The 57,671-nt window shown below is 53.4% G+C and carries 47 protein-coding genes (1 of these 47 running past the window's edge); 22 read left to right on the top strand and 25 right to left on the bottom strand.

Translation table 11 applies throughout. From position 1 onward, the window contains the following. Positions 1-98: 98 nt before the first annotated feature. The 3 genes from ACO2Q8_RS28240 to ACO2Q8_RS28250 form a co-directional block, all read right to left on the bottom strand. Positions 99-680, bottom strand: a complete 582-nt coding sequence (locus ACO2Q8_RS28240) for a hypothetical protein (RefSeq protein ID WP_423348258.1) — start codon at positions 678-680, stop codon at positions 99-101. A gap of 82 nt (positions 681-762) precedes the next feature. Beyond that, entirely contained in the window at positions 763-1,344 is a 582-nt protein-coding gene (locus tag ACO2Q8_RS28245; RefSeq protein WP_423348259.1) for a Crp/Fnr family transcriptional regulator, read from the bottom strand. A 174-nt stretch (positions 1,345-1,518) separates the two neighbouring features. Continuing rightward, positions 1,519-2,277, bottom strand: coding sequence for a DUF2971 domain-containing protein (locus tag ACO2Q8_RS28250; protein WP_423348260.1), 759 nt, complete (start codon positions 2,275-2,277; stop codon positions 1,519-1,521). Between the two features lie 362 nt (positions 2,278-2,639). Between ACO2Q8_RS28250 and ACO2Q8_RS28255 the strand changes: the two genes are divergently transcribed. Further along, complete coding sequence (locus ACO2Q8_RS28255) at positions 2,640-2,981, top strand: thioredoxin family protein (RefSeq protein ID WP_423348261.1); 342 nt, start codon at positions 2,640-2,642, stop codon at positions 2,979-2,981. On the opposite strand, the gene ACO2Q8_RS28260 is transcribed toward ACO2Q8_RS28255, so the two are convergent. Genes ACO2Q8_RS28260 through ACO2Q8_RS28275 form a run of 4 tightly spaced genes read right to left on the bottom strand, consistent with a single transcriptional unit; the run spans position 2,974 to position 9,160 of the window. Continuing rightward, positions 2,974-3,486, bottom strand: coding sequence for a histidine phosphatase family protein (locus tag ACO2Q8_RS28260; protein ID WP_423348262.1), 513 nt, complete (start codon positions 3,484-3,486; stop codon positions 2,974-2,976). The genes ACO2Q8_RS28255 and ACO2Q8_RS28260 overlap by 8 nt on opposite strands. Before the next feature lie 18 nt (positions 3,487-3,504). Next, on the bottom strand, positions 3,505-4,638 hold the full coding sequence (locus ACO2Q8_RS28265; protein ID WP_423348263.1) for an efflux RND transporter periplasmic adaptor subunit: 1,134 nt from the start codon (positions 4,636-4,638) through the stop codon (positions 3,505-3,507). Beyond that, positions 4,613-7,786, bottom strand: coding sequence for an efflux RND transporter permease subunit (locus ACO2Q8_RS28270; protein WP_423348264.1), 3,174 nt, complete (start codon positions 7,784-7,786; stop codon positions 4,613-4,615). Before ACO2Q8_RS28270 ends, ACO2Q8_RS28265 begins: the two co-directional genes overlap by 26 nt. Before the next feature lie 3 nt (positions 7,787-7,789). Next, on the bottom strand, positions 7,790-9,160 hold the full coding sequence (locus ACO2Q8_RS28275; RefSeq protein WP_423348265.1) for a TolC family protein: 1,371 nt from the start codon (positions 9,158-9,160) through the stop codon (positions 7,790-7,792). A 133-nt stretch (positions 9,161-9,293) separates the two neighbouring features. Between ACO2Q8_RS28275 and ACO2Q8_RS28280 the strand changes: the two genes are divergently transcribed. Next, a complete protein-coding gene (locus ACO2Q8_RS28280) occupies positions 9,294-10,133 on the top strand; it encodes an AraC family transcriptional regulator (protein ID WP_423348266.1) in 840 nt (279 codons plus the stop codon). Between the two features lie 6 nt (positions 10,134-10,139). Here ACO2Q8_RS28280 and ACO2Q8_RS28285 read toward each other — a convergent pair whose 3' ends face one another. From ACO2Q8_RS28285 to ACO2Q8_RS28310, 6 genes are all read right to left on the bottom strand, one after another. Continuing rightward, positions 10,140-10,829 carry a hypothetical protein gene (locus ACO2Q8_RS28285; RefSeq protein ID WP_423348267.1) on the bottom strand — a complete coding sequence of 230 codons (690 nt, stop codon included), beginning with the start codon at positions 10,827-10,829 and terminating at the stop codon, positions 10,140-10,142. A gap of 16 nt (positions 10,830-10,845) precedes the next feature. Beyond that, entirely contained in the window at positions 10,846-11,574 is a 729-nt protein-coding gene (locus ACO2Q8_RS28290) for an intradiol ring-cleavage dioxygenase (protein WP_423348268.1), read from the bottom strand. A 166-nt stretch (positions 11,575-11,740) separates the two neighbouring features. Next, on the bottom strand, positions 11,741-12,604 hold the full coding sequence (locus ACO2Q8_RS28295; protein ID WP_423348269.1) for a hypothetical protein: 864 nt from the start codon (positions 12,602-12,604) through the stop codon (positions 11,741-11,743). A 102-nt stretch (positions 12,605-12,706) separates the two neighbouring features. Continuing rightward, on the bottom strand, positions 12,707-13,990 hold the full coding sequence (locus ACO2Q8_RS28300) for an amidohydrolase family protein (RefSeq protein WP_423348270.1): 1,284 nt from the start codon (positions 13,988-13,990) through the stop codon (positions 12,707-12,709). A 110-nt stretch (positions 13,991-14,100) separates the two neighbouring features. After that, positions 14,101-14,694 (bottom strand): TetR/AcrR family transcriptional regulator, encoded by a 594-nt coding sequence (locus ACO2Q8_RS28305; protein ID WP_423348271.1) that lies wholly within the window; start codon positions 14,692-14,694, stop codon positions 14,101-14,103. A 167-nt stretch (positions 14,695-14,861) separates the two neighbouring features. After that, positions 14,862-15,602: a methyltransferase domain-containing protein gene (locus tag ACO2Q8_RS28310; protein ID WP_423348272.1), complete on the bottom strand. Its 741-nt coding sequence runs from the start codon at positions 15,600-15,602 to the stop codon at positions 14,862-14,864. A gap of 189 nt (positions 15,603-15,791) precedes the next feature. Between ACO2Q8_RS28310 and ACO2Q8_RS28315 the strand changes: the two genes are divergently transcribed. Further along, positions 15,792-16,712, top strand: coding sequence for an ROK family protein (locus ACO2Q8_RS28315; protein ID WP_423348273.1), 921 nt, complete (start codon positions 15,792-15,794; stop codon positions 16,710-16,712). A 114-nt stretch (positions 16,713-16,826) separates the two neighbouring features. On the opposite strand, the gene ACO2Q8_RS28320 is transcribed toward ACO2Q8_RS28315, so the two are convergent. The 3 genes from ACO2Q8_RS28320 to ACO2Q8_RS28330 form a co-directional block, all read right to left on the bottom strand. Continuing rightward, positions 16,827-19,370 (bottom strand): TonB-dependent receptor domain-containing protein, encoded by a 2,544-nt coding sequence (locus ACO2Q8_RS28320; protein ID WP_423348274.1) that lies wholly within the window; start codon positions 19,368-19,370, stop codon positions 16,827-16,829. 320 nt (positions 19,371-19,690) lie between these two features. Further along, the gene (locus ACO2Q8_RS28325) at positions 19,691-20,311 is read right to left on the bottom strand and encodes a hypothetical protein (RefSeq protein ID WP_423348275.1); all 621 of its coding nucleotides are present in this window, start codon (positions 20,309-20,311) and stop codon (positions 19,691-19,693) included. Positions 20,312-20,321: 10 nt separating this feature from the next. Continuing rightward, positions 20,322-20,810, bottom strand: a complete 489-nt coding sequence (locus ACO2Q8_RS28330; RefSeq protein ID WP_423348276.1) for an RNA polymerase sigma factor — start codon at positions 20,808-20,810, stop codon at positions 20,322-20,324. Between the two features lie 129 nt (positions 20,811-20,939). Between ACO2Q8_RS28330 and ACO2Q8_RS28335 the strand changes: the two genes are divergently transcribed. Beyond that, positions 20,940-21,440 (top strand): DUF4385 domain-containing protein, encoded by a 501-nt coding sequence (locus tag ACO2Q8_RS28335; RefSeq protein WP_423348277.1) that lies wholly within the window; start codon positions 20,940-20,942, stop codon positions 21,438-21,440. Positions 21,441-21,597: 157 nt separating this feature from the next. On the opposite strand, the gene ACO2Q8_RS28340 is transcribed toward ACO2Q8_RS28335, so the two are convergent. The 4 genes from ACO2Q8_RS28340 to ACO2Q8_RS28355 form a co-directional block, all read right to left on the bottom strand. Further along, positions 21,598-23,865, bottom strand: coding sequence for an NADP-dependent malic enzyme (locus tag ACO2Q8_RS28340; RefSeq protein ID WP_423348278.1), 2,268 nt, complete (start codon positions 23,863-23,865; stop codon positions 21,598-21,600). A gap of 87 nt (positions 23,866-23,952) precedes the next feature. Beyond that, positions 23,953-24,987: a dienelactone hydrolase family protein gene (locus ACO2Q8_RS28345; protein ID WP_423348279.1), complete on the bottom strand. Its 1,035-nt coding sequence runs from the start codon at positions 24,985-24,987 to the stop codon at positions 23,953-23,955. A gap of 219 nt (positions 24,988-25,206) precedes the next feature. Beyond that, positions 25,207-25,449: a hypothetical protein gene (locus ACO2Q8_RS28350; protein WP_423348280.1), complete on the bottom strand. Its 243-nt coding sequence runs from the start codon at positions 25,447-25,449 to the stop codon at positions 25,207-25,209. Between the two features lie 189 nt (positions 25,450-25,638). Beyond that, positions 25,639-26,892 (bottom strand): MFS transporter, encoded by a 1,254-nt coding sequence (locus ACO2Q8_RS28355; protein ID WP_423348281.1) that lies wholly within the window; start codon positions 26,890-26,892, stop codon positions 25,639-25,641. Positions 26,893-27,148: 256 nt separating this feature from the next. Between ACO2Q8_RS28355 and ACO2Q8_RS28360 the strand changes: the two genes are divergently transcribed. From ACO2Q8_RS28360 to ACO2Q8_RS28380, 5 genes are all read left to right on the top strand, one after another. After that, positions 27,149-28,285 carry a Gfo/Idh/MocA family protein gene (locus ACO2Q8_RS28360; RefSeq protein ID WP_423348312.1) on the top strand — a complete coding sequence of 379 codons (1,137 nt, stop codon included), beginning with the start codon at positions 27,149-27,151 and terminating at the stop codon, positions 28,283-28,285. A gap of 152 nt (positions 28,286-28,437) precedes the next feature. Next, positions 28,438-29,583: a Gfo/Idh/MocA family protein gene (locus tag ACO2Q8_RS28365; RefSeq protein WP_423348282.1), complete on the top strand. Its 1,146-nt coding sequence runs from the start codon at positions 28,438-28,440 to the stop codon at positions 29,581-29,583. Between the two features lie 33 nt (positions 29,584-29,616). Continuing rightward, entirely contained in the window at positions 29,617-29,991 is a 375-nt protein-coding gene (locus tag ACO2Q8_RS28370; RefSeq protein WP_423348283.1) for a four helix bundle protein, read from the top strand. 57 nt (positions 29,992-30,048) lie between these two features. Next, positions 30,049-31,101: a sugar phosphate isomerase/epimerase family protein gene (locus ACO2Q8_RS28375; RefSeq protein ID WP_423348284.1), complete on the top strand. Its 1,053-nt coding sequence runs from the start codon at positions 30,049-30,051 to the stop codon at positions 31,099-31,101. A gap of 189 nt (positions 31,102-31,290) precedes the next feature. Beyond that, positions 31,291-31,494 (top strand): hypothetical protein, encoded by a 204-nt coding sequence (locus ACO2Q8_RS28380; RefSeq protein WP_423348285.1) that lies wholly within the window; start codon positions 31,291-31,293, stop codon positions 31,492-31,494. Positions 31,495-31,501: 7 nt separating this feature from the next. Here the strand turns inward: ACO2Q8_RS28380 and ACO2Q8_RS28385 are convergent, their stop codons facing one another. Then, positions 31,502-32,110, bottom strand: coding sequence for a Uma2 family endonuclease (locus tag ACO2Q8_RS28385; RefSeq protein WP_423348286.1), 609 nt, complete (start codon positions 32,108-32,110; stop codon positions 31,502-31,504). A 90-nt stretch (positions 32,111-32,200) separates the two neighbouring features. Here ACO2Q8_RS28385 and modA point away from each other — a divergent pair, with 90 nt between their 5' ends. The 5 genes from modA (at position 32,201) to ACO2Q8_RS28410 (ending at position 36,642) form a co-directional block, all read left to right on the top strand. Beyond that, positions 32,201-32,938: a molybdate ABC transporter substrate-binding protein gene (gene modA / locus ACO2Q8_RS28390; protein WP_423348287.1), complete on the top strand. Its 738-nt coding sequence runs from the start codon at positions 32,201-32,203 to the stop codon at positions 32,936-32,938. Next, positions 32,935-33,606, top strand: a complete 672-nt coding sequence (modB, locus tag ACO2Q8_RS28395) for a molybdate ABC transporter permease subunit (protein WP_423348288.1) — start codon at positions 32,935-32,937, stop codon at positions 33,604-33,606. Before modA ends, modB begins: the two co-directional genes overlap by 4 nt. Beyond that, complete coding sequence (locus ACO2Q8_RS28400; protein ID WP_423348289.1) at positions 33,606-34,463, top strand: ATP-binding cassette domain-containing protein; 858 nt, start codon at positions 33,606-33,608, stop codon at positions 34,461-34,463. The genes modB and ACO2Q8_RS28400 overlap by 1 nt, the downstream gene beginning before the upstream one ends. Before the next feature lie 549 nt (positions 34,464-35,012). Further along, positions 35,013-35,849, top strand: a complete 837-nt coding sequence (locus tag ACO2Q8_RS28405) for an MBL fold metallo-hydrolase (RefSeq protein ID WP_423348290.1) — start codon at positions 35,013-35,015, stop codon at positions 35,847-35,849. 25 nt (positions 35,850-35,874) lie between these two features. After that, positions 35,875-36,642 carry a patatin-like phospholipase family protein gene (locus ACO2Q8_RS28410; RefSeq protein WP_423348291.1) on the top strand — a complete coding sequence of 256 codons (768 nt, stop codon included), beginning with the start codon at positions 35,875-35,877 and terminating at the stop codon, positions 36,640-36,642. 61 nt (positions 36,643-36,703) lie between these two features. Here the strand turns inward: ACO2Q8_RS28410 and ACO2Q8_RS28415 are convergent, their stop codons facing one another. Beyond that, positions 36,704-38,065: a RagB/SusD family nutrient uptake outer membrane protein gene (locus tag ACO2Q8_RS28415; protein ID WP_423348292.1), complete on the bottom strand. Its 1,362-nt coding sequence runs from the start codon at positions 38,063-38,065 to the stop codon at positions 36,704-36,706. 33 nt (positions 38,066-38,098) lie between these two features. After that, a complete protein-coding gene (locus ACO2Q8_RS28420; RefSeq protein WP_423348293.1) occupies positions 38,099-41,176 on the bottom strand; it encodes a SusC/RagA family TonB-linked outer membrane protein in 3,078 nt (1,025 codons plus the stop codon). 384 nt (positions 41,177-41,560) lie between these two features. Here ACO2Q8_RS28420 and ACO2Q8_RS28425 point away from each other — a divergent pair, with 384 nt between their 5' ends. The 6 genes from ACO2Q8_RS28425 (at position 41,561) to ACO2Q8_RS28450 (ending at position 49,976) form a co-directional block, all read left to right on the top strand. Beyond that, positions 41,561-44,605 carry a SusC/RagA family TonB-linked outer membrane protein gene (locus tag ACO2Q8_RS28425; RefSeq protein WP_423348294.1) on the top strand — a complete coding sequence of 1,015 codons (3,045 nt, stop codon included), beginning with the start codon at positions 41,561-41,563 and terminating at the stop codon, positions 44,603-44,605. Further along, positions 44,602-45,069 carry a hypothetical protein gene (locus ACO2Q8_RS28430; protein WP_423348295.1) on the top strand — a complete coding sequence of 156 codons (468 nt, stop codon included), beginning with the start codon at positions 44,602-44,604 and terminating at the stop codon, positions 45,067-45,069. The genes ACO2Q8_RS28425 and ACO2Q8_RS28430 overlap by 4 nt, the downstream gene beginning before the upstream one ends. Further along, complete coding sequence (locus tag ACO2Q8_RS28435; RefSeq protein ID WP_423348296.1) at positions 44,991-45,980, top strand: RagB/SusD family nutrient uptake outer membrane protein; 990 nt, start codon at positions 44,991-44,993, stop codon at positions 45,978-45,980. The genes ACO2Q8_RS28430 and ACO2Q8_RS28435 overlap by 79 nt, the downstream gene beginning before the upstream one ends. Positions 45,981-46,089: 109 nt before the next feature. Then, on the top strand, positions 46,090-46,920 hold the full coding sequence (locus ACO2Q8_RS28440; protein WP_423348297.1) for a hypothetical protein: 831 nt from the start codon (positions 46,090-46,092) through the stop codon (positions 46,918-46,920). 79 nt (positions 46,921-46,999) lie between these two features. After that, positions 47,000-47,488 (top strand): hypothetical protein, encoded by a 489-nt coding sequence (locus tag ACO2Q8_RS28445; RefSeq protein ID WP_423348298.1) that lies wholly within the window; start codon positions 47,000-47,002, stop codon positions 47,486-47,488. Positions 47,489-47,564: 76 nt separating this feature from the next. Further along, positions 47,565-49,976 carry a M43 family zinc metalloprotease gene (locus ACO2Q8_RS28450; protein WP_423348299.1) on the top strand — a complete coding sequence of 804 codons (2,412 nt, stop codon included), beginning with the start codon at positions 47,565-47,567 and terminating at the stop codon, positions 49,974-49,976. A gap of 22 nt (positions 49,977-49,998) precedes the next feature. Here the strand turns inward: ACO2Q8_RS28450 and ACO2Q8_RS28455 are convergent, their stop codons facing one another. Continuing rightward, entirely contained in the window at positions 49,999-50,457 is a 459-nt protein-coding gene (locus ACO2Q8_RS28455; protein ID WP_423348300.1) for a hypothetical protein, read from the bottom strand. Positions 50,458-50,733: 276 nt separating this feature from the next. After that, entirely contained in the window at positions 50,734-53,727 is a 2,994-nt protein-coding gene (locus tag ACO2Q8_RS28460) for a PA14 domain-containing protein (protein WP_423348301.1), read from the bottom strand. Positions 53,728-54,362: 635 nt separating this feature from the next. Here ACO2Q8_RS28460 and ACO2Q8_RS28465 point away from each other — a divergent pair. Together ACO2Q8_RS28465 and ACO2Q8_RS28470 are read left to right on the top strand one after the other, a co-directional pair. After that, positions 54,363-54,911 (top strand): DJ-1/PfpI family protein, encoded by a 549-nt coding sequence (locus tag ACO2Q8_RS28465; protein ID WP_423348302.1) that lies wholly within the window; start codon positions 54,363-54,365, stop codon positions 54,909-54,911. A gap of 170 nt (positions 54,912-55,081) precedes the next feature. Beyond that, on the top strand, positions 55,082-57,671 hold the 5' portion of the coding sequence (locus tag ACO2Q8_RS28470) for an FAD-binding and (Fe-S)-binding domain-containing protein (RefSeq protein ID WP_423348303.1). The gene runs 413 nt beyond the window's last position; the window shows 2,590 of its 3,003 coding nt (coding positions 1-2,590); it begins with the start codon at positions 55,082-55,084; its stop codon lies off the right edge, out of view.

Here is a 57,671-nt window from a genome sequence, read left to right on the forward strand (position 1 = left end):
GGCTTGGGCTAGTTCCAGCACACTGAGACGGTGCTGAGCGAGTTTTTGATTAGCATTCATTTTCTTGGTTTTATTCAAAGTTAAAAATACTAACTTTGTCAAGCAAGAAAGTTAAGAATACATTTAAAACCATCGGGCATTTCAGTGTGATAAGCACGGCCAGCAATACCAAGTGACGGTTCTATAAAAAGCCTATCTTTAAAGAGTTTAATATGATAGCCAACTCGAAACGTGTTGAATATAATGAAACCGTTACCCACCTTATTACCGTTGTCATTCACAAATGTTTGCCACATAGGCATTACGTGTACTGCTGCGTAAAGACCTTTCCAAAAATACCGTTGATAAGCAAGACCAATACCATACTCACGGATATTGCCCGGAAATCTTTCTTCCGGCTTTCCGTATGATTTGTTTAAAAAGGGGTTGATACCGAGTGGCCAGGAATGTTTCCAGGTTATTAGCTCAAGTGAAATTACATCTTTTCCTGTAATCCGATAGCCTACATTGAGTTGAGCGAAACCAGGAGGATTCACTTTATCAAAATTACCCAATAAAAATACCGTGCTCCCAACGAACCACCGTTTGTATGTGCTGTCTGTTTTGGCGTATTGTGCGTTGAGGTGGAGCGTACTTGTCATTAGGAAGACAAAACCGATGAATAAAATCTTCTTTTGCATTTCTTTCTGCTTATGTGAAACGGTACGGCAAAAGTAGATGGGCAATAGCCTTAAAACCGTTCACTTAAGTTAAGAAATGCAGTTACACCTTACTTTTTTCCAGAATTCTCGCTCGTAGTCGGCTTAAAGATTGAGGTTTAATGCCTAAATAGCTCGCTAGTTGGTGCTGTGGCACACGTTGAATAAGGTCTGGTCTTTTTTGTAGCAGGTTAAAGTATCGTTGTTCAGGGGAAGACGTTTTAAACGCGTCAAAGTCGATCCGTTGCTTGGCTAGAAGTTCCTCCGATAAGAGTTTGCACATGATGTCAAACTTTGGGAATTTACTATTCACTTCTGCTTCCATTTCCGTATTGGAAACGGTCAGTATCGTGTCTTCGACACAACTTACATAGTAGTCGGACGGCGTTTTGCTGATGACACAGGGAGGAGTCAACGCTTCCATTTCGGTGTAGAAAGCTGTTGTTTTTTCTTCACCATCGATGATGTAATAGGTCCGGATACAGCCTTTTAGAACAAAGTAACTATCTTTCGATTTTTGTCCTTCTTTGAGTAACGCCGTCCCTTTCTTTACCGAGCGAAAGATGTCCACAGAAACGATGGCGTTCTTCTCCTCTTCTGTCAGCGAAACGTATTTTGATATAAAGTCAAATAGGATGTCTTGCATTGGTTTTTAGGGGTAGTGTTTTCTGTGGTACTCGCCAATAATGTTCTGGTGCTTGGCGCAGTGGCTGATTTCGGAGCGCAATACTGTCGATACACTAAAAAGTTGATGCGATGTAGAATGTTCAGTTAACTATGTAAACCGCCATTGAACCAAATGCTTGTTAGCACCGGTTTTTTATTCCCATACTTTTTCAAATTTCAAGTTAAGGTCTGTCGGATGAGGATAGACAACAAAAATTGGTGTTTTTGGGAATTTTAATTCTTGAATTTCCAAAAGCATTTTGTATGCACTTTCATTCTCGTCAGGAATTTTGTGTCCAATGTAAATTGCTTTTATTGATTCTGGATAATATTCCATTTCACGGTCATCACAGTTTAATTCAGCTATAATTCTCCATTCTTTTTCATAACTCCAATGTTTAAATTTTGTAGTCAATATGTAGTGGTAAGCAAATGGAAAATCTTTATTAATTTTAACTGGTATTTCTGGATATATTACTCTTGTCAATGTGTGTCGAATTATTTCAGATCTATTAAGCTTAATATCGATTTTTTTACCGCAAAATTCAAGAGCAAAACCATTATAATTGTTCGTATAATGCGCCCACATCAGATGATTGTCAATAGTTTCAGAAAAAGAACAAACTCCTATATTATTGAAATTATTTCTTTTTACCGTTTTCATACTGTCTAACTCTATAATATCTTTGGCTAAGTTTATATTACAGTCAAAAGGGTCGTTAAATTGTCCTGGATTTGCTAAATGAAAGTACGACCTTAAAAGTCCATCGATACTATAAAGATTTAAAGGGAAATATTTGAACAGCTTGTCAGTACTTTTTGATAACAATTCTCCATGTTGATAATTGTCCCAGAGTTTAGTCTTGGAATTAAGTTTTAATTGGTATTCTCTGTCTATTATGAACTCATCCATAAAATTGGCGCTAACTCTTAAATGTACGAATGTTTTGCAATATTTTCCGCTGTTTTTTAATATTTAAAATTTTTAAATATATTATTTAGGGTAAATCTAATCTTTTCATTACCTCATTTTTTAGTTTCAACGCACCAAGCGTATCTTAATGTTGTCATAGGTTTGTCGGCACTCTTGTGTACACGCTAGCTTCACCTTCAGATCGTTGTGTCCCGGAAGCTCCTGAATAGTGTTGCTATCAGTGCGGTTTTTAACCAATAAGGAGCAACGCCAGGCCGCAGACCGTCGTAAATTCTACTATCCGAGCCGGGTGATTTCGGGCGCGCCATCGGTATCAATGGATAAACAAACCATTGCATCCAATGACAACCGAAACAACCAAAGCGGTTTACGCAACCGATCAGAACTGGGAAGATCTTCTTCAAAAACCGGGTGTGCTGCTCGTCGATTTTAGCGCCGAATGGTGCCCGCCCTGCCGCCGACTCGAACCCATTATCCACGAATTAGCCGGGGATTTCGCCGGTTCGGCGACCGTCGCCACCGTCGATGTCGAAATGAACCCCGCCGTGACCGCCCGCTACAACGTCCGGAACATGCCGACGATCCTAGTTTTCAAAGATGGCCAATTGGTCAACCGGCAGGTTGGTTTTGCGACGAAACCGGTATTGACTAACTTGATTGAGAGCAGTTTACCGCTCAGTTAAACGTTTCGACGCTGGCTTCGGCCGTGCCGTCGGGTCGGATCACCAGTTTGAAGAGATGCTGATAGTCCTCTTTGCCAATCTTTTTCAGCGGGGGAGTCGCTCCGGCGTTGCGGATGATGGGCAGAATGTTGTCGCCGTGGCCGCAGAACAGCAGCGTTTTGCCCTTTTCCCGCGTCAGAATCTGCCGGATGGCGTCGTAATCATGCCATTGATAGGTCTGTATCGTCAGGCTCCTGGCATCGGCAAGGGGCTTGACGGTGTTGATGTTCCGTTGAAAAGGTGTGCTGTAAACCGCGTCAAACTCCACCGAAGCCAACCGTTCGGCCAGGTGCTGCGCCCGAACCACGCCCGCCGGGGCCAGGGGCGGGTTGCTGTCTGTGGAGTCGGTTTGCACTTTTTCGGCGTGACGAACCAGGTAAACCGTCGTCGTTTGGGTGTTGTCAGATTGGCAGGCGGTGAAGCCCAGCCCGATCAACAGCGTCAGAAAAAGATAGATGCGTTTCATCGAAGTAACTAAGTTGATTTAACGAACGACAGCAATGACGGTCTGGTCTGGTTTTCGTTCTTCATTCGCCGATTTCAACACCGTATCCTGCTCCGCCAGCGCGCCGAAGACTTCCTGTTTGTCGCCGACGCCAAAACCGGTGCTGACATCGACCCACTCGGTTTTGCCGTTTTTCACCCGAATCACAAATTTGCGCTCCTGCGACGTAACCACCGCCGAGGGCGGCACCAGAAACGAGGAACCGGCACGGTTCAGGCCCAGTTTGGCGTCGGCAAACATCCCGGCTTTCAGTTCGCCGGAAGGGTTGTTCACGCGAAATTCCCACAATTCGGTGCGGGTTTGCGGGTCGATGGTTTCGGCTTTCCGGAAGAGTGTTCCGCTGAAGGTCCGGCCCGGAAACGCCTTGACCTGGAAGGCAAGCTGCTGGCTAGGCAACCGACTGCCGGTGAGCGCTTCCGGAATTGAAACCCGCAGCCGTAGGATCGCATTGTTTTCTATTTCTAGAATGGACTGCGTTGTGCCGACTAACGCGCCGGGATCGACGGTTCGCCGGGTGACGATGCCGGAAAACGGGGCCGTGATGGTCAGATACGCCTGTTGATCCCGTTGTGCCCGCAGGATTTGCTGGGCGGCCGTCCAGCCCGCGCTGTCGGCCCGCATCTGGTTCCGGGCGGCTTCGACTTCCCGCACGGAAACCGCTCCGGCGCCCTGCCGGGCGGCCGATAACCGCCGGTACAAATCCTGGCTGTTCTGGTAGCGAACCAGGGCGGTTTGGACATTGGCTTCCGTTTCGGCGACGCGGGCGACGAGTTCCGGCGCATCGACTACGGCCAATACCTGCCCCTGACGCACCCGGGAACCAATGTCCACCGAAATCCGGCGAAGGTAGCCCGGCACTTTGGCGAACAACTGCACCCGTTCCAGCGGCAGGAGTTCGGCGGGCAAAGTGACCTCTTTCTGAACGGATTCGGATTTTAAGACCAAAACCGGCACTGAGTCGGGCCGGCTGGGACTGGCCGAGGTGGTGGGGGTGTTGGTGGACGGGGCGTTGCAACCGAGCAGCCACCCCGTCAGGTACAACGAGCAAAAGAAGGTGATAGAACGGAATACGAACATGGCCGGTGAGTTAGAGAGACGGAAGCGTTGAATCATAGGATGAACTGGTCGGGTCACTCGGGTCGAGCGAGACGCTGTGGGCGTTTCGGCTACCAATCGCCCCTTGATACACCAGCGGCAACAGCAGGAGGGTTACGGGCGTCGAAATCAGCAAGCCACCGATGACGGCGATGCCGAGCGGGGCGGTTTGTTCACCACTTTCGCCCAGGCCGCTGGCCATCGGAATCATCCCGGCAATCATCGCCAGCGTGGTCATCAGAATCGGCCGGAGCCGGGTGGTCGCACCGGTTAAAGCCGCATCGCCGGGTGCCCGGAGTCGGACGGTTTCGGCATTGGTTACCAGTAAAATAGCGTTCGAAATGGCAACGCCCAGCGCCATGATGCACCCCATGAACGATTGAATATTCAGGGTTTGCCCGGTCAGCAACAGCAACCCCAGCGAACCGACCAACACCGCCGGAACCGTGGAGAGGGCGACCAGAGCGAGCCGGAACGACTGGAAATTGGCCGCCAGCAGCAGGAAAATGACACCAATCGCCAGCGCCAGGCCGGTTTGTAATTCGCCCAGCGTTTGGGCCAGCAATTCGGCCTGCCCGCGCAGGTTGATTTTCAGTCCTTTCGGCAACTCTCCCAAACCGGCAATCTGCTGCTGAATGTCGGAAACCGCCCGACCCAAATCCTGACCCTGGACGTTGGCGGTCAGGGTGACAAACCGTTGCTGGTTCAGCCGGTCGTACTCGCCGACGGTATTGACCCGCTTCCAGTCGGCCACTTCCCGCAGCGTGACACCCGCCGGGGAACGGTTGCCCGAAGCCGCCCGCCCGGACCGAATCAGCGTCTGTTCAATGGCTTCGGGCTGGGTCAGGAGGTAAGGCGGTATGTCGATCTGGACCTGATACGCGTTGCCCGCGGCCTGATCGATCCAGTAATTGGGTTGCACAAACCGGCTCGACGAGGTGGCCGTCACGAGCGACTGCCCGATTTCGCCCGCCGTCAGGCCCAGTTGTCCGGCCTTCACCCGATCGATGGTCACTTGCAGGCTCGGATAGTCCAACGGGGTTGTAATCTGCACATCGCGCAGGTAGGGAATGGCGTTCAGGCGTTGTTGCAGGCGGGTCGCCACCTGTCGGCCATCGGCCAGGTTTTTGCCGACTACCGCAATTTCGATGGGGTTCGTGGAGCCGAGGTTGATCACCTGATCGACCAGATTGCCCGGTTCGAACGATAACCGCAACGTCGGCAGCGTCCGGCGCATTTCATCCCGGAGCCGCTCGGCAAACTCGCGGTAGGGGACGGCCGATTGATTAGTCAGATTGACCTTCAAAACCGCTTCCTGCGGACCACTGGTCCAGAGGTAAATGGTGTTGATGGGGTAACTCGACGGCTGAGTTCCGACAAACGCCGACGAAATGGCGACTCCGCCCGGTCCGGCGATGGTGTGAATGGCGCTCAGAACCTGCTGCGTCGCGCTTTCGGTCCGTTCCAGTCGGGTTCCGGTGGGCAATCGTAGCCGTACCTGAAACTGGTTGGTATTGGCACGTGGAAAAATGTCGGTCCCCAATACGCTAAACAAAACCGCCGTCAGCAGAATAGCCACCAGCGTGTAAACCGGAATAATCCACCGTCGTTGGTTCAGCAAACCGCTTAAGCTGCGTTGAAACCGGGTCTGAAAACGCGAGAAGCGGCCTTCCCGGTGTTGCGTTGTCGTTTCGTTCAACCAATAGTTGGCTAAGATGGGCACCAGCGTCTGCGAAAGCAGAAATGACGCAATCATCGAAAAACCGACGGCCAGTGAGAGCGGTAGAAACAGGGCGTGGGGGACGCCCGTCATGAACAACGCGGGGACAAAAACCGCCAGGATGCTAAGCAAAATCAGGAGTTTTGGCCCGGCAATTTCGCGGCAGGCTTGCCAGATGGCCACAGATTTGGGTTGTCCTTCTTCCAAATGCCGGTGAATGTTTTCAATGGTTACTGTGGCTTCGTCCACCAGAATGCCGACGGCCAGGGCCAGCCCGCTCAGGGTCATGATGTTGAGCGTCTGGCCGGTTAGGTATAACCCGATCACGCCCGACAGAATCGCCAGTGGGATCGTCACGACCACGATAGCCGCGCTTCGGGCGTCGCGCAAAAACAACAGCACCATCAGTCCGGTCAGCAAAGCACCCAGACTGCCTTCGATCAGCAGGTTCTTCAACGCGTTGATCACATAGCCTGATTGATCGAATTCGTACGAAACCTTGATGTCGTCGGGAATGGCGGCCTGCATGTCGGGCAGGGCTTTCTTGACGGCCTGAACCACCTGCCAGGTGGAGGCATCGGCCCGCTTCGACACGTTCAGATACACCGAGCGTTTGCCGTTGATGAGCGCATAACCCGTCGTGATGTCTGAGCCTAATTCGACCCGCGCCAGATCCCGGACGTACACCGCTGGTCCGGAACCGGTTTGCACCGGGATGGTTTCCAACTCCCGGATGTTGTCGACCATCGTGTTGAGGGGCGTCGTCAGCGTTTGATCTCCGACCCGCAGGTTTCCGGCCGGGCTGACGGTGTTGCCTTTTGTAATGGCGGCAATTAGTTCATCGGGCGAGATGTTGTAACTCCGTAACCGTTCGGGATCGGCCCGGATCAGCACCGACTTCTGGTTGCCGCCAAACGGGGGCGGGGCCGAAACGCCGGGGAGCGTCGAGAACATCGGCCGGACTTTGAACAACGCCAAATCCTGAATTTCGCCCAGCGAGCGCGTATCGCAGGTAAAAACCAACTGCCCGACGGGCACGCTTCCGGCATCGTAGCGGGCCACAAACGGCGGCACGGTTCCGGGTGGCATGAACGCCCGCGATCGGTTGACATAGCCAACCACTTCGCCCATCGCCTGCGCCATGTCGGTGCCTTCGTGAAACTGGATTTTGACCAGCGAAACGCCCTGCACCGACTTGCTTTCTACGTACTTGACGCCGGTTACGTAGAGAAAATGGTATTCGTAATAGGACGTAATGAGCGCTTCCACCTGCTGGGGCGACAAACCGCCGTAGGGTTGGGCGACGTAGATGGTCGGCAGGCTGAGATTGGGGAAAATATCGATGGGCATTTTCCGGATCGTCAGCACCGACGCGCCCACGAGGCCAATCAGGGCCACCAGCACGGTAATGGGTCGGCGAAGGGCCTGTTGAATGAGTCGAAGCATGGGTTACAGGGCCTGAAGAAAAGGGGTTAGGGTTCCGGTTGCGTAGGATTCAAGCAGCAAACTCCGCCAGACAGCGAGCACGGCGGCTTTTTGGTCGGTTTCGGCTCGCAGCAGGGTGTACTGGGCCTGAAGAACGTCGGTTAGATTGACCAAACCGGAACGGTACCGCAGTTCCAGACCCGTCAGGGCCTGCCGGGCTGCTGCCACTTGCCGGGGCAGTTGTCGGGCCACGGCTTCGGCCTGCTGGCGGAGTAGTGTCGCCGACCGACGCTGGCTGCCGAGCGTCAACTGGGTTTGGGCCAGTTGCTCGGCAGCGGCCCGAATCCGGAAATCCTGTTGCGTGAGCAGAGCCGACCGTTCGGCACCCCGGAGTAAAGGCCAGGCCAGGTGGACCCCCGCGCCGTAGTTGTACCGGCTGAAGAGCAGCCCGTCGGCAAACTGTACGTCGCCCCGGTAATCAATGCCGGAGCCCCGCGCGTAGGCCGTCCCCCAGAAAGTCAGTTTGGGCCGGTATTGATGCCGAATCTGGTCGATGCGGGCGGTTTCGACGGAAATCCGACTTTGGAAAATCCGTTCGGTCGGGTGGGGTCCGTCCGTGGGTGCTGTCGCTGAGGCCGGTGTTCGGGTCAAGAGTAAGGTGTCGGTCAGGATCAGGGCGGTATCGGGTCGGGCCAGCCACTCGGCTAGCCGGATTCGGGCGGCTTCGGCCTGCGCCCGGGCGTTGATCTGCTCGGTTTCAGCCCGCGAAAGCTCGGTGACCGTCAGCGCCGTATCGACTTCAGGGCGTAATCCCTGGACAACCAGCGCTTTCACCTGCCGCAGCAGCGAATCGACCCGGGCGGTATTTTGGGCGGTTATTTTGACCAACTCCTGTCCGAGCAGCGCGTCCAGATACGCTCCGGCGGTGGCGACCTGAATGCGCAGTTGCTCGTCGGTTTCCTCGGCCAGCCGGGCGTTCAGCTCCGCTTCGGCCACCGCCAGCCGGCTATCGAGCGCGCCAAACGTAAACGGCGACCAGTTCAGCAAGCCGCCGAGGGCTGTGCCGGTGACCGGCGAAAAGTTGTTGCCGGTGGAGGGCGGTCCGCTGATCGGCAGGATTCCGGTGGGATAGAACATCCCGGTCAGGTTGTTGTACGTCGCCACGTTGGCTTGGGCGGTGGCATCCAGGGTCGGGAGCCGGGCGGTTTTCAGAATCCGGCTTTGCTGCCGGGCGGCTGCGGTTTCATACTGCCGGGCTTTCAGGGAAGGAGAACGTTGGAGATAGTCCTGTACCAGCAGCCGCAGTTGGGAGGGCGGTTGGGCCAGCAAGGGGCACAAACTCAGCAGCCAACCCAGGCCAGTCAGGAGACGTTTCAGAGGTACAGAAGGGGGCACGGGTGTTTTTGGGTTATCATCAGGAATACCGGCCACAAATTTATCGGGATAAAGCCTAGTGAAATGGTATGGATTAGCTTGTCTTTGGTATATTTGAAAACTAAACCTAAATTCCGGCTATTTAAAACCGCTCATGGCATTCGACTCCGTCAGTCCGTTTCTGCTCAAAAGCAAGCTGGAAACCCCAGCCTTGTTCAAACTTTCCCGGTTTAAGGAAGTCATTAAGCGGACAAAACCGCACCAGCACGATGGTTATTTTGAACTGATTGTTTTGCTGGAAGGAGCCGGTTTTCACTGGGTCGATACGCAACTGATTCCGATTGCACCCCCGATGGCGTTCTTTTTGTCGCCCGGCCAGGTGCATTGCTGGCAACTGACGGCCATTCCGAAAGGGTATGTGTTGCTGTTTCGGCCCGATTTCATCGACCCGTTGCATAGCCCGGATTTGTATCCGCTGGTGCAGCAACTGGAGCAAGACCGGGAAGTAATGTTGACCGATACCGTTTCGGTGACGGATTTACTGACGGCGATCGAGAAAGAATACCAGACCCCCACGCGGCATTCGCCGGTGGTGTTGCGCGGGTTGACGCAGGTATTGCTGGCCCGGATTCTGGAGTTTCGGACGAGTGAGGCCCCGGTTCGGACGGGCCGGGAAGCGGTTTTTCGGCGGTTTACGGACTTGCTGCGAAAACCGGTCAACCAGACCATGCGGGTGTTTCATTTTGCCGAACAACTCGGCGTTTCTCCCCAGCACCTGAATGCGATCTGTCGGCGGGTCAGCGGTCGGTCGGCCAGCGAACTGATTACGCATCAGGTTATTCTGGAAAGCAAGCGCCATTTGCTCCATACCGACCAGACCATCACCGAAATTGCCGACCGGCTTTGCTTCAGCGACCCGTCGCACTTTGTGAAGTATTTCAAAAAAAAAACGGGCCATACGCCCGTCGCTTTCCGAAAAATGAATGGGTATTGACGACGATCAGACTTCCATGACCAGCAGAATGGCGTCGTTGGACAGCGCTTCGAATTCCAGTTCGTCCACCGGCCGGAGTGCCAGCCCGTCGCGGGGGTGAAGCAGGCGGTTTTGTACTTCAAAGGCTCCTTCAATCACAAAGACAAACACCTGTTTTTCGATCCGGCAAGGCGAGTAAATTCCTTCCTGCCGACCGCCGTACTTGCCGATCAAAACCGGGTGTTCGAGCCGGTTTTGATCGGCAAGTACCGGAAGCAACTGGTTGCGGTTGTTCAGGTCGAACGATGTTCGTTGAAACAGTTTTGAATCTTTCTGGACGGGTTTTTGCCAGATTTGCAGAAAGTTAACGGTCTCGGTTTCAAACGGGTTGACGATAAAATACGCCTGTTCCGGATAGGCCGTAAACCGGAGCGCATCGCCAGCTCCCAGAAAAACCGTCTCGCTTAAACCGTATACCAACTCAATGCCGCCCACGACTGGAATCAGGGTGACTTCGGTCGGTTCCGTCACGGTCAGGGTATGGCTTTTTCCGGCCAGTAACGTATCGTCGTGCAGCCCCTGCAGCGTCCCGAACGGCTGGCGGCTTTCGGGCTGGTAAGCTTCAAAGGCAAAGGTGTGAAAGCTTCGATAATCGGCGGATTGCGTCCGGCCCCGCTGATCAGCCAGGTAAATTTGTACTTGCGTTTGAATAGTCATACGAGTTGGTGGCGGTTCAGGCTTCCACCACGATTGCCCAGGTCAGGACATAACCGGCTGAGGGACTGCCTGTAACGACCGACATGTTGGTGGTTGTACCATCGCTAAACACATTGTCTCGGGCATTGGTGGTGTCGGCCTGCCCGTGGCTGGCGTAGACGCCCTGAGCATACACCACTTTGCTGATGTCTTCCGGAAAGGCAATCTGCGAAACCTTCAGTGATGTACCCGTGGCGTTGTACACATGAACGTGAATATGGGTTGCCCGGCCCGAATACCAGCCCGGGTAAATACTCGTAAAGGTTACCAAACCGTTACTGTCGGAAACCTGACGTCCGCGCAGAAAATGAACACTCTGGTAATTGGTCGACTGCATCTGTGTACCGCCGTATTCGGAATAATTCCCGGCTGCATCACAATGCCAGATGTCGACCAGCGCACCGGCAAGCCCTGCGCAACTGTTGTTTTTGTTTTGTACGGTGATGTTGATGGTCAGCTTTGTGCCTTGCCGGTCGGAAGTAATGTCGGATGTTACCAGACTGGCGGGCGTTTTCGTCGGGAAGGGGCCTTCGGTTTCGTTCGAGGTAACCGTACAACTGCCGGTGCTGGTCCCGGTGCCCGTGGTGGTGTCGGTGGTCGAAGCCGGTTCAACGGCGTCTTCGGTTGTGCAGGAGGTGAGCATGGGGGCGATGGCGGCAATGCCGAGGGCCGAAAAACTCCGTTTCAAAAATTCTTTGCGTTCCATAAGCAGGTTTACTTGTGCGTAGCGTGAAAACAGCGATGGTGTTTTCTACTAGATCGTTGGCGAGCCGGTTTTCGTTGCGTGGCCCCGGTATTTAGCGGTAAACCAGATGAATTTGTCGGCGAATGATGGTGAGAAACCAACGAGTACGATCGGCACCCCGGCCCGGTTAATCGGTTGAAATAAAGCCGAGCCAGGGTTTCATTCTCTGGTATTCCTGTTTTATGGTTTGTTCCAGCAATGGACTCCGGGCAATTAGCTCCTGCATGGCCTGCCGGGTAATCGTGCGGTTTTCGGGCGTATCCTCCAGCGGAGCCAGCCGGTTTTGCAGACTCCGAACTTCCTCCATAAAGCTGGAATCGTGACGGTATTCCTGCCAGTCCCGACTCATCGTTGCAAACCAGACGGCCTGGTGGCTAAAAGCTTCGACAAGCGGCTGGTTAGCTACTTCGCTTCGGTCGTTACTCAGATTAAGTTGATAAACAACGTGTTGATCATCAATGAGCTTAATGCTTCCAAAAATGCGGGATGACAGTTTTAGGAGCGTGGTGTAGGAAATGGCCGGTTTGGGCGGAGCCGTGTAATCGTTGATGCGGATGCCTTTGGCTTCCAGATAATAAGCGGTCATGTCCAGAAAATGCCGGTTCAGTAGAGTGTCGTTTTGCATAGCCCGGTGCAGGGCACTGTTCAAACGGGCGAGGGTATCTTTCAGATAGGCCTGTTGTTCAAGCTTCGTTTTTGACGAGAGGTTGACTTCTCGACTGGCTACCGTTTCAGGAGGAAAAGCGGAATAGCGCCCGAACAAATAACTAACGTAGAAGGCATTCCGGTTGTACAAATCGGCCAGAACGTGCTGGTCAGGCAGGGTGTCCAGCACCGGCGTCAACAGATACCGGCCGTCGCCGAGCGGAATTTCCTGAAATTTGGTCAACAGCGGGAGTTGTTCCCGAATGCGCTGCTTCGTCCAGAGCTGGCAAAAACCGGGTTGGTCGAATAGAAGTAAAAGACCCAGGGTAAGGACTAAACGGTTCATCCTGATCTGTCGTGAGTTCAGGATGAAAGATAGGAAACCAATCTTCTGATTCAGACTCTGTTAACAAACTTTAACAGACGTTTTTAGAAAAACAGGGAGTGGTTAATTCGTCAGATTTACTTCTTTTCCCGCCTTCAGCACGAGCTTGACCTTGGATAGGGTTTGCGGGAAGTTCGTTTCAAAATCACCGTCAAAAACAACCAGGTCGGCTTTCATTCCGGGTTTGAGAACACCGGTTTGCTCCGAAATCCCGAGCACTTTAGCCGCATTGTACGTGGCCATTTGCAAAACCGTCGTTACCGGAATGTTGGCTTCCTGATACGATAGCAGCACGTCCATAGCGCCCGCGCCCCGGTTCAGATTTGGAATGTTGTTGTAATAATCCGAACCGGCTACCAGCCAGATGCCTTTTTTATGCGCCCGTTGCAGCCGGTCGTGAAAACCGGTGAGTGCCTGCTTCAGGTACTCTTCGCCTTCCGGGCCTTTCATCCCGACGGCGGCTACCCGGATGCGCCCCTGTGTCCACGACGGATCGGTCGGAACGAGGTAGGTGCCGCGTTGCGCCATGAGCGACAAGGTGCTGTCGGACAGAGTGTAACCGTGTTCGATTCCATCGACACCGGCCAGCACGGCATCGCGCGCCGATTCGTCGTAGGTGGCATGGGCCGTTACCGGAATTTTGTTCTGGTGAGCCGTCGCAACAATGGCTTTGATCTCTTCCGGAGCCAGCACCCGGTTGTCGGTATTCATGCAAACCTTGATCACACTGACCCCGCGCCGGATGTGCTCCAGCACGGCGGTTTTGGCATCATCGGCCCCACGAATCACGCGGTATTCCTGATTAATCAGAAAGCTATCGGCTGGATACAAACGGCCAAACTGCCCGCCCGGCGGACTCAGAATCGGTCCGGAACCGTATAATTCCAACGCCGGTTTTCCAGACTTCGCGAGTCGGTTTTTTAGTTCAAGATCCAGAAACTGACCCGAATTACCCAAGTCGCGGGCGGTCGTAAAACCGACCCGTAGGTAATCGTCGGCAAAAGCCAGCGCTTTGCTCAGTCGCTCGGTGGCCGGAATCTTGGAGGCTACGGCCATCGCCTGCTCGTCGAAAAGCTGATTGAGCAGGAGGTGCGTGTGGGCGTCGATCAACCCCGGCGTAACGGTTCCGCTCGGCAGGTCGATGACACGCACGTTTCGGGGCCGTTTCAGCTTCGTTCCGACGGCCACAATTTTATCATCGACAACCAGAATTTCCTGATTGGTCAAAAAAACGTTTTTTTCGGCATCGTATAGCTTACCCGCCCGAACCAGCAGGGCGGTTTTCGGGGATTGGGCCGGGGCCGAAAAGAAAGCAAGAAGGAGGGGTAGGAGGAATAGGGAACGCATGAAATTGGAATTAAGACGGGGCCGCCCGTGCGGTTATGAATTAAGAGTTAAGAGTTGGCTGACGCAGCGCTACAATTCATAACCGCACGGGCGGCCCCGTCTTAATTCATTTATCGCAGTGATCGGACAAAACGGCGCATGGAATCGCGGTAAACCTGTTCGGAAAGTTCGAGTGATTGCCGGTCGCGGAGCAACATGGCGAGCGTAATCATACCGTGCGACAGCGACCACCACTCGTAGTACAGTTTTTGAATGCTTTCCTGCGATTTGGGAATGAAGGTGAAAATAATTTCGCGAATCAGGGCACTGAGCGCTTCCATTTCGCTGGATTCGCAAACCGGGCGGGTGCAGTAGGCGCCATTGAGGTTATACATGACCTGGTAGATCTCGGGCTGACCAAGGGCAAACTGCCACTGCGCAACCGACATTTCGAACAGGCGTTTCTCCGGATCGCGGTATATTTTTTTGATTCGTTCGTATTCTGACCGGAGCTCGCGAAAGCCGTCGTTGCGGATTTCATCGAGCAAGATATCTTTACTATCGAAGTATTCGTAAACAATCGGGGCACTGTAGTCGATGGCATCGGCAATTTTACGAATTGACACGGCCTGCCAGCCTTCCCGGCGAGCGATGTCCTTAGCGGTCAGCACAATACCGGAGCGGGTTTGCTCGCGGTTGCGTTGTTTGCGCTCAAGTGTCTCCATTCGGTTATCGTCAAGTTAACAGTGTTAAATTGGCGTTAAACTACACATAAGTCCCCAAAACGTCTAATGAAATGGTAGTTATTCTTTAAAATATTCAATACAAGCAGTAAATAGTGAACATAACATATTCTTTTTGAGAAGCTTATCGAATAACCTTCCCGACTGCTTCAACGGGTTCTTTTCTTAGCAACCAATAGCAGACGTTCATCGCCGACCAAGAATTCTGAACCATCTAGATTTCCGAACAATTCCGAAATGGTCAGACCCGCTTCCTGAAACAGCCGTTGTAATTCGGCCACCGTATAAACATAGTGTTCCGAATGGCGTTCAACCCGTTGATTTTCCCGCAGATACGTCAGGTGGGCCCGGATGCAACTCGTCCGAACGTCGTATTCATTTTCCACCAGAAAGGTGATGTCACCCACCTGCATCCAGGATCGTTCCTGAAAATCTGGCAAGACACTTTCGGCCACCAGCGCGGTGTCAGCGACAAACCGCCCACCCGGTTCCAGCAGTCCGGCGACTTTTCGCAGAAACGTCTGCATGGTATTGTGCGGGAAAAAGCTGAAACTGTTGCCCATGCAGTAAGCGGCCTGAAAACCGCCTTCCAATTCAACCGCTAAAAAATCTCCGGCCCTGGCTTCAATGGGTAATCGTTCGCGTTGGGCGGCCGTTTGCAATTCCTGAATCGACTCGGTGGCTATATCAACGCCGGTTACCGCACAGCCGGATCGGGCCAGTTCGAGGGCGTGCCGACCGTATCCGCAAAAAATATCGAGCACACGCTGCCCGGGCCGGAGTTCGAGCATATCCAGTAGAAAATCGCATTCGAGTTCGGTTTGCTCGTCGGTCTGGGCGGTTTTCCAGGCTTCCTGAACCAGCCCATTAAAAAAGTTGTCGTACCACATCAGGAGTTAAGAATTATGAGTTATGAATTAAGAGTTAAGAATTAAGAGTTAAGAGTTATGACGGGGCCGCCCGGCGGTTGCGCTGCGGCTAGTGAATGCGTCAGCCAACCGCCGGGCGGCCCCGTCATAACTCTTAATTCATAACTCATAATTCTTTTATTTTTGGAGTTAAAATTCTTAAATCCATTCATGCAAACCTATTGGGGGATTGATCTGGGCGGTACGAAAATCGAGGGTGTGGTGTTGTCGGCGCCTTCACCCGATGCCGTCGTTGTTCGCAAGCGCATTGATACAGAGGCCGATAAAGGCTATGGCCACATTATCAGTCAGATAACTAAACTGGTCGGATTACTGAAGGCCGAAACCGGTTACCAGCCTGAGCACATCGGTTTCGGGACGCCCGGCACCTTCGATCCGGCCCGCCAGGTGATGAAAGGTTGTAACACAACCTGCCTGAATGGGATGCCGTTGCCGCAGGATCTCGAAAAGACGCTGGGCGTTCCGGTGTCCATCGCCAACGACGCCAACTGTTTTGCCCTGGCCGAGGCTACGATGGGCGCAGTTCCGGAGGTAACCCCGGACTTTCGCGTGGTTTTCGGCGTCATTATGGGTACCGGCGTTGGGGGGGGCGTGGTTTTGCGCGGGAAAGACGGCCAATCCTTTGTGCAGAACGGCTTGCAGGGCATCGGCGGGGAGTGGGGTCACATTATCCTCGAAGAGAATGGCTACCCGTGTTACTGTGGCAAACGGGGTTGCAACGAGCAAGTGTTTTCGGGACCCGCCCTGCAACGGTTTTACCAGGATCTTAGCGGAGAAAGCCGGAAGCTGAAAGAGATTGTCGAGCGCCATGATGCGGGCATCGATCCGTACGCAACGCAAACCATCAACCGGTTGTTAGAGAACTTTGGCCGAGCCATTTCGGTCATTATCAACGTGCTGGACCCCGACGCCATCGTGCTCGGCGGGGGCGTTGGCAACATTGACCTGCTGTACACGGAAGGCGTCGAACGCGCCAAAAAATACGTCTTCAACGAAGGCCAACTCAACACCACGTTCCTCAAACCCAAACTCGGCGACAGTGCCGGTGTCTTCGGCGCAGCGCTTTTATGAGTTAAGAATTAAGACGGGGCCGCCCGTGCGGTTAAGAATTAAGAGTTGGCTCCGCCGTTTCCTGTAAAGTGGCGGAGCCAACTCTTAACTCTTAACCGCACGGGCGGCCCCGTCTTAATTCTTAACCGAATTGTCTCCTCCGTCTTTGACGTCGTCGTTGTTGACGGATTTTTTCCGGCGTTGGGGTTGGTCGAAGCTCATTTTACCGATCCGGTAGCTGAACGTCAGGCGAACCCCCCGGTTGTAGAAGTAATTGGTATTGCTTTGCAGGAACGTGGGCGAGGTAAGCTCCGTGCGTAGTTTAATTTGGTTTGACAGGAAGTTTTCGCCCGCCAGTCCGAGGCTGCCCCGGGTTTGTCCTTTGTCATCTTTAAAGTCTTTCTTGATGCCCAGGCTGTAGAAGCCAAAACCGGTCTGATAACCCTGCAACTGCACACTGCGGCCCTGCATAAACCCAAAACCCTGGATACCCCAGCCTTTTTTCAGCGACAGGTTCGTAAACAGGCGACCGGTGACGACCCAGCCGGAATTGCTGGCGTTGAGCGTCGGCGTCGGGCTGTTGTTGGTGATGTAAGAGTAATACGCATCCGTACCGCCCCCGATCTGCCACTTGGAGAACAGGTTCAGGTTCCCGAACAGGTTGATCCCATAGTTCTCCTTGCGGCCGATATTCTGATACGTGGTGGTAATGACCCCATCCTGGCTGGTTGTCCGGACGTTTTCGATGGAATTGTTCGTCCGGCGGGCAAACAACGAGACGTTTAGGTAAGCTTTCTTGATGCTGGCGCTGGTACTGAGTTCAACGTTGTCGGTCAATTCCGGTTCTAGAAACGGGTTCCCGAAGGTGATGTTTTGGGGGTTGGCCGCATTCACGTTCGGGTTCAGAAACTGAATCCCGGGGCGTTGCAACCGCCGGTTGTAGGCGATCTTGACAATTTTTCCACCCTTCAACGCCTTCGAAATGTTGATGCTGGGGACGAGGTTACCGTAATCCGGGATGTTGATGGCCTGCCCCGGCGTTTCGGCCCGGAAGTTGGCGTCAATCATCGTGTATTCATACCGCGCCCCGGCTTTGATCGTGTATTTGGTCTTGGTGGTATAGGTGTACGACAAATACGTAGCGGCTACGTTCTGGTTGTAATCAAGTCCGTTGTTGGGACGTAGCGGGTTCGGACCGTATTCGCCGTTGGGGCCTTCCGAGACATAATATTCGTAATCGCTGTCGACTTGCCGGAAGATGCCTTTCCCCCCAACTTCAAGCTGCTGATTGGTTTTGATGGGTGTCTGGTAATCAATCTGAATTGTTGATTCCTGGTTGTAGCTCAGGTTGTCGTTGCGGTCCCGGCCGGTGATGATTGCAGTATTACCAAACAGGTCGGCTTCGTAGTCGTTCGTCCGGTTATTACGGCTGAACTGCGTCAAGATGCTTAGTTCCTGCTGCGGCTTAAACGTGCGGGTGTAATCGACGTTCAGGTCGACGGTGCCGGAGAGGTTCTTGATGTCGACATCGCGCCGGGAGGTTTCGCTGGGGACCAAACCTCCCGGGAAGAAAACCGTTGCCAGGTTCTGCGAAGTTTTTCCGTTTTGAGCGCCGTACCGCAACGAGGCCGTCAGGCTTTGGTTTTTGGCAATGTCGTAATCGAAACCCAGTTGGTAATTGCCAAAAATAAACTGGTTTCTGGTGTCGGCCGTTTGGCGGGTTTCGGTCGTGACTCCCTCGAAAAGACTGCGTTGAGTATTCTCAAAACCGCCTTTGATGTTGTAATTGGCCCGGCCAAAACCGCCCAGGGAGAAGCCCATTTTTCCGGCGCGGTAGTTCCCGTTCAATCCCAGGTTCGAGCCCCGGTTTCCGACACCCGCGTCCATGTTCAGCGTCAGTCCCTGAAGGGTGTTCTTTTTCGTAATGATGTTGATGATACCGGCTGAGCCTTCGGCATCGTACTTGGCGGAGGGCGAGGTGATGACTTCTACCGACTTGATCATATCCGCCGGAATCTGCTTGAGCGCATCGCCCACGCTGGCGGCCACAATGGTCGACGGTTTGTTGTTAATCAAGACCCGAACATTGGAACTTCCACGCAGCGATACGTTCCCATCGAGATCCACTGAAAGCATCGGTACCTTCCGCATCACTTCGGCAGCGTCGCCACCCCGGTTGGTCACGTCCTTGTCGGCATTGTAGACCAGTCGGTCAACCTTTTCTTCCAGAACCGCAGCCTGGCCTACCACATTCACTTCGTTCAACGTCCGGACGTCAGGCGCCAGGGCGATGTTGCCGACGTTAATATCGGTCCCTTTTTCAATTTTCAATTTGCCGGTTTCCTTGTTTCGATACCCCAAAAACGACACCTGAAGCCGGTATTCGCCGGGTGCCAGTTTGGTCAGCGCAAATTTCCCTTTTTCATCGCTCGTCGTTCCGTCGACCGGCTTGCCGGTTTGGACATTGAGCAGCGCAATGGTCGCAAACTCGACCGGTTTGCTGGTGGTCGAATCGACCAGAATGCCCGTGATTTTTCCGTTCCCGCGCGGGGCGTCGGGGTTGACGGTGCCCGGAATAGCCGGTGCTGGTCGGGTAGCACCCTGTGGGGGACCAGCAGGAGGCTGGGCAAGCGAAAGCGTCGTGCAGAGAATAATAATAAAAAGTATAAAATATTTCATAATTTTAAGATGGTTGTATTCAAGAGGGAAGAAATTGACGGGTTAAATTGAACTATACAAAGATATTGCTAACTTCAAACAATAAGACAAGTGCATCGGTCATAGTTCGTCTAGTAATGGCGGAACGGTAAAATCAGACCTTTAAATGGTACGGGGACAGGATGAATGGAGAGGGCTAGCGGGTTGCTTTATCAACCACCTGCAAAATTACTGAAAGGCGGTTCAACGGCTGGTTTTCGATAAACAGGGGTTTAACCAGCTAGGCTACCGGTTCTTTGGGGCAGAAAAAAGGAGAATTTAATAAACGATGGGCAACGAGCTCAGACTTTCAGTTGATCTAACTCGTGCAAATCTTCTCTCAATGCTTTGCCGTGGGTATCTTCAAAAACGTTGAGCAGCCAGCGGGCCGCCCCGTAAATGAGCAGAATGAGGGTCAGTTGCATTCCCAGAAACAAGGCTACTTTTGTTGGGCCATACGTTTCGAACTTCCGGGCTACCATCGAGACGCCGAACAGAAAACCGGCCAGCATGCATAGCATCCAAACCCGCGATAGGGTGGCCTGGGCCCGCTCGTGCCAGTGCAAAACCGTTGTCAGGCTATCGTAAAGGTTCTGCTGATTCAGGGTCACGCGGCTGAGGGCGCGCCGAGTCCGAACAACAACCGCCAGGGCAACTGTTGCCAGACCGATGTACAGAACCGACGGTATGTACATATACCAGCTTGTGTAGTCGAAGGCGTTGCCCAGGATGGCGGCAGTAAAGAATAGAAGCACCGCCGTCATGATGATTCCGGCCCGTTGCAGGCTGCGGGCCATGTTGGCTAAAGTTCCTTTCGAGCGGTCTTTGATCATCAGCCTGATCATTTGTTCACTCAGTCGTTGGCTTGACCGGATTTTTTCGTCGTAGGCTTGCCAGGTAGCTTTTAATTCGTCGAGGTTCATGAGTCTTTTTTTAACGGGTTGTCGATTTGAGTAATTTTTCGAGCTTGGTTTTGATGCGGTTTAGTTTCACCCCGACATGGGTTTTTGAAATGCCGATGATGGCGGCCATTTCTTCGTAACTTTTATCGTCCAGGTACAGCGTGATCACCGCTTTTTCGATGGGCGACAGATGCTCGATGGCAGCATACAACGCTTTCACCTCATCCGCCAGCGTATCGTCGCTCAGGTCCGGAATCTGAAGGTCGGAGTCGGAAAAAGGAACGGCCTGCACCCGAACGGTCTTGCGTCGGTAATTCGAGATGGCGGTATTCAGGGCAATCCGGTACAGCCAGGTCGTCACGCTCGATTCGTGTTTGAACGTTGGATACGCTTTCCAGAGTTGCAGCACGATTTCCTGGAAAAGATCTTCGCGGTCTTCCGGTTTTGGGCCGTACAAGGAGCAGACTTTGTACAACAGGCCGGGGTGCTGGTTCAATAAGCGAACAAATTCCTTTTCCATCGCAGCGCGTTTGAGTGCTTTCCCGGTATTAGTCGCAGGAAACGGGGAAATATTACAACCAGACTGAAAAAAATAGGAGAGGAAACCAAACCGGATGGAAGCGGTTTAGACGGTACAACGCTTTATCCGATGAAAACCAACCCCAAAGCATTTGATTATTCGCTGAATTACCGGGAATTAAACCTGCGCGAACGACCGGAACTCTACCGCGTGGGCAAGGGCGAACAGGGTGTATTGCTCGTGCAGCCGTACAAATCCGAAATTTTGCCCCTCTGGCGGTTCAAAACCCCGGACATTGCCCGGCAATCGTCGGAGAAAATCTACGAATTGTTTCTGGACTATAAGGCGAAAGGCGATTTTGTCGGGATGGATATGGCCCGGAAATTCCTGCAAATGGGCGTCACACGCGCCCGGCGTTACGCCAACCACCGCACCGGACAAAAATACGACGGCCCGGTTCCGGCCGATCAGAAAGGCCGCAGCGGGAGCCACGGCCGCGATACCTTACCGCTCGACACCGACCCTACGAAAGCCGAAAGTGCCTCTATCTTCCGCGAAAAATACCTCCTCGCCCGCGAAGACCCGGATTACAAACGGCTACGGAAGGAATGGCAGGAAAAGTATGGCTAAACGTACCCACGGACTTTAGTCCGTGTGAGCCAGCCCATCATTAAGTTGATACCAACTATTAGACCATATAAGCTCACACGGACTAAAGTCCGTGGGTACGCGCGTCAGCCAACTCTTAACTCATAACCGCACGGGCGGCCCCGTCTTAATTCTTAACTCATTTCCCTTGTGCTTCGACGACGGCGATGGCGACCATGTTGACGATCTCTCGCTCGGAGCTGCCGAGTTGCAGGACGTGAACCGGTTTGCGGAGGCCAAGCAGAATCGGGCCGATGGCGTCGATGCCGGCCGACTCAGTCAGGAGGTTATAGGCAATGTTCGAGGCTGCGAGGTTGGGGAAAATCAGGGTGTTGGCTCCTTCGTCGACCAACTTGCTGAACGGGTGGTTTTGCTTCAGCAACTCCGTGTTGAAGGCCAGGTGCGCCTGAATTTCGCCATCCACGATCATTTCCGGGTGTTTCCGTTGCAGAATTTCGACGGCCTGGTTCATCTTCTGGGCGTCTTCGCCTTTGGCGCTGCCGAAGTTGGAGTAGGAAACCATCGCAATCCGGGGCTTGATGTTAAACCGTTCGACGGCCCGGGCGGTCAGCTCTGTAATTTCGACAATTTCATCAACTGTCGGGTTGAAGTTGACGGTTGTATCCGAGAAAAACAGCGGCCCGCGCTTGGTCAGCAGGATGTACATCCCGGCTACCTTTTTTACCCCGGCTTCCTTCCCGATGACCTGCAAGGCCGGTCGAATCGTGTCGGGGTAATTGCGCGTCAGACCCGAAATCACGGCGTCGGCATCGCCCGCTTCCACCATCATGACGCCGAAGTAATTCCGGTAGTACATCTGTTTGGTCGCTTCGGTGGCATTAACGCCTTTGCGTTTCCGCTTCTCATAATACAGTTCGCTGAACTTTTGAATCAGTTCGTCCTGCTCCGGCGCGCGTGGGTCCAGAATCGGAACAGTGCCCAGATCCAGGTTATTTTCGGTGATCAGCGCCTGAATCCGGCTGACCTCGCCGAGCAGAATCGGGAAGGCGATGCCCTCGTCGCGGACCTGCTGGGCGGCTTTCAACACCCGCAGGTTTTCGGCATCGGCAAACACCACCCGTTTCGGGTCGGATTTGGCTTTGTTCAGAATCACCCGCGAAATCTGATTGTCCTGCCCCAGACGCCGGTCGAGCTGGTGTTCGTAGGCTTCCCAGTCGGTGATTGGGTGTTTGGCGACGCCCGATTCGATGGCGGCTTTGGCCACGGCGGGAGCGACCGTACTGAGCAGACGCGGATCGACCGGTTTGGGAATAATGTACGTGCGGCCAAACATCAGGTTGGCCTCGCCATACGCCAGGTTGACCAGATCCGGGACGGATTTTTTAGCCAGATCGGCCAGGGCATGCACGGCGGCCAGTTTCATAGCCTCGTTGATTTCCGTGGCCCGCACGTCGAGCGCACCCCGGAAAATGAACGGGAAGCCCAGTACGTTGTTAACCTGGTTAGGATAATCCGAGCGGCCCGTCGCCATAATAATGTCCGGGCGGGCTTCAATGGCTTCCGGATAGGAAATTTCCGGTGTCGGGTTCGCCATCGCAAACACAATGGCGTCTTTGGCCATCGAACGAACCATGTCCTGCGAAACCACATTCCCTTTTGATAAGCCAATGAACACGTCGGCATCTACCATGGCTTCTTCGAGCGTACGCAGGTCGCGGCTGGTGATAAACTTGCTCTTGCGGTCGTCGAGGTCGGTGCGGTCGGCGCGAATCACGCCTTTGCTGTCGCACATCACGAAGTTTTCAACTCTCGCGCCCAGTGCAATGTATAGTTTAGAACAGGAAATGGCCGAAGCTCCGGCTCCATTGACCACGATTTTAACGTCTTCAATCTTTTTTCCGACAATTTCGAGCGCGTTGAGCAAAGCAGCCGCCGAGATGATGGCGGTTCCGTGCTGGTCGTCGTGCATGACCGGAATATTGAGTTCGCGTTTCAGGCGCTCTTCAATTTCGAAGCATTCCGGCGCTTTGATGTCTTCCAGATTAACCCCGCCAAATGTCGGTTCCAGAATCTTAACGGTGCGAACAAATTCGTCGACGTTCTTGGTATTGAGTTCAATATCGAAAACGTCAATGTCGGCGTAAATCTTGAATAGCAGCCCTTTGCCCTCCATCACCGGTTTTCCGGCTTCGGGGCCAATATCGCCCAAACCAAGCACGGCGCTTCCGTTGCTGATCACGGCGACCAGGTTGCCTTTGGCCGTGTATTTGTAAACATCTTCGATGTTTTCGGCGATGGCGAGGCAGGGTTCGGCAACGCCCGGGGAATAAGCCAGCGTCAGGTCACGCTGGGTGTTGTACTCTTTGGTAGGAACGACTTCGATTTTACCCGGGCGCCCCTTGGCGTGGTATTCAAGAGCGTCTTCCCGGCGAATTTTTTTTTCCATAGACAAATGCTGGTCAGGGGTAACAGATGGTAGTAATAGACCCAACTGGGCTGCAAGGTAAGAAAAACGCATCAAACCAGTGGGAATTTATACCATCCGGAGGTGTCGGGCAAATGTATCTCTGACATGCTGCCACATGGCTTCGGTCAGGACATGCCCCTGGCCGGGTTCGATAAACGAGGTGAAGTTTTCGGAGACTCCGGCTGCTGTGTAGGCTTTCGAAATCCGGTCCAATCCTTCCCGAACAAAACTGATGGGCGACCCCTCATCCAGTTCGCCGAAATTCAGGTGGAGGGCGCGGGGAGCGATCAGGGCGGCAATATCCGGCGTGTCGCCAAACTGCGTCCAGCCGGGAACAAAGTTGGGAAAGCAATGGAGAATGTGCGTTTCTTCAATGGCCGCGTAGGTGGGCAAACAGCAGTTGCCCACCAGACACTTCAGGCGCGGTTCGAGCGGCCCCGCCAGCCAGGTATGCGTCGAGCCCATCGAGTGCCCGTAACATCCGATTTGGTCGGCCCGTACTTCCGGTCGGCTGCACAAATAGTCGATGGCCCGGCGCATGTCCAGAATATTTTTCCAGGCCATGCTGCGCCCCCGCACCACCTGGCGCAGAAACTCGAACCGTTCGAACTCGCCGTTTTTGAGCTTTTTCGTTGGATCCTGCCGTTCTTCAAAGCATAGGGCATCGGGGCAAAGCACCACGTAGCCCTCCCGGACGAGCGCCACGGCGGTATGGTGCATAGGATTGCCAGCCAGGCCGGCCGGTTCGGATTTGCCCAGGTGGTATTCTCCATTGTGCTGGTGCCAAACCGCAATACCGGGCACGGGCCGCTGGGCCGTAGCCGAATCCGGAATCAGCAGCAGCGCCGGAACGGGCTCGTTGGCTTCGACTTGGTAAGTCAGAGACTCAATCCGGTAGCCGTCTTTCCGGATGGTTTCGCGGTGTTGGGGAAGCAGCGGAACCGGGGTTGGGAAAGGACCACCCAGGCAGGTTTGATACTGGTTGCGTAACGTTTCAGAGGAAGGGTTCGCGGGCATGACAGCCGGTTTTGGGTGATCGGTAAGCAAGGGTCGACTCGCCGTTGTCAACAGGCTCAACCCACCCAGGAGCTGGGCTTTCATGAAATTGCGACGGTTACGGGATGACGATAAAGCGTTCCGTTTCATGGATTTTCATCGGTTTACGAGTGTGACGCACGGGGCAGCGGAAGGTACTAAAAAAAGGTTTAGAAGCCGGTTATAAAACAAAAGCGGTGCCTGATTTCGGGCACCGCTCATGGGTAAAGTAGGCAGATAATCGCTTCTTGAAACAGATGTTAGATCCGGTGGGCGACTCGATGGCTATTGCCGGATTTTGCGGGCCACAGCCTGCTCCATCGTTTTAGAAACCGGGATATGGTGATCTGCCGATGCGAAGGTACTTAATAGGGGATTGCCCGTCTGGGTCGGAGGTAGAATCTGGTCGTACTGGACTTTCCAGAAAATCATACCGGCCAGGAGGGCGGAGAGCATTGACAACTGAACGATTTGCCAACGCGACAAAGTTGGACTAGGCCATTTACGGGTTTGGGTTAACTGATTCATTGTCAGTAAGGTACAGGTTAAGTAGTTTAAATAAACGGGTGTCGCTTCAAGCGCTTATCTAACGGTGGTGGAGACTTGTACCAAAAATAAAAAAAATAAATATATAGTTCTAAAAAATCATTAAAAAATTAAAGCCGGTTCTGCTTTTCGGACAGAACCGGCTTAAGTAACTATCAGTCAGTGCGGTTATTACAACTGCGGCTGCTGTGAAACCAGCTTTTCGTCAACGTGACCCGCCTTGCGGTTCCGCATCCAGAACCACAGAACCGTAAAGGCAACGATCAGGATAAGGGGAAATGCGGTCATCTTTGCCAGTGTAGCTTGCCCGGCGGCCAGTTCGAGTGCGTCGCCTGACAGACCGGCCGCAGCTTTCTCAGCCCGTTCGCTATCGATCCAGCCACCGATAAACGGCTGGAAGATCGAGGTCGAGAACATTCCGACGCCCCCGATGATCGACATGCCCAGGGCTCCGCTCAGCGGAATCCGCTCGGCCACAAAACCGACCATCGTCGGCCAGAAGTAACAAACGCCCAATGCGAAAAATACTGCAGCAACATAAGCCATCGCCCCGGTTTGGGTGCTAAACAGGTAGATACCAATCAGGGCAAAAACCGCCCCGCCGAGCAGCACACCCGTCTGGTCGAGCCGGTGAATGAGTGGCCCACCGAAATACCGGCCGATGGCCATCAATAGCGTCGTCAGCGCCAGAATCAGCATCGGAGCGGCTCCGCTTTTCGCCATGATCAGACCCACCCACTGTTGCGGACCAAACTCCGAGATAGCGGTCAGGGCCATGCAGCAGAACATAAAGATGTACAGGGGCGTTAGCATGGCTGCGAAGTTTTTCGAGAGCGACGTTGCACCTTCCACTTTCGAAGCCGGGAAAGCCTGACCGAAGAACAAAAACGCATACACCACCGTCGGGATCATGATTACCCAGATCTGAGCCTGCCACGACATTCCGGCATCCGTCATGAATTTGGAAATCAAACTACCGATGAAAATTCCGCCGGGGAACCACATGTGGAAGCGGTTCAGCATTTTGTTCATGGTGTTGCCGGAATACATATCGGCAATCATCGGGTTACAGGCGGCTTCCGTACAGCCGTTACCGATTCCAATAAAGAGCGTTGAAATCAGCAGCGTTGTGTAACCACCGGCATAAATGGTCAATAGAATGCCCAGGGTGTGGCAAACAAAGGCAACTGACATAATGATTTTCGGACCAACGGAATGGTAAACGAGCCCACCGACGATCATCGAAATGGGAAAGCCCAGAAACCACATGGAGTTGATAAAGCCCAACTGCTCAGCCGATAGACCGAAGTCGGTACCCAATTGAGGCAAAATTCCCGCTCGAATGCTGAAGGAAAAAGCTGTGGTAATAAGCGCGAAACAACTGGCATTAAAGAGTCGGGACGCGTTGACATGGGTTGTCGCCATAAGGGTGCTGTAGGGGTTTAGTTGAAAAAATGTCGGTCGAAAGTAAGTTTTATTGAAGGGAAATATACAAAATTTCCGAAAAATAAGTAAACCTGCTAATTTCCCGCCCAAAATCCAGCGAATTTAAATTTTTAGCTTTTTCATTTGCAAGAAGTAGGATCGGTTTTTCCGAGCCTTCACCTTTCAAAAGCCGGTTTTCCGGAAATGCTAACCAAAAATCAGTATTACTACACTTATGGCGCACAGAAAAATGCGGATGGGCATGATCGGCGGAAGCCTTGAAGCCTTTATCGGAGCCGTCCACCGCCGGGCCGCCGTCTTCGACGGAGAAATCGAGCTGGTCTGCGGGGCTTTCAGCTCCAATCCGGAAAAATCAAAAGCGACCGGACACGCCCTTTACCTGCCCGACGATCGGGTTTACGGGAGTTTCGAGGAAATGATTTTGAAAGAAAAAGAATTGCCGGAGGGCGAACGGATGGATTTTGTGTCGATCGTGACGCCGAATCACATGCACTTTCCCCCGGCCAAACTGGCACTGGAAAACGGTTTCCATGTGGTTTGCGACAAACCGATGACGCTGAACCTGGCCGAAGCCAAAGAACTAGCCCAGATTGTGAAAGAAACCGGCAAGCTCTTCTGCCTGACGCACAATTACACCGGCTACCCGATGGTGAAGGAAGCCCGTGAAATCGTGCGCAGCGGCAAGCTGGGGAAACTTCGCAAAATCGTGGTCGAATACCCCCAGGGCTGGCTCTCGAAGCTGGAAGAAGCTACGTCGTACAAACAGGCCATCTGGCGGACTGACCCGGCACAATCGGGCGCAGCGGGTTGCATGGGCGACATCGGGACGCACGCCGAAAACCTGGCCGAATACATCACGGGCCTAAAAATTACCGAGTTGTGCGCCGACCTGACCATTTTCGTCGAAGGCCGGAAGTTGGACGATGATGGGAACGTACTGCTCCATTTTGAAGACGGCGTGAAAGGCGTGCTGCACGCCAGCCAGATTGCCAACGGCGAAGAAAATGCCCTGAACATCCGGATTTACGGCGAACTCGGCGGGCTGGAATGGCACCAGATGGAGCCGAATACGCTGATTTACAAAACCCAGGAAGGGAAGCGGATTTTCCGGCCGTCGGTGGGCGAATTGTCGGCGGCTGCCAAGGCGCACATCCGCGTGCCGTCGGGCCATCCGGAAGGGTTCTTCGAAGCGTTTGCCAACCTGTACCGCAACTTCGCGGTAACGCTCCGGAGTGTGATGGAAGGCAAGGAACCCGACCCGCTCTACGCCGACTTCCCCTCGGCCGAAGACGGTATCCGTGGCCTGGCCTTCATCGAAACCGTCATCCAGTCGAACAAGTCCAATGAGAAGTGGACGAAGTTTGTGGAATAATGAAAGGATTAGTTACCCAGGGTTAATCAGAGGACATCAGAGGGAATCAGAGACTACCCCTGATAAACCCTGATTGCCCCTGATCAACCCTGTGTAACAACACACAAAACATCTCTTTTTAACCGCTTAAATACACTCTTTAAATCTCACAAATGGAAAAAATCAAAGTTGGTGTAGTGGGTACGGGCTTCATCGGTCCGGCACACATTGAAGCCCTGCGTCGGCTTCCGAACGTCGAGGTAGCGGCTCTGTGCGAAGTGACGGCCGAACTGGCCCGGCAAAAAGCCGACTCGCTCGGCATTGCCCGTTCCTACACCTTTGACGAATTGCTCAAACAGGACGACATTCAGAGTATTCACATCTGTACGCCCAACTTCCTGCACTATTCACAGTCGAAAGCGGCTCTGGAAGCGGGCAAGCACGTCATCTGCGAAAAACCGCTGGCCAAGGATCTGAAAGAAGCCGAAGAACTCGTGGAGCTGGCCGCCAAAACCGGGCTGGTCAACGCCGTTCACTTCAACCTGCGGTACTATCCTCTGGCCCGGCAGATGAAGGTGATGCGGGAGAAAGGGGATTTAGGTGAGGTGTATTCGATCATCGGTTCGTATTTGCAGGACTGGCTGTTCTACGAGACCGACTACAACTGGCGGCTCGAACCCGACAAGTCGGGCGACTCGCGGGCCATTGCCGACATCGGCTCCCACCTGATGGACATCATCGAGTACATCACGGGCCTGAAAACCGTAGCGGTTTTGGCGGATTTCAACACCATTCACAAAACCCGCAAAAAACCGCTGAAAGCCGTTGAGACATATTCGGGCAAGATGCTGCAACCGGAAGATTATGCCGATGTGCCCATCAATACCGAAGACCACGCCAACGTGCTGCTGCGGTTCGACAACGGCAACAAGGGCGTCATTACGGTTTCGCAAGTCTCGGCGGGCCGCAAGAACCAGATGAAACTGGAGATTGCCGGTTCGAAGAAAACCTTCGCCTGGAACTCGGAAGCGCCCAACGAAATGTGGATCGGGAACCGCGACGGTTACAACGAAAACCTGATGCGTGACCCATCGCTGATGTATTCAGAAGCCCGTTCGGTCGTTTCGTTCCCTGGTGGCCACAACGAAGGCTTTCCCGACACCTCGAAGCAGATGTTCAAGGAAGTCTACGAAGCCATCGCGGCCGGTAAGCAACCCGAAGCGCCGACGTTCCCAACCTTCGCCGACGGCTACCGCGAACTGCTCATCTGCGAGAAGATTCTCGAATCGAACCGCAAGCAGGCGTGGGTTGAAGTATAATTTTGAATGAGTGAATGAGCGAATGCCTTGATCATGGAGAATCAACCACGGGATTTGGCTAAAGAAGAATTCGTTGAAGAGTTCAAAAAAAGAACAAAACAGTATGTTCTTCGGAGCGTCCGCGTATTTCAGGCTCTACCAACCACGGATGAAGCCAAAATCATTGGTAAACAATTCCTGCGAGCTGCTTCTTCCACAGGAGCAAACTATCGGGCAGCCTGTCGGGCAAGGAGTAAGGCTGAATTTTATGCGAAACTGAGCATTACGATTGAAGAAGCTGACGAGTCATTATTTTGGATGGAAGTTTTAACTGAAACAGGTATTATGACTTACCAAAGAATGGAAAGCTTGATGCAGGAAGCGACCGAAATCGTGAAAGTTCTCTCTAAAGCCCGAAAAAACACATGATTCACCATTCCTGCATTCGCTCATTCACTCATTCACTCATTCAAAACTTATAAAACCATGAAAACCATCCAAGGCCCCGCTGTATTTCTGGCCCAGTTTCTGGGTGATACAGAACCGTTTAACTCACTCGAGTCGATTGCCAAATACATGGCGGATCTGGGCTACAAGGGCATCCAGATCCCAACCTGGGACCCGCGCTTGATTGATCTCAAGCAAGCCGCCGAAAGCGCGGGCTATTGCGACGATCTGAAAGGCAAACTGAAAGACATCGGCGTCGAAATCACCGAATTGTCGACTCACTTGCAAGGCCAGCTCGTTGCCGTTCACCCGGCTTACGGCTCGATGTTCGACGGGTTTGGTCCGGCGGAACTGGCCGGGAAACCGAAAGAACAGCAGGAGTGGGCCACGCAGCAACTGAAGTGGGCGGCCAAAGCCAGCCAGAATCTTGGCCTGACCTCGCACGTCACGTTCTCGGGTGCATTGCTGTGGCCGTTTGTGTATCCGTGGCCCCAACGCCCGGCCGGTTTGGTCACGACGGCCTTCCAGGAACTGGCGAAGCGCTGGACGCCGATTCTGGATGCGTTCGACGAAGCGGGCGTCAACGTCGGCTACGAACTGCATCCCGGCGAAGACCTGCACGACGGCATCACGTTCGAGACGTTCCTCGATCACGTCAACGGCCACCCGCGCGCCGGGATCAACTACGACCCGAGCCACTTCGTGCTGCAACAACTCGACTACCTGCAATTCATCGACTTCTACCACGACCGGATTTACGCCTTCCACGTGAAGGATGCCGAGTTCAATCCGACCGGCAAGCAGGGCGTTTATGGCGGGTACCAGGGCTGGGTCGAGCGGGCCGGGCGGTTCCGTTCGCTGGGCGACGGGCAGGTCGACTTCTCTGGCATTTTCAGCAAACTGTCGCAGTACGACTACGACGGCTGGGCGGTGCTGGAGTGGGAGTGCGCCATCAAGCACCCCGAGCAGGGCGCAGCGGAAGGGGCTCCATTCATCGAAAACCACATCATCCGCGTGACGGAACGCGCCTTCGATGACTTCGCCGGAACCGGTGCCGATGAGGAGTTCAACAAGAAGGTGTTGGGCCTGTAAACGGGATAAGAGGGCTTTTCGGCAGGAACCGGCAACCCGGTTTTTCCGAAAAGCCCTCAAAATTTATAACCCGACCCGGTTTTTGGCAGTTTAAAGAGAAGGACTTCCGTTTGTCACAAAGCTGGCGGAAGCCATTCGTTACAAACGCTACTTTAGGGTAGTAAACAACTCATTAAACGCGCAAAAAACATGGCAGGTCAAGGATCGGGCGGCAACGTGATAGCGGCCCTTTGTAGCTTCTTCATCCCCGGTTTGGGCCAACTGTTGCAGGGCCGGTTGCTGATGGCGATTGTTCATTTTGTGCTGGCCGGAGTCCTCTGGTTTTTCCTGCTCGGCTGGCTGATTCACCTCTGGTCCATTCTCGATGCGGCCCGGTTTAATCCGGGGAGGTGACGGCAGGTCACCACTCAATCCCCTCTTCCCGCAACAGTTCCGCCAGGTTCAGCACGCAATCGTCCAAAACCGGCGCGGTTACATCCCAGTTGTGCGTTGTCCAGGCTGCGTCGCGGGTGGCAACGAGCAATTTTGGAGGTTGCGTCGTGATCCAGAGGACTTTTTCAACGCCAAAAGCCAGCAGGCGCTCGGTTTTTTCGTAGACGTAATTTTGTTCCTGGCTCGGTTGGTCTCCCACCTCAATTCGCACATCAATTTCGATGGCCACTTTGGGGGCCACATCAAAATATTTGTTGTTTAAAACCAAACCGGCTCGTTCAAATAGGGCAATGTCATTGGATAAATTACTGCCTTTGTCCAAATGGACACCCGATTCATTCGTGACCAGGAGATACTGTTTACGGTTTATGTGAGTAAATAAAAAACCGTGAATAAGTGACACGAGAGCCGCTTGTAACGAACTACTTCCCATAATCTCAGCGGGCGTTTTTTTGCCGGACAAAACTTCCTTATAGCCCCGGTAATAGCGGGGCTTCCCGTTGAGTGTTTCGTAAATCAGGTAGGCCGGAACCCGCTTTCGGCGTTTGGGCTCCTCAAAGACAATCGGTATCGCCATCGGCTGCGTCAGTACGTTGCAATCAATACTACTAATTATAATCCATTTTTTCAAGAACTCGTTATATTTGAAAAACCATAACGAGTTTCCATGCGCATCGGGCTCCTTTTGTTGTTTACGGTAATGGGCTTTTCGGCCGCTGCTCAGAAAATCCGGGTCGCCGTGGCCGCCAATGCGCAGTTTGTCATGGAAAAGTTGCAGGCGGGTTTTGAGAAGAAAACGGGTTTAACGGTCGAACCTATCGTCAATTCGTCGGGCAAGCTGACGGCGCAGATTCAGCATGGTGCACCGTTCGACGTCTTTCTGTCGGCCGATCTGGACTATCCCGAAATTCTTTACAAAGCTGGACTGTCCCAAACCGTTCCCCGGATTTATGCGTACGGACTGCTGGTGCTCTGGACGCAGACCGGTTTTAATCCGGCGAAAGGGCTGGCGGTTTTAACGGACAAGCGAATACACAAAATCGCCGTCGCCAATCCAAAACTGGCTCCCTACGGTGCGGCTGCCGTGGATATGCTGACCCGGCAAAACCGCCTGAACGCCCTGCAACCCAAACTGGTCTACGGCGAAAGCATTGCCCAGGTGAATCAATACCTGCTCTCAGGGGCCGTTGAAGCTGGTTTTACGGCCAAATCCGTAGTGCTGGAGCCGGCCTTGCGGGGAAAAGGGCGGTGGGTCGAGGTGAAGGATGCGAAGCCGATTGCCCAGGGCGTCATTCTGCTGAAAAACGCGCAACCCAAGGCCCGCAAATTCTACGAATACCTGTTCTCGGCCGAAGCTCAGGCTATTTTCCGGCAGTACGGCTACCAAACGCCTTCGCGCCTATGACGGATTTCGACTGGCAACCGCTGTTGCTTACCCTGCGCCTGGCTACCATGACCACCTTATTGCTGATTTTGATCGGTATTCCGCTCGCGGGCTGGCTGGCGTTTACGCGCTGGCGAATTAAGCCCATAGCCGAAGCGGTGATCAGTCTGCCCCTGGTGTTGCCACCGTCGGTGCTGGGCTTTTACTTCCTGCTGGCGTTCAGTCCGACCGGTTTCCTTGGGGAAAAGCTGCTGACCTGGTTGAATCTGCGGCTGCTGTTTACGTTTGAAGGGCTCGTGATTGCGTCGATTGTGTACAGTCTGCCGTTTATGGTGCATCCGGTGCAGGCTGGGTTGGAGAACCTCCCGGCGTCCCTGCGGGAAGCTTCCTACACACTGGGCAAATCCCGTCGGGAAACGTTTCTTCGCGTGTTGTTGCCCAATATCAAACCGTCTCTGCTGACGGGCGTGGTGCTGTCGTTCGCACACACGATCGGCGAATTTGGTCTGGTACTCATGATTGGCGGAAACCTGCCAGGTCAGACCCGGGTGGCGTCCGTGGCGATTTACGACGAGGTTGAATTGCTGCATTACGATGCTGCCAATGCCTACGCCTTGTTGTTGTTGGCGGTCTCCTTTGGTATTTTGCTGATTGTTTATGCCGTCAATAAAAAATGGGTGATCTTTTAATGGCTTCCATCTACCTGCGTGCGCGCATGGAGCTGCTGTTTGCCGGTGGACCGGATGCGCTGGATGTGGAGTTGGTCCTGGAAGCCGGTAGTCTGACCGGTTTGTATGGCCCATCGGGTTCGGGTAAGACGACGCTCCTCCGGATTCTGGCAGGATTAACGCCCCCCGCGTTCGGGGAAATTCGGGTCGGTGAGCAAATCTGGTTCGATTCAGCGCAGCGGATTAATTGGCCGCCACAACAGCGAAATGTCGGGATGGTATTTCAGGATGCCGCCCTTTTTCCAAACATGACTGTCCGACAAAATGTGCAGTTCGCAGCCGGAAACCAACGCGATCCCTTTGTGGACGAACTGCTTGAGCTGGCCGGACTGACGACCTTGGCCGAGCGGAAACCGGCGACCTTGTCGGGTGGTCAGCGGCAGCGGGTGGCTCTGGTCCGGGCGCTGGCCAGGCGTCCTCAAGTGTTGCTGCTGGACGAACCGTTCTCGGCCCTGGACGCCGATACCCGCGAGCCGCTGCTGGACGAGCTTCTGCGGTTGCACCAACGGTTTGGGACAACGACAGTTTTGGTAAGCCATCAGCATGAGGAAGTTCAACGGATTGCGGATCAATGGATTGAACTAAAGCAGGGAAAATTGGTTAGACACGGGCAAAAAAAGCCACCTATACGTACCGGCCTAGCCTATACGATAGAAGGAAAAATAATCGCAGTCGGAAAGGATCCCAGCCAGGTTTCAATTCAACTACTGACCACGGGCATCGTGATGAACACGCATTCTGATGGTTTCGAATGGCAAATTGGCGATTTAGTAACCCTGAATGTGGAGCCGGCGACGGTCACTCGCCAGGATCAGTAGAAAAAGAAAAATCCCCGAAAGTCGGGGATTTTTGCTACCATTTTTCTCTGTCCTACCTACCTTACCCCGCGAAGGGTAAGGCTTAAAAAGATCAGTATAACCATTTCATATTATTGTCCGGCAAGCCAAACACAAAACTATGAAACCTCTATACCGGCCTTTCCGATTGATCACTTATTTGCAAGCGAAAATTTTAAATATCGTTACTCCAACGCATTCAAGGAAGGCGAAATCATTTATGACAACCAGCTACCCGGTTGCTGCTTTTCTTCCAATCAAGGTTGGAGGTGAAATCAAACGCGAAACTACCAGAAATTCAGCAGCAGTACTAACTCGGATCGAGTAGCATGACAGGGGAATTCATCAAGTTCATACACGTCAAGTATTTATATTAATGCCTAAAAGTAATCGGTTTGTCTGGTAAATGCAAGGTAAATCAAACTTTTTTGAAATATTTGAAAGACTTTTTTATGATCATTTTTAGTAAATCTCTCATTGGAATCACAAATTTAGTGAGGAAAATTGATTACTTATTCAATTTTTGAAATCATGCAACTACATACAATTGATACCGGATTTTTCAAGCTTGATGGGGGAGCGATGTTCGGCGTCGTTCCGAAGGTACTCTGGAATAACCTTAATCCGGCCGACGAACGGAACTTGTGTACGTGGGCGATGCGGTGTCTGCTGGTGGAAGACCGCGACCGTCTGATGTTGGTCGATACCGGGCTGGGCGATAAGCAGGATGCCCGGTTTTTCAGTTACTACGAACCGCACGGCGATGCATCCCTGCTGGGCTCTATTCAGCAGGCCGGTTATTCACCCAAAGAAGTGACAGACGTGTTTCTAACGCATCTGCATTTCGACCATGTGGGCGGAGCGGTCCGGCGGCAGGCTGATCTGTTAGTGCCTACTTTTCCAAATGCAACGTACTGGAGTCATAGTGCGCACTGGCGGTGGGCCATCGATCCGAATCCTCGTGAAAAGGCGTCGTTTTTGAAAGAGAACATTGAACCTTTGCAGGCAAGCGGGCAGTTACGGTATTGGGACCAGGATGCTTTTCCGTTTCCGGAAATTGATTTGTTACCGGTCGATGGACATACGGAGAAGATGACCCTACCGGTTTTTCGGGTCAAAAACCGGATTGTGGCGTATGTCGCCGATCTGATTCCATCGTCGGCCCACCTGGCTTTGCCCTGGATCATGGGCTACGACGTTCGACCGCTGCTGACGATGCAGGAAAAAGCCGATTTATTGAAAAAAGCCGCCGACGAAAACTGGGTTCTGGTGTTTGAACACGATCCGGTTGTTGAAGCGGCTACCGTTGAAGCCACCCAAAAAGGCTTCCGAATTCGCGATAAAGGACCGCTGAACGCGTTATTGTAAGAAACAACCACCCAGATCGATCGGAATGACATTTGGTTTAGTACTTTCCGGAGGAGGTGCTCGGGGAATTGCACACCTGGGCGTGTTGAAGGGCTTGCTGGAAGCCGGTTTTTCGTTTAGCCAGCTTGCCGGAACGAGCGCAGGCGCTATCGTTGGCTCTCTGTTTGCTTACGGCTATTCCCCGGATGAAATCCTGAAAATTATTGAAACGACCCCGTTCTACCGGCACGTTCGCCCGGCTTTTACCCGCATGGGACTGCTGCGGCTTGATAAAGCGGAAACCCTGTACCGAACCTACCTGCCGGAAGATCGGTTTGAGACTCTTCCGATTCCGTTGCATGTGGTTGCGACGAACCTGACGGAAGGAACCTTGGCGGTTTTTGACACCGGAGAACTGGTTCGTCCGGTGCTGGCATCCTGTTGTTTGCCTGGTATTTTTGAGCCGTATTGGATCAACAAGCAACAGTATGTTGACGGAGCGGTTTTAAACAACATGCCGGTTGAAGTAATTGAACAAAAAGTAGATTTTATCGTCGGGAGTCACTGCAATCCGTTTGTTTCGCATAAACCGCTTACGTCCATGAAGGGTGTTCTGGAACGCAGCCTGGTTCTGGCGGTCCGGAGCAAGACAAACGAACGACTGGCCCGCTGTAACCTCCTGATCGAACCGCCCGAACTGAGCCGGTTTGACGTGTTTGACTGGCGACGCGCCCGTGAACTGTTTCGGCTGGGGTATCAGCACGTTCGGGCGCTGGAACCGCAACTCGTCAAAATTGCTGAATCCGCCCAGTAATACAAATGAAAAAGCCCTTCCAGAACGGAAGGGCTTTTCGTTGAAGTGGGCTGGAAGTGCCTCAATAACCCGGATTCTGAACAAGCTCTTTGTTCGTATCGATTTCGCGTTGCGGAATCGGCAAGACCAGGTTATTGGCCGTAGCGGGCGTGGTGCCGATGCTGGCACCGGTTCGTTTGACGTCAGGCAGCAGGTTTCCTTCAAATGCCAGTTCCAGCCGCCGTTCGCGCAGGATGGCATCCAGCGTGAGTTGTGCCTGGGTGAGCGGTGTTGCTTTCGCGCGGTTCCGAATCCGGTTGATATCTTCCAGGGGCGTAGCGCCGATGGTTGTGTTCAGCCGGAAATTAGCTTCGGCGCGGATCAGGTACATTTCGGCCAGCCGCACGACGGGAACATCCCCAAACTGGTCGTTGAACTTGCTGGTGAACGTATTGATGGTCGCCCGGTTGATAAACTGCCCGCGTACATCAGCCGTTTCGTACAATTGCAGGAATGCTTGCTGTAACCGGATGTCGCCCCGGCCCTGGTTCAACGAAGACGCAAAAAACGTGTTCAGATCATTCACCCCATCCTGTTCGGAAATGGCAATCCGGAAGATCACCTCGGATAGGTTTCCGGCGGTTCCGTCCGTGAACACTTCGGCAAAAGTGGCTCCCAGGGCATAAGTTCCGGACGTGATCACCCGGTTAGCGGCATCGCGGGCCTGGGCGTAATTCCGTTGCTGGAGATACACCCGGGCGAGCAGTGCTTGAGCTGCCCCTTTGGTTGCAAAGGCGGTTCCGTTTTCCTGCTCTTCGGGTAGCAGGGTTTCGGCCTGCGTCAGATCGGCCAGGACCTGTGTATACACCTCTGCAACGGTATTGCGGGCCCGGTAATCGTCGTCGGAAATAGCGTCGGTCGGTTCCAGCACAAGCGGTACACCCGGGTTCTGGCCCGGGGTTCCATCACCCCAGTCTTTGGCAAACGCTCTCACGAGTTCGAAGTAAATGGCTCCCCGGATAAAGCGGGCCTGGCCTTCGATGTTCCCCCGGTTGGCTTCACCTACCTTGTCGAGGGCCGACAGCACGTTGTTGGCGCGGTTGATGGCGTTGTAACCGTCAAGCCAGAAATCCCGCACCACGGTGTTGGAGGTGGTAACCGCCCGCTGGGATAGTTCGTTGAGCGTCGAGAACGTTCCGGCGAAAACCACATCGCGGTTGTTGCCGAGCAATTCACTGGTATACTGAATCCCTCCGCCGTAGAGGTTAATATCGCTCAGGCCGTCGTAGGCGCCGGTCAGTGTAATGATCACATCCTGCTCCGTGTTCAGCGCCTGGCTAGCCTCGATGCTTTGGGTGGGCTGCACATCCAGACGGTCGTCACAGGCGGTCGTGAGCAGGGCGCTCAGGCCGATGCAAAACCAAATTTTTACGGATCTATTCATAGGAAGAAAATGCTTTTTGGAAATGTCAATCAATTAAAACCCGATGTTAATACCTCCCGTGATGGTGCGGGCCTGGGGCGCTGAGTAAAAATCATACCCTTGCGCAATGTTGGTCACGGTATCGTCCGCATTGACCTCTGGATCCCAGCCTGAATAATCCGTAAACGTCAGCAGGTTTTGCCCTGACACAAAAAACCGGACGGAATTCAGTTTGATCCGGCTGATGAGTGTTTTCGGAAGGTTGTATGACAACGTGGCCGTCCGCAAACGAACAAAAGAGCCATCCTGGATGTATCGGCTGGATGCCTGCGAGCCATTGGCCCGGTAGAACCGTGCTTCCGGAACATTGGTGTTCGGGTTTTCGGGAGTCCACGCGGCTAGCTGATCGGCGGTTTGGTTGTCTTCGTAAATGCCGTTCGCGGAAGAGTATTGGCCCACACCGAAGAAGTTGATTTTATTCCCAAATACGCCGTTGAAGAAGACGCTCAGACTAAATCCTTTGTAGGAGAACGTGTTGGTGACGCCACCGGTCCATTTCGGCAGCGGGCTGCCTATCACCACCCGTTCGGCCTGGTTGTACACATTGGTTGTCGATCGGTCGATGGTTCCGTCCGCGTTGGGCCGGTTGCGATACCAGAGCGCGTTGCCGTTGGCCGGGTCAACACCGGCATACTCCCGGGTAAAGAACACGCCCAGGGGCTGACCTTCGACTGCCCGGCTCATGGCCTGAAAACCGCCTTCGATAATCTGGCCCTGCAAATCGGTAATCTTGTTGCGGTTGGAGGCAAAGTTGAGGCTGGTATTCCAGCGGAACGCACCCACCAGGTTTTCGGTGTTCAGGACGAATTCGAAACCTTTGTTGGTCAGGCTACCAATGTTTCGGAACTGGGACGAGAAACCGCTCGTTCCGGGCACGTTCACGTTCAGCAACAGCCCCGAAGTCCGCTTGTCGTAATAGTCGATTTCCCCGTTGATCCGGTTATTCAGAAAGCCAAAATCGACGCCTACATCAAACTGGTCAGTGGTCTCCCACTTCAAATCCGGGTTGGCAAGCTGGGAGGGGCGCTGGCCCGGCAAACCGGCGTAATTGGCATCCCCGATGAAAAGACCCAACTGCGGGAAGTTGTCGATTTCAGCGTTCCCCGTCCGGCCGAAGCTGGCCCGGAGTTTCAGGAAGCTCACGACGTTGTTGTTGCGCAGAAATTCTTCTTCGCTGATGACCCAACCCGCCGAAACCGCCGGGAAAAAACCGTAGCGACTGTTACGACCGAAGCGGGAAGAACCGTCGATCCGGGCGCTGGCGCTCAACAAATACCGATCGGCAAACTTGTAGTTGGCCCGGGCAAAATACGACAGGAAGCGGTAGTTGGTTTGCTCCGACGTTCCGCCACTGATCAGGGCCGCGCTGGCGATCTGCCGGTAAGCATCCGACGGGAAATCCCGGCCTTCCACCTGATTAAGTTTGCGTTGCCACTGTTGATAGGACATCCCCAGGGTAGCATCCAGTGCGTGACGGCCAAAGAGGGTGTTGTACGTGAAGAAATTGTTGGTGTTGTAGTTTTCAACCCGGTTGTACCGATCTTGGCCCAGCCCCTGCGGAGCGCTGGAATTGCGGGCGGTTTTGCTGTTCCAGTAGCGTTCTTCCTGCTGGTTGAGCACGTCCAGACCGAATTCGGTCCGGAAAGTCAGTCCTTTGGCAATGGCAAGCTGGCCGTACAGACTACTGATGTTGCGGTAGACGGTTGTATTGAATGTAAAGTTACCGACATTGATGATAGGGTTATAGTAAAGAGGTAAACTGGGGTCGCCGGGTGGCGTTCCGATTGGCAACCCGGTTTCGGGATCGGTAGAGGGCGTCAGTGGGACGAGGGCGTTGATCTGCATCGGGTTGTCGAACTGGCGGTCGCCGGAGAGCCGTTTGTTCAGCGTCCGGGTCAATCCCATGTTCAACCCGACCCGTACCCGGTTGGATACCTGGTGGTCGAGGTTAATCCGGCCGGTATACCGCGTCAAGGCATTCCCGATCAAAACTCCTTTCTGATCCAGAAGCTGACCGGAGATGTAAAACGAGGTTTTATCGTTGCCGCCGTTAAGGTTCAGATCGTATTGCTGGAACGGTGCATCCTGAAAGGCCAGATCGCCCCATTTAGTATCGACCTGATTGGGCGTACCGAAGGTGCCAAGCGACTGGGCATTGAAGAAATCTTCAATGTACGTTGAGTACGAATCCGGATCTTCCTGCGGGGTGCCATCGATCCGGTCGCGGTTAGCAGCCGCCCGCCGGTAAAAATCGACGTATTCCTGCGCATTCATAAACCGTACTTTCCGGGTGGGTTCACTCGAACCGTACTGCGCCCCGAAGTTAACGTTGGTCCGGCCCGCTTTCCCTTTTTTGGTCGTAATCAGCACGACGCCGTTGGCCGCCCGCGAACCATAAATAGCCGCAGCCGAGGCATCCTTCAGAATTTCGACGGATTCAATATCCTGCGGGTTGATGTCCGTTAATGGATTGGTCGGTGCGGCATTAATACTCAGGTTTTCGGTCGTAACCGGAATACCGTCGATCACATACAACGGTTGGTTGGAAGCCGAAACCGACGACTGCCCCCGCACATTGATCCGGATGGCCTGACCAAGTTTCCCCGTTCCGGCGTTGACCTGCACCCCGGCGGCTTTTCCCTGAAGGGCCTGGTCGAAGGTCGTTACGGGCTGATCCTGAATGTCGCTTGGCCGGATTTTGGCAATATTACCCGTCAGTTCCCGCTTGATTTGAGAACCGAAACCCGTAACGACTACTTCATTCAGATTTTTTACATCGGATTGCAGAACAATGTTGATGGTGGTACGCTCTCCGACGACTTGTTCGGTAGACGTGAAACCGATAAAGCTAAAAACAAGCGTGGCGTTCCCACTAACGGATATCCGGTAATCACCGGTTTCGTTGGTTAATGTGCCCTGTGAGCGCCCTTTGACGGTTACCGACACACCCGGTAGCGGACTGCCATCATCGGAAGACGTTACACGACCAGTCACGAGACGGTCCTGAGCATAACCCTCGGCTGTGGTAAAAAGTACCCACAGGAAGAGTCCAAATCTTAATAGTTTGTTCATAGGATGAAATAAAATGTGAAATTAGATAGGTTCAAAAGTTTGTAAAAATACTAAATGGTATCTGGTTAGAAAAATTTCGTTTAGACTACGGCTTGTGGAATATTGTTTGGTCAATGCTTTTCAAGAAAAAAATCATATTCTATCCCTGGAATTTAACTTGTGCTTGTCGGTTGCTTAAAAAAGGATCTCTTTTTTAAATCTGCCACAACGAATGGGCAAGAAACTGCGTCTTTATGGATGTAACATTATTTTTCAATTGGTATACATTGAATAAAGCCTCTTCGACGTTAACTATGTTGAAAAATAACTATATTGAACGTTGAATTCCCCAAAACGGGCTGTAGCTGGCCATTCCTAGTCCATTTATTACCCAGTGACCTGTAGATGAGAAAACATTTTACCTTATTTAGCTTCTGGTGTGTACTCCTTATCCTGACGGGAAGTTTGGCCTTTGGGCAGGCTCGCCGGGTGACGGGGCGGGTAACCGCAGTGCAGGACGGCTCCACCATCCCCGGTGTAAACGTCGTGGTCAAAGGAACCACCATCGGGGTAAGCACCGATGCCGATGGGAATTACACCATCAATGTCCCCGACGACCGCAATGTGCTGACGTTTTCGTCCATTGGCCTGGTAGCCCAGGATGTCACCATCGACCGGCGCTCCGTCATCAACATTCAGATGGCCGAGTCTGTCAACGAACTGGCCCAGGTGGTCGTTACGGGCTATAACTCCGTTCAGAAGAAGGATATTACCGGTTCGATGGTTTCGGTAACCAGCGAACGGTTTAAAGAAATACCAGTCACGAGCTTCGACCAGGCGCTGCAAGGCCAGGCTGCGGGTGTCCTCGTCACGCAGTCGTCCGGAACACCCGGGGGCGGCATTACGGTCCGGGTCCGGGGAAGCACGTCCATTACGGCCAGCAACCGCCCGTTGTTCATTGTCGATGGCGTACCGGTGGAGGACGAACGGCTATCGGGCCGGGACTTCGGCGGTCAGAACGACAACGCTTTCTCGTTGCTGAACCCCAACGACATTGAATCCATCCAGGTCCTGAAAGATGCTTCCGCCAAAGCCATTTACGGTTCGCGGGCGGCCAATGGCGTGGTACTGATTACGACCAAAAAAGGAAAAGCCAATCAGAAAACGACCTTTGTGGCCGATGTCCAGCGGGGAATGACCGAAATCGTCAGACGCCCGGATCTGTTGAACTCGACCGAACTCCTTGAACTGCAACGCGAAGCCGTCATCAATGCCGGTCAGAATCCGGACAAACTGGGTTTGATCAAAGGCGTTACCGACGGCGTGAATACCGACTGGGTCGACGCGGTTTTGCGGAAAGGGCTCTACCAGCAATACCAGCTCTCGGCTTCGGGCGGAAACGAAAAAACGCATTTTTACCTCAGTGGCAGCTACCGCGACGAAGAAGGCATTCAACTCAACAACCGATTTACCCGGATGTCGGGCAAGCTCAGCTTTGATCATAAAGCCAATTCGGCCCTGTCATTCGGAACCGACCTGACCCTCTCGCGGGTGCTGAACAAGCGGGTGAAAGGGGACAACTTTCTGGACGGCGTGTATTCTGGTGCCGTGAAATCCCTGCCTTTTTATGCCCCTTACAACGAACAGGGGCAACTTTACGGCCCCAGTGACCCCAACTACGCCGGTTTTCCAAACTTTAACCCGGTTGCGCAGGCGCTTCTGCCCCGGTTCGATACCTATACGATCAAGATGCTGGGCGGTTTGTGGGCCGAATATGAACTGTTGCAAAACCTCCGGTTTCGGTCGAAAGTCAGCGTCGATTACAACCAGGTGACGGAAGACCAGTTCGAGTCGTCGGCCACGGCCATCGGCGGGTATCTGGAAAGTGTCGGCGGACAGGGTTACGGTGTGTTCAGCACCGCCAACCTCAGCACGTTCATTAATACCAACACGCTGACCTACAATTTTCTGCTGAACGAAAAACATCGGTTCAATGCCCTGGCCGGACTGGAAATTTTGCAACGGAGAGAGCGCAGCAGCAGCGTTCAGGGGCGGTTATTTCCGAGTGACGATTTTACCTACATCACCTCCGCCGGGATTGTGGACAACGGAAGCTCAGGCTACCTCCAGAGCGGGTTGATCTCGACGTTCGGCGAATTTCGGTATGATTACGACGACCGGTACCTGGCCACGGTGACGGCCCGTTACGACGGCTCCTCCCGGTTTGGAAAGGACCGACAATTTGGCTTATTCCCCTCCGTATCGGTGGGCTGGCGGATTTCACAGGAAAAATTCATGGAGCCGCTCCGGTTTGTGAACGACCTGAAACTGCGGGCCAGTTTTGGGTATACCGGCAACGAGCGAATTGGGGATTACCAGTTTCTGGGAACCTGGGCCGCCGTCACCTACAGTGGCGCTTCCGGGTTGGGGCCCGATGCCCTGGCCAACCCGTTGCTGCAATGGGAGCGAACCCGCGAGGCCAATCTGGGGTTGGACGCCAATCTGTTCAACGGACGGCTGAATGTGTCGCTGGATGTTTACGATAACCTGACCGACCGGCTCCTGTTCGCCCAGCCGATTCCGGCGACCACCGGTTTTGGTACGGTGCAGGGCAATATTGGAAAAATCTCCAACCGGGGAATCGAATTGATGGTTTCGACGGTCAATATCGACCGGGGCGGTTTTCGCTGGAACACCGACCTGAACCTTTCGCACAACCGCAATGAAGTGGTTGAGCTTGCCAACGATGGACCGCTGTTTCGGGGTTACACGGCCAATGGGGTCGGTAGTACAAACGTCGTGTTGCAGGGGCATCCACTGGGCTCATTCTGGGGCTTGAAGTTCCTGGGCGTCGACCCGGCCACGGGCGATGCCATTTATGATGACCTCAACGGGGATGGCCGAATCTCCCCCGACGACGGACAGGTCATCGGGAATGCCCAGCCCAAGCTGTTTGGCGGCTTGAACAACCGGATTTCCTACAAAGGATTTGACCTGACGGTGTTTTTACAAGGCTCATACGGCAATAAAATGCTGAACTTCACGAGTGTCAGCACGATCAATACGGGGGCCGATCTCCAGACAAACCAGTCGCGGAAAGCGCTCGAACGCTGGCAAAAACCGGGTGACATTACCAGTGTACCGCGCTATGTGTACCAGGATAGCTACAATAATTACCACAGCAGCCGGTTTCTGGAAGACGGTTCGTATCTGCGGTTGAAAAACCTGACTCTGGGCTACAATTTGCCTAAAAAGTACGTCGAACGCTTCCGGATCGTGTCGGGAGCCCGTATCTATGCGTCGGCCACCAACCTCTGGACCTGGACCCGGTACAGCGGTCCCGATCCGGAGGTTAGCACGCTGGATGGGTCGACCACGGCCCAGGGCATCGACTTTTTCACCATTCCTCAGTACAAAACCATGATGGTGGGTATCTCTCTAAACCTATGATCCGTTTCATTCGCTATACAGCTATTCTGGCACTCGCCTGGCTGGCCTCCTGTACACCGGTTCTGGAACCCCAACCGGTTGACTTGCTGGTCGATAACCTGGTGTTGAACGAACCCGCCGACGTAGAACCCGCTCGTATCGGCGCTTACAGTGCCCTGCGGAGCATGTCGGCCCAGACCATGATGGCCGGAGATTTTACGTCCGATTACATCCGGCACAACGGTACCTTTACCGACGAACGGGAATTCGGTACCAAACAGATTACGGCTTCCAACGGCGTGGTGGCTTCGCTCTGGAGCAACTTATACCGCACGGTGTATGTGGCTAATTTTATCCTCGAACGGTTGCCGGAGGTGAGCGGGGTCCCCAAGCCACCCGGCGGCAGGTGCTGGCTGAAATGCGGTTTTTGCGCGGATATGCCTACTTTATCGGGGCGCACACCTACGGCGATCTTCCCAAAGTGACTTCGACCGATCAGGAAACGAACCGCAACATTCCGAAGTCGCCGAAAGCCGAGATTCTGGCTCTGGTGCTGGAAGACTGGACGGCCGCTGAAAAAGACCTGGCGACAATCGAAGCCGGATCGACGGCGACGGTGGTGAACGGTACCTACGCCAACAAAATTTCGGCCCAGGCCATGTTGGCCCGGTATTATCTCTACCAGAAAAACTGGGCCCAGGCTGAGCAGTTTGCCACGCAGGTCATCAACGCGAACGTCTACGTCCTGGAGCCAAATTTCATCGATGTGATCAGCAAAGACTTCATCAAGGAGTCGATTCTGGAGGTCGGTTATGCGCTGTCGGATGATCCGGGAACGAGTAATTTCTCGTTGACCAACCTGTATGTAGGCCGTCGGGAAGTGATTCCGTCCGACCAGGTCGTCATTTCCCTGCAATCGACCGAAGCCGGAACCCGCAATGCCACCATCACCTTTGATGCCGATGACCTCGATGGCGACGACAACGGCTGGACAGTGCGGAAATATGGCACCGCCGATGCTGATAATAACAACGTCGTGCTGATGCGGCTGGCCGAGATGTATCTGATCCGGGCCGAAGCCCGGGCGCAGCAAAACAAACTGACGGGGGCCAACGGGGCCATCGCCGACCTGAACGTGCTGCGCGCCAGGGCCAAAGCCCCGAATCTGGTTGCCACGAACCAGGCGGAAGTCTTGCTGGCCGTCGAGCGGGAGCGGGTGTATGAACTGGCGTTTGAAGGGCACCGCTGGTTCGATCTGATCCGGACTGGGCGGGCGCAAACGGTCATGTCGGCCTTCACGCCCAACTGGAACAGCCGGTACGAACGCTGGCCGATTCCGCAGGGCGAAATTCAGCGGAACCCGGCTTTGAAAGACGCGCAGAATCCGGGATACTGAAAGGAGTTAAGACGGGGCCGCCCGTGCGGTTAAAAATTAAGAGTGAAGAGTTATGACGGGTTGGCCGGGCAGGAGTTGGCCGGGCGTGGCCAGTTGAATTAAGAGAACCATGAGAAACTATCGATACTTACTGGTTGCGCTGAGCGCTCTGTTGATGGGCTGGGTGGTGGTCGCCTGCGAGGAGCAGGACCGCGACCGGTCCTTTGAAGGGCCTTATTTTGTGCGGTTTACTGACTCATCGCTGACCTACAAGGAAAGTTACAACCAGACGATTGCGGTTCGGGTCCATAATGTGGGGCCGCAGTTGAGTGAGCCGATTACGGTGCGGTATGCGATTTCAGGGAACGCCCGGGAAGGAAAGGACTACGCAATTGAAGGAACCAGGGGAACCGTCACGATTCCGGCTAACCAGAGTTTCGGCGAAATTAAAGTCAAACTGATCAACAACGCCAACAACATCCTGGAGTCGCAGAACATCGTCTTCACCCTGACGGATGTACAGCCCGCTTCGTTGCGGATCGGACTGGGCAGTGCCGGTTTACTGGGCCGAAGTCTGACGTTCACGATTCAGGATGACTGCCTGCTGAGTGGCACCTACACCGGCTCCATCCGTCTGAGCAACCAGTCCTATTCCGTGCAGGACATTCCGATCATCAGCAACGATTGCAAAACGTACACCGTGACCAACTGGAACATTGGCTTATTCAGTTTTGAAGCCATCAAAGCCCAATTGACGTTTGTCGACAACGGCGACAACTCGCTGACTATTCCGGTGCAGTCAAGCCCGGAACTGGCTCCCCCGCGGGACACCATCAGCGGAACTGGGTCTTGGAACCCCCAAAACCGCCAGATTTCGCTGAACGTTCGGTTGAAGATTCGGCCCGATGGGGCTACCCGGGATAGCATCCTGACGCTACCGCTGACCTATACTCCGCAATGACCGGTTCAAGCGGTTTTAGGGTGAAGTTTTACGTTGTTTGGTTTAATTAAATGCACGGACTTCAGTCCGTGGGTACGCAATGAAAGCCTTGTTCCGATTGTTTATGCTGGCCGTGACGCTACCGGCCCTGTTCGCGGGATGTTCAGAAAAAGTGGAACCCACACCCCTGACCTACAGCCAGATTCTGACCGGCACCGAAAAGAAAGCGTGGCGGATGGTGTCCTACCAGATCTTCGATAACGGGAAATCCGATGGGGTCCAGAATGCACAGAACTTGTTTGCCCCCTGCGAAGCCGACGACCAGTACGTTTTTTACGCCAACGGCGAACATAAGTTTGAGTACACCAACGGGCCCTCGAAGTGCGATACCAGCGAACCCGATGTGATTTTCGAAGACAGTTGGACGCTCATCAACGGCAATGCCACCCTGGAATTTGTGATCCCGGTTTTGGGTGGCAAATTTCCCTGGACCATTCGCAACCTGACCGAAAATTCGCTGACGGTAGAATACTTCTTCCCGGATATTGAGGCCAGTTATCGGTTTACGTTTAATTCGACCACCCGGTAAGAGCGGATTCAGCGGGTTGTGCTGAAGAAGAAGACAAAGAAACCGCTCGTTTGCTACTGTAAATTGTCATGTATTTATGTTGAAACGGATACTTTTTTCGCTGGGCGCTCTAACGTTTTTGCTGGGTTCGTTGCGAGCGCAGTCGATCCCGGTCTGGCAACAACTGGCCAGCCAACCCGCCCGCGAACAATGCGCTACCATGCAGATGGACAGCGCCTTGCGGATCAAATACCCCGAAATGGGCAGCCGGGCGACTTTTGAAAAAACGCTTCAGGAGCGCATCGAGCAAATTCAGAAACTCGAACGGACGGGCCGACTGGCCGATGCGGTTTTGACGATTCCGGTAGTCGTCCACGTCGTTCACGCCGGAGAGGGGGTCGGAACGGGCCGGAACATCAGTGCCGCCCAGGTGCAGGCGCAGCTCGAAACCCTGAATGAAGACTTCCGGCGGAAACCGGGAACGCGCGGGTTTAACGAAGATTCACGCGGGGCCGACATCGAGCTTGAATTCTGTCTGGCGGCTATCAATCCGTCGGGTGCCACGATGGGTGAGCGGGGCATCAACCGGGTGAACGGAGCCGCCAACTTCGGCAAATCCACCTGGACCAGAAACGACATCGAGGGCGTTTTGAAGCCCAATACCTACTGGGATCCCGAAAAATACTTCAACATCTGGGTCGTCGATTTTGCCGCTACCGACGACCGACTGCTCGGATACGCCCAGTTTCCGAGCCAGTCAACCCTGCCCGGTTTGTCGCCGAACATGGGAGCCGGAAGCACCGACGGCGTCGTCGTCCGGTACCAGTCGTTCGGGAACGCCGAAAAGGGCAACTTCCCCGTCATGCAGGCACCCTACAACCTGGGCCGGACCCTGACGCATGAAGTAGGCCACTGGCTGGGATTATACCACATCTGGGGCGATGCCAACTGCGGAAACGATTACGTGGATGACACGCCCACGCAGGCCTCCGAAAGCCGGGGTTGTCAGAAGGGTCGGACGAGTTGCGGTAGTACCAACATGGTGGAAAACTACATGGACTATTCCGACGACGGTTGTTTCAATATTTTTACGCGGGGGCAGAAAACCCGGATGCGGGCGGTGATGCAGTTTGCGGTTCGGCGGGCCAACCTGGTCAACTCCAACGTCTGCGGAACCGTTGTTGCCACCCGACCGACTTCCAACTTCCGGGCCGAAAACCTCCAGGTGCTACTGGGCGGTCAAGTGCGGTTTACCGACCTTTCGACCAATTTCCCGACCACCTGGCAATGGACCTTCGAGGGCGGCACGCCGGCCACCTCCAACGAGCAAAACCCGGTCGTGACGTACGCACAGCCGGGTAAATTCAGGGTAACGCTGGTGACTTCGAACAGCGCGGGAACTTCCGCACCGGTCGTGCGGGACAGCTACATTGAAGTTTTGAACGTGGGTTTATGTGCCGATCAAACCAACTTCAACGGCACGCGAACGATCCTGCGGCAACCGGGTGGCACGGGGTATGTGGCCGGGCAGAATAGCCGGAAAACCCGGGCGGTTTCTGAGCTATTCAGCAATTCGTTGAGTTACAACAACATGCATGCGGCTTTGCTGCGTTTCGTCGTGGCTAAAGCCGCCCGTGGAGCGGCCACCGAGTCGGTAGTCACCGTGACGGTCTGGAACGCACGGGGCTTCCAGAACGGGCCGGGGGCGGTTTTGGAGACAAAAGATGTACCACTTCGGACGATTCTGGAAGATGTCGCCAACAACCGGGCCACAACCGTCGTCTTTGATCGCAATGTACCGCTGAGCGGCTTGCCGTTCCACATCGGGATCGAGCTGACCTACGCGGCCGGGGACACCGTTGCGCTGGCGACGACGCGAAACGGCGAATCCACGAACAGTACTTCCTGGGAACAGAATGAAAAAGGCGAGTGGGAGCGGTACAAGATTCGGCAGGGGCTGGATGTCTCCCACGAGATTACGGCCCGCGTCGGCATGAAACCGTCGGTCCAACTGACCGCTTCGTCGCAGTTTGTGTTGCCCGGCGAAGCCGTGACGCTGAACGCCCGGGGTGCCAGCATTTTTAGCTGGACCGGCCAAAACCTGAGCAGTACGCTGGGGGCACAGGTGGTGGCCCGCCCGACCCAGACGACCTCCTACACCGTGACCGGTTCCGGGCTGGATTTGTGCAACAACACGGCCACGGCCCGGATTTTTGTGCAGCCCGGTTCGATCACCGGAGTGCCGACGACCCTGCCCGATCAGTCGCTGACCGTGACGCCCAACCCGAGCGACGGCCTGGCGAAACTCGCCTTCCGCAACCCCTCACGGGGCGTGTTGACCCTCTCGGTGCGGAACATCGCCGGGGTGGAGGTGCTGAAACAGCAGTTTCAGAAAACCGACGATGCCTTCGAGCGAAGTCTGGACCTCCGAACGATGCCGGGCGGTTTGTACCTCGTGGAGGTCAGGATCGGCGAGCAGGTGGTGAGGAAAAAGGTGGTGAAGCAGTGAATGTTTTTTTCAGAAATGAATTTTATACTTCTATCTTATCACGTTCCCGCATGATTTCAGCTAAAAAATCCTTTACCGAGATGGTAAAGGATTTTTTAGAAGTAAATATTTCTTCATCAAAAGAGATTTTATTCATAAAGGAAGGGAACATCCCTCCATCCATTCTATAGGTGCTGTAATGGACAGTGAGGTGATCATCCTTTCTTCTCACTTTCAAAGCCCCGACATATTGGTCAGAAAAGTCAATCGGTAATAGTGCAGTTGATTCATTAGAAAGGGCTTCTACGGATTTTTCCCAGTTAGTCAGCAGGTCATTTAAGACAATTTTTACTTTTCTTTCATCTTCCTCTTCGGGTAGTATTCCACTGTCTAAGGCAAAATAGTACGTATCGTTATATTGCTCTATATCAAGCTCTGGAAAATTCACATAGAGGTCATCGTGGAAAAGTTGTTCTCCTGTGCTTATAATAGAAATTGTCATATTTTTAACTTATTGGTGTAAGCTGTCATAGAATCTGGTATAAATGGAGTAATTTAAATTTTTGTCAAAATATAAACCTCAATTTATTTAAGTACAATATCTTGAACATGTCGTTTATCCAATTTAAAGTTTATTAACGGAATAATAAACTGGCTCATTAAAGAGTACATATTACATTTATCTTAAATATACTTTGATTGGCAAATTGTACAAAATTTGCCAATCAAAGTATAAAAAATTGCTTTGACTCTTTATACCTATCTGTTCTTCATTAGATTATTTTGTTGGGAAGGCAGATATCAAGACTGATGAATTGGGTTGGGTTGCAATTAAGAGCTTTCTCAATTGGGTATGAGTTCCTGCACTTCCACCCTCCCAACCAATTACTCTATTCATGTCCACAGTATAGTTATAACTACCCGTAGATGAAATAGAGGGTGTTATTTTGTCTCTTTGCACAATTTCCCAGGCCTCATCAACTAGAGAAAGCACTTCTTTAGGGTCCCCATTAAATACACCATGTAAACCACCTTCTTTTTCTAAATCATCGGTCATATGACGGAGGACATGGGTTAATCTGAAGTCTCTATATTTTCCTCTGCCTAATACTTTAAATATTAAACCACTTCTTGAAACAAAATTACCATCAACTGCATCAAATTTTAAAACATTTCTGGCCCATTTACCACCTGTAGCAGCCCAGCCGCCAATAGGTAGCATAGCTGAAAAGCTTAATGCAGCGCTAGTTTTATCTCCTTCCAGAATATAAACCCCACCGTTAATAGCATCTGCAACTTCGCCAGCACCAGGAATGAGGCCAAAAGCATCTAAGACAAAATGCAAATTCCCACTTTGTACATTATAGTATGCCTCCAGGAAACATTGAGCTTTACTCCATTTAGGATTTTTAATATGCAGTACATACATTTCTCGCGCGATCTGCTTGATCATCAACAATCCAAGCATAGGGGGCATGAAAGGGGGCTGATCAAGATCATCCAGGCTAAAAAGCCCAAAATCATGACGGAGAATATTGTAAACCTGAGCGTTTTGCTCAACATCTATTGAGGTTCCCGGCCGGTTTATGTAAGGTTCATTTGTATAGGGTACATAACCGGTCTCAGAGCCGTTGGTCCCACCTGGCGTACCCCCACTAATCGGAGGAGTGCCAGAACCTGATCCAGACCCCGAACCAGAGCCTGATCCCGAACCAGAGCCTGATCCCGAACCGGAACCAGAGCCACCAGTGCTTTTAACGCATGAATATCTAATTACCTTTCCATTTCCATCAATATAGTACCAACAGTCTCCAATGTAGATTTGGTAAAAAGCAGCAGACCAGCCACCACTTGGATCTGTATATGGACTTTTGACTAGTGGATATAATCGACAAGCAGGAACTAATTGTAAACCTTGTCCTGGAAATTCCCAGAATAACTGGGCTTGGGCTCCACCTGAGTATTCAACAAAGTCCATCCTAATATCATACTTTTGGCCTGCATTAAGATAGATACTTCCTTGTCGCCAGGTTGGAGGATGCCCATTCCAATCATCAATGAGTAATTGCCCGTTTATCCATAGGCGAGTACCGTCGTCATTGTTTGTTTTGAATATGTAGTTCCCACTGACAGGAGCTTCAAGTTGTCCAATCCATTGCACAGAAAAACCATCAGCATTGATGTCAGCGACATTTGGAGCCCCTCCCCATTGAAAATTGATTCCTGCATCATCACGTATCAAAACGGGTATTCCCGTCAAATCTGTGTTGTTATAATATGACCCAGTTAATCCACTCCCTGAACCGCATCCATTATTGGGTTGAGGATTTGGCGTTCCTGATCCACTTCCACTCCCCGCACACTGAATAGTTTTTGGCCCGTTGGCAAGAGTAAAGGTACTGCCCTGCACCCGCAAGGTGATCGATTGGTTTTGTCCATTCTTGATGGTTGCGGGGGGCGCATAGTTAAAACCGTGTTGGCCGTTGCCTTTCCCGGCATTCTGCAAGTCCTGCCGGAATTCGCCCGCTACAAAACTGCTGATCACCTGATTATTGGCCAGCAGTTCAACCGTTAGGGGCGTGTTCGGATTGTTGCGGTCATACACCCACCCCCACAGGTTGCCGCAATCGGCTCCATCGAAATGACCTTCGTAATTGCCGTTCGACGGATTGCTGGTCGGCTGCTGCGGAGTCGTCGACGTCGGATTGGTGGGCTGGGTTGGCGTACCGCCCGAAGACCCCGAACCGGCGCAGGTTAGGGTGCGGCTACTGTTGGGCAGGATGTAGTTGCTGCCTTGTACCCGCAGGCTCAGGTTCTGGCTCTGTCCATTCTTGATCGATGCCGGAGGGGCAAAATTAAACCCGTGTTGCCCGTTGCCTTTCCCGGCGTTCTGCAAATCCTGCCGGAACTCCGCGGCTGAGAAACTCGTGATGACTTGTCCATTCGCCAACAATTCAACCGTAATCGGCGCGTTCGGGTTATTGCGGTCATAGACCCAGCCCCAGAGGTTGCCGCAATCGGCCCCGTCGAAATGCCCTTCGTAATTACCGTTGGAAGGATTACCCGTTGTGGGAGCAGGAGTGGTAGGGGCTGGGCTTGTACCCCCCTGGCTTTCCAAACAAATAGCGTTAAAACAGATGTACCCACCGGCTGCTCCGCTGCTAATACCGATGGTATTGGTTCCCGCTCGCAAGCGAACCGTGCCGATTGACTTATTTTGATATGAACCAGTCTGCGGGAAAGTAACGGTGCGCGGATCGCCATTGATCCGGATCAGCCCATCCACATTTTTCTCCGGGGACCGATAAGAAATAGTCAGCGAATAATCTCCTTCGGTCGCGACCGAAATCGTCTGGTTCCGGATTTCGGATTGGTTGCCCGAACAAGTCTCGCCAAACGAAGTACAGCTACTTTCGCGGGCCGACCGGTTACGGACAAGTTCGGGAGAGTTGATCACCTGTAGTGCCAGACGGGCTTTGTCAACAAACAGGCTGCTGGCATCGGCGTTGGCGTGGCTGCGGAGAAGCCGGAAGGTTAGGTCGGTTCCGGGTCGGGTAAAGTAGCCCGTTACGGTAAACGAAACGGACGGTTTCGCGGGGGATAACTCAGTAGTTACCAAATCGGCGTAGTCGCCCCCCGTCCGAACGAATCCGTCCGGCACGAGCAGCTTCAGGCGGAAAGCGTTGGAACCGGCAACCGTGTACAGGAGGGCGGGCGAAAGGCTGAGATACTGAGCGGTAATGGTCAGTTCGACCGGTTGGCCGAGCGACACGGTTTTTTGGCTGGCCCAGAGGCTGAAGCGGATCGGGTCGTTAGCGGGTCGCCATTTGGAAGAAAACCGGGGTGTGGCCGGTTTAGGCGCCCCAGTCGGATGTGTCTTCGATGACTTTAAAATGGCTTTCTCGTTCAACGGAAAGACCCAGGCTGATGTCAGCAACAGGACGACCAGCAAGGCTACAATTCGGCTTGTAACTTTGTGTTGTAAAGTTGGTAACATATGAATAAAGTTTTGTTTAAGCCGCAATTATAAGACAACGATGAGGCAAAAAGCAACCTTAAAACCGAAAAATTTTATTTGTTTTTTTATATAAAAAACCGGTAACATTATATAATGTTACCGGTTTTTCCTTATCAGAAAACTGAGAGTTAGCGCTTCTGGAGAAGAGTTTTAAATAGTTGTAAAAGAGTTATGCAAGAGGTATACAGAATATCTAACTGGGGCACATACTGAGAGCAAGTGTTGGGTGAATAGGAGCAGGGTCTGCGGTTTAGGCTATTTTACAGATTGGATATAAAAAATTTTATCAGAAATTAACTGGACAGGTAGGACACTGCGGGTAGATGGCTTTTGGTGGTTGAGACGGATGAAATCGCTATTCTACTCCTATGTTTTAACTTCTTTCCGCTATGAATCGCAAAATTCTGATCGTCACCGGTGATGGTGGCGAAAGTTACGAAACCCTCTACGCCGTCCACCGCTTTCAGGAAGAAGGCGACCGGGCGGTGATTGCCGCCCCCAGCAAACGCCGGCTTAACCTGGTCATGCACGATTTTGAACCCGGTTGGGACACCTATATCGAACGGCCCGGTTATTGCCTGGCTTCCGACCTGACTATTGACGAGGTCGTCGTGGCCGACTATGACGCCATCCTGCTGCTGGGTGGCCGTGCGCCCGAATACCTGCGCAACCATGCCGCGCTGCTGGAAGTCGTCCGCGCGTTCGACCGGCAGGGGAAATGGGTCTTTGCCATCTGCCACGGCATCCAGATTCTGGTCACCGCCGGATTGGCCAACAACCGAACGCTCACCGCGTACGAACACGTGCGGGCCGAAATTGAGATGGGCGGGGGTACGTATTCGACCCAGGAGGCCGTCCGCGACCGCAATATCGTAACCGCCCAGACCTGGCAGTCGCACCCTGACTTCTACCGCGAGGTCTTTGCCTGCCTCAAATAAGCAGAACCGGTGGAAGAGTAGGAACTGGATCGGTCTGGCTCAAAACCGTATGTTACCCGGCACTTGCTCCGTTTAGACGGTTCCTGCCGCAGCGAAGTCATCGTCGCTTTTTTTTCGGTAAATTCAGGTCTAAATTCGCAGGTTTTTTTTCAGACCCGCAACAACCGAAAATGTTCCGAATTCCCACACCCACCTTTTCCCCGCTGGCGCAATCGTTCGAGGGCGATTTGTACTACGACGATTCGGCTGAACACCAAGCCATGCGGCTGCTGTATGCCACGGATGCTTCGGTGTACCAGGAAAAACCGCTGGCCGTTGCCATCCCGAAAACCGTCGAAGACATCAAGCGCCTGGTGCGGTTTGCCCGCCAGAACCGTACCTCGCTGATTCCGCGCGCGGCCGGAACTTCGCTGGCCGGGCAGGTGGTCGGGCGGGGCATTGTGGCCGACTGCTCCAAGTACTTTTCTAATGTGCTGGAAATCAACGCAGGTGAGCAATGGGTGCGGGTTCAGCCGGGCGTGATCCGGGATGATCTGAACGCAGTGTTAAAACCGCACGGGCTGATGTTCGGCCCCGAAACCTCGACGGCCAGCCGGGCAATGATCGGCGGAATGATCGGCAATAACTCCTGCGGGTTGCACTCCATTGTCTGGGGCGATACCCGGCGTCATCTGCTCGAAGTGAAAGCGATCCTGGGCGACGGGGCTGAGGTGACATTCCGGAGCCTGAGCCGCGATGAGTTTGAGGCTAAATGCCGGGGAGAAAACGTGGTGAGTCCGCTCGAACAACGGCTTTACCAGCAAATCCAAAACATGCTGAGCAGCCCGGCCAGCCAGCGGCAGATTCGGGTCGGTTTTCCGAAACCGACCATCACGCGCCGGAATACCGGCTATGCCCTCGACGAACTGCTGCCGTTTTTCGAACAGCCAAACGACCCGAATCAGCGGTTTAATTTCTGCCAACTCATTGCCGGATCGGAAGGGACGCTCTGTTTTATCACAGAAGCCAAACTGAACCTGTTGCCGCTGCCGCCGAAAAAAAGCGCCCTGGTGTGTGCGCATTTCGCTACGATTCGCCAGTCGCTGGAGGCCAACCTGATTGCGCTCGACCACCAGTGTTCAGCCTCCGAACTGGTCGATGATTACATTTTGCAACTGACCAAAGGCAACATTGAACAGGCCAAAAACCGGGATTTTGTGGTCGGCGACCCCAAAGCCGTGCTGATGATCGAGTTTTTTGCCGACACGCCGGAAGCCGTTACGCAGCAAGCCGAACAACTCATCGCAGCCTTGCAACGGGCCGGACTGGGCTATGCGTACCCGATTCTCTACGGCGAGGAAGCCACCAAAGCCTGGAGTTTGCGCAAGGCCGGGTTGAGCATCATGTATAACATTCCGGGCGACCACAAACCGGCGAATGTCATTGAAGACTGCGCCGTGGATGTCCGGGATTTGCCCGATTACATCGATGAACTGGATCACATGGCCGCCGAACGGCATGGCCTGACGCTCGAATATTCTGCTCACGCTGGGGCGGGTGAACTGCACGTGTTGCCGCTGATCAACCTGAAATCCCGCGAAGGACGTCAGCAGTTCCGCGATTTGCTGGCCGATACGGCGGCTTTGGTCAAAAAATACGGCGGTTCGCTTTCCGGGGAGCACGGTGATGGCCGGTTGCGCGGGGAGTTCATTCCGTTCATGATCGGGGAGGACAATTTTAAACGAGTGCAGGACATCAAACAGACCTGGGATGCACACGGCATTTTCAATCCCGGCAAGATTGTCGATACCCCGGCCATGAACGCCTTTCTGCGGTATGCGCCGGATCAGCAGTCGATTCAAATCGACACGATTTTTGATTTTTCGGCGGAAGAAAACATCCTGAATCTGGCCGAAAAATGCAGTGGTTCGGGCGATTGCCGCAAAACCGAGGTGACGGGCGGAACGATGTGCCCGAGCTACATGGCGACCCGCCGGGAGCGCGACACCACCCGGGCGCGGGCCAACATCCTGCGGCAGTTTCTGACCCATTCCGAGAAAGCCAACCGCTTCGACCACGACGAGATCAAGGAAGTGATGGATTTGTGCCTTTCCTGCAAAGGCTGCAAGTCGGAATGCCCGTCGAGCGTGGACATCAGCCGGATGAAAGCCGAGTTTTTACAGCATTATTACGACGCCAACGGAACTCCGTTGCGCTCGCGGCTGGTCGGTAACTTCACCAAATTGATGTCGCTGGCGAGCCTGGCTCCCTGGGCTTACAACGCCATTTACGAGACCCCGGCGCTCCGGCGCATTGCCAACCGCATGGCCGGTTTTCATCCCGAGCGGACCATGCCCGAACTGGGCAAAACCACCCTGCGGCAGTGGGCGAAGGGCGCGGGGCGCGGGGCAGAGGGCATGGGGCATGGGGCAGAGAATACGGTAACGGGGAAAAACCCCTCTGCCCAAACCGTCTACCTGTTCTGCGACGAGTTTACGAATTACAACGACGTGGAGGTGGGGATAAAAACCGTTCAGTTGCTGGAGCGGCTGGGCTACACGGTGATCATCCCGGAACACCTTGAAAGTGGCCGGACGTATCTGTCGAAAGGTTTGGTGCGGGATGCGCAGCGAATTGCAACGGAGAATGTGATCCGGTTGAAAGAGCTCATTACCGACGAAACGCCATTGATCGGAATTGAGCCCTCGGCGATCCTCGGTTTTCGAGACGAATACCCCGATCTGGTTCCGGCTGAGCTGAAAGCCGATGCCCAGCACCTGG

Source organism: Larkinella sp. VNQ87, from assembly GCF_049445795.1.
Classification (GTDB): Bacteria; Bacteroidota; Bacteroidia; order Cytophagales; family Spirosomataceae; genus Larkinella.

Coding starts and splice junctions, on each gene's coding strand:
- ACO2Q8_RS28255 (WP_423348261.1), top strand. CDS start 2,640: ATGACAACCGAAACAACCAAAGCGGTTTACGCAACCGATCAGAACTGG.
- ACO2Q8_RS28375 (WP_423348284.1), top strand. CDS start 30,049: ATGAAAACCATCCAAGGCCCCGCTGTATTTCTGGCCCAGTTTCTGGGT.
- ACO2Q8_RS28365 (WP_423348282.1), top strand. CDS start 28,438: ATGGAAAAAATCAAAGTTGGTGTAGTGGGTACGGGCTTCATCGGTCCG.
- ACO2Q8_RS28270 (WP_423348264.1), bottom strand. CDS start 7,786: ATGCTTCGACTCATTCAACAGGCCCTTCGCCGACCCATTACCGTGCTG.
- ACO2Q8_RS28440 (WP_423348297.1), top strand. CDS start 46,090: ATGAGAAACTATCGATACTTACTGGTTGCGCTGAGCGCTCTGTTGATG.
- ACO2Q8_RS28450 (WP_423348299.1), top strand. CDS start 47,565: ATGTTGAAACGGATACTTTTTTCGCTGGGCGCTCTAACGTTTTTGCTG.
- ACO2Q8_RS28320 (WP_423348274.1), bottom strand. CDS start 19,370: ATGAAATATTTTATACTTTTTATTATTATTCTCTGCACGACGCTTTCG.
- ACO2Q8_RS28360 (WP_423348312.1), top strand. CDS start 27,149: ATGGGCATGATCGGCGGAAGCCTTGAAGCCTTTATCGGAGCCGTCCAC.
- ACO2Q8_RS28350 (WP_423348280.1), bottom strand. CDS start 25,449: ATGAATCAGTTAACCCAAACCCGTAAATGGCCTAGTCCAACTTTGTCG.
- ACO2Q8_RS28260 (WP_423348262.1), bottom strand. CDS start 3,486: ATGAAACGCATCTATCTTTTTCTGACGCTGTTGATCGGGCTGGGCTTC.
- ACO2Q8_RS28385 (WP_423348286.1), bottom strand. CDS start 32,110: ATGGCGATACCGATTGTCTTTGAGGAGCCCAAACGCCGAAAGCGGGTT.
- ACO2Q8_RS28245 (WP_423348259.1), bottom strand. CDS start 1,344: ATGCAAGACATCCTATTTGACTTTATATCAAAATACGTTTCGCTGACA.
- ACO2Q8_RS28315 (WP_423348273.1), top strand. CDS start 15,792: ATGCAAACCTATTGGGGGATTGATCTGGGCGGTACGAAAATCGAGGGT.
- ACO2Q8_RS28290 (WP_423348268.1), bottom strand. CDS start 11,574: ATGGAACGCAAAGAATTTTTGAAACGGAGTTTTTCGGCCCTCGGCATT.
- ACO2Q8_RS28400 (WP_423348289.1), top strand. CDS start 33,606: ATGGCTTCCATCTACCTGCGTGCGCGCATGGAGCTGCTGTTTGCCGGT.
- ACO2Q8_RS28325 (WP_423348275.1), bottom strand. CDS start 20,311: ATGAACCTCGACGAATTAAAAGCTACCTGGCAAGCCTACGACGAAAAA.
- ACO2Q8_RS28335 (WP_423348277.1), top strand. CDS start 20,940: ATGAAAACCAACCCCAAAGCATTTGATTATTCGCTGAATTACCGGGAA.
- ACO2Q8_RS28295 (WP_423348269.1), bottom strand. CDS start 12,604: ATGAACCGTTTAGTCCTTACCCTGGGTCTTTTACTTCTATTCGACCAA.
- ACO2Q8_RS28340 (WP_423348278.1), bottom strand. CDS start 23,865: ATGGAAAAAAAAATTCGCCGGGAAGACGCTCTTGAATACCACGCCAAG.
- ACO2Q8_RS28455 (WP_423348300.1), bottom strand. CDS start 50,457: ATGACAATTTCTATTATAAGCACAGGAGAACAACTTTTCCACGATGAC.
- ACO2Q8_RS28330 (WP_423348276.1), bottom strand. CDS start 20,810: ATGGAAAAGGAATTTGTTCGCTTATTGAACCAGCACCCCGGCCTGTTG.
- ACO2Q8_RS28310 (WP_423348272.1), bottom strand. CDS start 15,602: ATGTGGTACGACAACTTTTTTAATGGGCTGGTTCAGGAAGCCTGGAAA.
- ACO2Q8_RS28345 (WP_423348279.1), bottom strand. CDS start 24,987: ATGAAAGCCCAGCTCCTGGGTGGGTTGAGCCTGTTGACAACGGCGAGT.
- ACO2Q8_RS28280 (WP_423348266.1), top strand. CDS start 9,294: ATGGCATTCGACTCCGTCAGTCCGTTTCTGCTCAAAAGCAAGCTGGAA.
- ACO2Q8_RS28430 (WP_423348295.1), top strand. CDS start 44,602: ATGATCCGTTTCATTCGCTATACAGCTATTCTGGCACTCGCCTGGCTG.
- modB (WP_423348288.1), top strand. CDS start 32,935: ATGACGGATTTCGACTGGCAACCGCTGTTGCTTACCCTGCGCCTGGCT.
- ACO2Q8_RS28265 (WP_423348263.1), bottom strand. CDS start 4,638: ATGATTCAACGCTTCCGTCTCTCTAACTCACCGGCCATGTTCGTATTC.
- ACO2Q8_RS28410 (WP_423348291.1), top strand. CDS start 35,875: ATGACATTTGGTTTAGTACTTTCCGGAGGAGGTGCTCGGGGAATTGCA.
- ACO2Q8_RS28250 (WP_423348260.1), bottom strand. CDS start 2,277: ATGGATGAGTTCATAATAGACAGAGAATACCAATTAAAACTTAATTCC.
- ACO2Q8_RS28240 (WP_423348258.1), bottom strand. CDS start 680: ATGCAAAAGAAGATTTTATTCATCGGTTTTGTCTTCCTAATGACAAGT.
- modA (WP_423348287.1), top strand. CDS start 32,201: ATGCGCATCGGGCTCCTTTTGTTGTTTACGGTAATGGGCTTTTCGGCC.
- ACO2Q8_RS28300 (WP_423348270.1), bottom strand. CDS start 13,990: ATGCGTTCCCTATTCCTCCTACCCCTCCTTCTTGCTTTCTTTTCGGCC.
- ACO2Q8_RS28370 (WP_423348283.1), top strand. CDS start 29,617: ATGGAGAATCAACCACGGGATTTGGCTAAAGAAGAATTCGTTGAAGAG.
- ACO2Q8_RS28380 (WP_423348285.1), top strand. CDS start 31,291: ATGGCAGGTCAAGGATCGGGCGGCAACGTGATAGCGGCCCTTTGTAGC.
- ACO2Q8_RS28305 (WP_423348271.1), bottom strand. CDS start 14,694: ATGGAGACACTTGAGCGCAAACAACGCAACCGCGAGCAAACCCGCTCC.
- ACO2Q8_RS28425 (WP_423348294.1), top strand. CDS start 41,561: ATGAGAAAACATTTTACCTTATTTAGCTTCTGGTGTGTACTCCTTATC.
- ACO2Q8_RS28355 (WP_423348281.1), bottom strand. CDS start 26,892: ATGGCGACAACCCATGTCAACGCGTCCCGACTCTTTAATGCCAGTTGT.
- ACO2Q8_RS28465 (WP_423348302.1), top strand. CDS start 54,363: ATGAATCGCAAAATTCTGATCGTCACCGGTGATGGTGGCGAAAGTTAC.
- ACO2Q8_RS28285 (WP_423348267.1), bottom strand. CDS start 10,829: ATGACTATTCAAACGCAAGTACAAATTTACCTGGCTGATCAGCGGGGC.
- ACO2Q8_RS28415 (WP_423348292.1), bottom strand. CDS start 38,065: ATGAATAGATCCGTAAAAATTTGGTTTTGCATCGGCCTGAGCGCCCTG.
- ACO2Q8_RS28420 (WP_423348293.1), bottom strand. CDS start 41,176: ATGAACAAACTATTAAGATTTGGACTCTTCCTGTGGGTACTTTTTACC.
- ACO2Q8_RS28405 (WP_423348290.1), top strand. CDS start 35,013: ATGCAACTACATACAATTGATACCGGATTTTTCAAGCTTGATGGGGGA.
- ACO2Q8_RS28445 (WP_423348298.1), top strand. CDS start 47,000: ATGAAAGCCTTGTTCCGATTGTTTATGCTGGCCGTGACGCTACCGGCC.